The sequence below is a fragment of the Streptomyces sp. TRM49041 genome, assembly GCF_008271805.1.
In the GTDB taxonomy this organism is placed as follows: domain Bacteria; phylum Actinomycetota; class Actinomycetes; order Streptomycetales; family Streptomycetaceae; genus Streptomyces.
Genome location: NZ_VSRY01000058.1, coordinates 1 through 44948 on the forward strand (window position 1 = coordinate 1; position 44948 = coordinate 44948).

Below are 44948 nucleotides of genomic sequence, written 5' to 3' on the forward strand. Positions count from 1 at the left end.
CGGGCGGCCGGGCGGTCGGGCGGTCGGGCGGTCGGGCGGCCGGGTGGCCGGGCGGGCGCCCTGATCCCCGTGACCCGGCGGCGTTACGCTGCGGGCATGACGAGTGCCGCTACGCCCGCCACGCCCGCGTACCGACGGCTCAGCGTCGAGGAGCGGCGCACCCAGCTCCTCGCCGCCGCGCTGTCGCTCTTCGCGCACCACGCGCCGGACGAGGTGTCGCTGGACGATGTCGCCGAGGCGGCGGGGGTGTCGCGGCCGCTCGTCTACCGGTACTTCCCGGGCGGCAAGCAGCAGCTGTACGAGGCCGCCCTCCGCTCGGCCGCCGACCGGCTGGAGCTGTGCTTCGCCGAACCGGCCGAAGGCCCGCCCACCGAGCGCCTCGCCCGCGTCCTGGACCGCTACCTCACCTTCGTCGACGAGCACGACGCCGGGTTCAGCGCCCTCCTCCAGGGCGGCAGCGTCGCCGAGACGTCCCGTACGACGGCGATCGTGGACGAGGTGCGACGGGCCGCGGCCGAACAGATCCTCGTCCACCTGGGCGTACCCGAGCCGGGGCCGCGGCTGCGCATGATGGTGCGCACCTGGATCGCGTCCGTCGAGGCGGCGTCCCTGATCTGGCTCGACGAGGACAAGCGCCCGCCCGCCGCCGAGCTGCGCGGCTGGCTCGTCGACCACCTGGTGGCCCTGCTGGCCGCGACCGCAGCGACCGACCGGCAGACCGCGAAGGTGGTGGCGGCACTGCTTGCCCTGGAGACGGCGGACGGCCCGGTCGGCACGCTGGCCCGCCGTGTGGTGCCCGTGGTGGGCGACGCCGCCCACCTGCTGTGACACTGGTCCCGTGCGAACCGAGAACACCCCCTTCTCCGGCGGCCCCCTGGACGGCCGCGTCCTGCCGGTGCTGACCGGCCCGACGGGCCACCCGCCGAAGTGGTACGAGGTCCCCGTCCCCGACGAGGACGGCGGCCCGCCCACCGTGTACGCCTACCGTCGCGTGCCCTCCGGGTACACGCGGCGGCTCGGGCTGCGGCGCGGCTGGAAGTACGCGTACGAGCCGGGCGGGCGCGAACGGCGCGGCCTCAAGTGGCCGTGGTCGAAGCCGGACCGGGCGGGCCGGTCGTCGTAGCGCGCCGCCCGGGCGCCCCCGGTCCCCCTACCCGGTGACCGCCTTGACCCGGTTCGCCCAGTAGTCGTTTCATCGGCCTGCCTGACGCCCCATCATTGCTCCGTGACGGGAGGTGGTGGCATGTCATTCCGCAGGGCGGCGTCCGCCGTGGCGCTCGTGTCATCGCTCGTACTGGTGACACCGGCACCGCCCGCGACGGCGGCCCCCGAACCGACGCCGGAACCGACGCCGGAGCCGGCCCTCGCGGAACCGACGCCGGAGCCGGCCTCCCCGGAACCGACGCCGGAGCCGGCCCTCGCGGAACCGACGCCGGAAGCCGCTCCCGAGCCGGCCTCGGGGTCGGGGGCGTCGCTGTCGGAGCTGCTGACCCGGCTGCGGCAGCTGTACCGGGACGCCGAGGCCGCCGGGGAGACGTACAACGCCGCCCAGGAGGAGCTGAAGGCGCAGACCGCCGAGGCCCGGAGGCTCGGCGGGGACCTGGCGCGCACCCGGGACGCGCTGGCGGACGCCCGGGCCGTGGCGGGGCGGCTGGCACGGGCCCAGTACCAGGGCCGTAGCGACCTCTCCCCCACCCTGCGGCTGCTCTTCGCCCGCGACCCGCGCCACGCGCTGGACCAGGGGCAGGTGTTCCGGCGCGCGGCCCGGGAGCGGGCGGCGGCGGTGGCCCGGCTGGAGAGCGGCGAGACGCGGGCGGACGCGGTGGCGACGGCCGCCCGCCGGGCCCTGGACCGGCACCAGACCCTGATCGCCACGCGGCAGGCGGCCCGGGACAGCGCCCTGGCACGGCTGCGGCAGGTCGAGGAGGTGCTCGCCGGGCTGTCGTCCGAGCAGCTCGCGGAGCTGGCCGCGCTGGAGCGTGCCCGGACGGCCGAGGCCCAACGGGATCTGGAGGCCACCGGGGCGCCGGTCGGGCAGCGTGCACCGTCCCGGGAGGGCGCCGAGGCCGTGGCGTACGCGACGGAGCAGCTCGGCAAGCCCTACGAGCTGGGCGCGGCGGGCCCGGACTCCTTCGACGACTCGGGCCTGACGTCCCGGGCATGGGCGACGACGGGCCGACGGGTGCCGCGCACCAGCCAGGGCCAGTGGCGCACCCTCCCGAAGGTACCGCTGCGCTCCCTGCGCCCCGGCGACCTGGTGGTGTACTACCCCGAAGCCACGCACGTCGCCCTGTACATGGGCGACGGCCGAGTGGTCCACGCCCCCCGCCCCGGCGCCCCCGTCACGGTGTCGCCACTGGCGGCACACCCGGTGCTCGGCGCGGTCCGCCCGGACACCGGCACCCGCGCCCTCCCGTCGTACACCCCACCACCGCTACGGGACGCCGGGTCATAGCGCCGGGTGCGTTCACGATCAGCCCGTTCGCGCGGGGGGCGCCGCCGCGGATGCGGTCAGGACGGGGCTACGGACTCCAGGTAGGCGGCTGTCTTGTCCGGGTCGTAGAGGTAGCTCTCGAAGTCGGACGGGTCGTTGAAGCCGTTCGCGAAGCGGTGGGCGACCGCCGGGTTCTGTCCGGCCGCGCCGATCAGGTTGAGGACGTGCTGCGGCGGGGCGCCGAGCATGGCGTTCGTCCACTTGGTGACGTGCTGGGCGGTGTCCCAGTAGCGCTCGAAGGCGGCGCGCATCCACTCCTCGTCGAACGGGCGGTCGCCGTGCTCGGTGATGGCGGTGAGGTAGGACGCGGCGCACTTGGCGGCGGAGTTGGAGCCCTGGCCGGTGACCGGGTCGTTGGCGACGACGACGTCCGCGACACCCAGCACGAGGCCGCCCCCGGGAAGGCGCCCGACGGGCTTGCGGACGGTGGGCGCGTACCGGCCCGCGAGCGTGCCGCCCTCGTCGGTCAGCTCGACCTTGGTGGCGCGCGCGTACTCCCAGGGCGTGAACCGCTCCATCAGCTCCAGCGTGAGCGCCAGGTGCTCGGCCGGGTCGTTGACGCCCCGGAAGACGTCGAGCGGCCCGCCGGGGATGCCCTCCCAGAAGAGGATGTCCGCGCGGCCGCTGGTGGTGAGCGTCGGCATCACGAACAGCTCGCCGACCCCCGGCACCAGATTGCAGCGGACCGCGTCGTAGTCCGGGTGCTCGGGGCGCGGGCCGAGCCCGTGGACGTACGAGACGGCCAGGGCGCGCTGCGGCTCGGTGAACGCGGAGCGGGCCGCGTCCCGTTCGAACATCGACACCAGCTCGCCCTTGCCCGCGGCGACGAGCAACAGGTCGTACGAGCGGGAGAAGTAGTCCAGGTCGGACACGGCCGCGCCGTGGATGACGAGCTGCCCGCCGCGCTGGGCGAAGGTGTCCATCCAGCCGGCCATCTTGACCCGCTGGTCGACGGACTGGGCGTATCCGTCCAGCCGGCCCACCCAGTCGATGGCCCGCGAGCTGTCGGGGGCCGCGACCGAGACGCCGAGGCCCTCGATACGCGGTGCCTGGGGCTCCCAGAAGTTGATGCCGAGATCCCGCTCGTGCTGGAGCGCCGTATCGAACATGCACTGCGTGGACATGACACGCCCATAGCGGATCTCGTCAGCCGTGCGGTTCGACATCAGGGTGACCTCGTACCCCTGTGCCTGAAGCCCGAGGGCGAGCTGGAGCCCGGACTGGCCGGCTCCGACGATGAGTATCTTCCGCATCGAGAAGGGGCCTCTTTCCTTGGTGTTGGCTGGCTACGCGGGGGTCTTCTCCAGGGCGCGCGTGACGAGCGCCAGGAGCGACTCGATGACGGTGAACCGTTCACGCGCGTCCATGATCACGATGGGTACGTCGGGCGGGACCGTGAGCGCGTCCCGTACGTCCTCGACCTCGAACAGCTCAGTACCCTCGAAGTGGTTGACCGCCACGACGTAGGGAAGACCGCAGCTCTCGAAGTAGTCGAGCGCCGCGAAGCAGTCGGTGAGTCGCCGGGTGTCGGCCATGACGACGGCGCCGATCGCGCCGCGCACCAGGTCGTCCCACATGAACCAGAAACGCTTCTGCCCCGGGGTACCGAAGAGATACAGGACCAGGTCGTCGTCGAGCGTGACACGGCCGAAGTCCATCGCGACGGTCGTCGTCAGCTTGTCGGGCGTCGCGGAGAGATCGTCGGTGCCCACGCTGGCCTGGGTCATCAGGGCCTCGGTCCGCAGCGGGGTGATCTCGGAAACCGATCCGACGAAGGTGGTCTTGCCCACCCCGAAGCCGCCCGCGACGACGACCTTCGTCGCGATGGGCGCACGGGTGTGGTCGAGCTGCCAGGCCGGCGGCGTCTCCTCGTCGGGCAGGTCAGAGACGGCGAAGTCCACTCAGCACCCTTTCCAGCAGTGCGCGGTCGGGCTGACCGGTGCCATGCCCGGTCCCGTACACACGGAGCTTTCCCTGGTCCGCCAGGTCGCTGATGAGCACCCGGACGACACCGAGCGGCATCCGCAGCAGCGCGGAGATCTCGGCGACCGTACGCATGCGGCGACAGACCTGGACGATGGCCCGCATCTCGGGCATGAGCCGCCCGACGGCACCGGCGGGCCGGCTGCCTTCTCGCGCTTCCCTGGCTCCCCTGGCCTCCCTGCCCTCCGGGGCTTCCAGCGCGGCCACGAACGTCTCGACGAGCAGGACATGCCCGAAGCGGGTACGGCCGCCGGTGAGCGAGTACGGGCGGACACGGGCGGGGCGGCGGCCCTCGCCGCGCACGGGGAGCTTGGCCGACAGCGCGGTCACCGGTCACCCTCCATCGATTTGCGCAGCTCGCTGCGGAGTTCCGGAGTGAGGACGTGCCCGGCGCGGCCCACGAAGAGGGCCATGTGGTACGCGACGACGCTCATGTCGCAGTCGGGCGCGGCGTGCACACCGAGGAGCGAGCCGTCGCTGATCGACATGACGAAGACGCTGCCCTCCGCCATGGCGATCATGGTCTGCTTGACGTTGCCGCCGTCCATGAGGCGGGCGGCGCCGACGGTGAGGCTGGCGATGCCGGAGACGATGGTGGCGAGGTCGGCGCTGGAGCCACGGGGGCCACGCGGCCGCTCGGCGCCGCTGTCGCGGCCCTGCTGATCCGGATCGGAGGAGAGCAGCAACAACCCGTCCGACGACACGACTGCGACCGACCGGGCCCCTGGCACCTCCTCCACGAGATTGCCCAGCAGCCAGTGCAGATTACGTGCCTCGCTGCTCAGTCCTTGGGTGTCGGTGCCGGTCGTCGCACTCAACTGTGTGCCTCCTCGACTGTGTCCCCCGTTCCTGATGCCGCTTCTTCCGTATGTACGGCCCGTACGGCCTCTGCCTCCGCCTCGGCGTCCCGTCGGCCGTCCTTGGCGCCCTGGTGGAACCCGCCGAGTCTGCGGCGCAGTTCTTCGGGGTCGATGCCGCCGGTCCGCTCGGCCGGCGCTCCCCCGGCGTCGACCAGCTGCGGCGTCCGCTTGGGCAGCCCCTTGTCGGTCACCCGCTCCCACTCGGGTCCGTCGCCCTCGGCGCGCTCGTGCGCGTCGCCCTCGGCGAGCGGCAGGCGCACCTGGAGCGTGGTCTCCCCCTCGGACCGGCCGATCAGCTCCACATCGTCGGCGGCGGCACTGTGGTCGGGCGCGTCGCCGGAGGCCGGGTCGGGGGCGGTGTCGGTGCCGGGGGCCGGGTCGGGGTCGGGGTCGGCCTTGTCCGCCGTTCCCTCGTGGGCGGGCACTCCGCCCTCAAGGGCTTCCCCCGTGGCCGCCTCGGCCGGCAGCTCGGTGTGCTCCGGCCGTACGCGGCCCTGCAACGCGTTGGAGTTCGCCTCGGCCACCGAGCCCGGGAGGCTCACCGCCGGCGCCCCCTCCCCGATGCCCGCCGACGAGGGCGCGGCGGTCGGCGGGGCGTCCGGCAGGAGGTTCCGGGGCAGGACGACCACCGCCGTCACACCACCGTGCTTCTCCTCGCGCAGCTCCACCCGCACCCCGTGCCGCGCCGCCAGCAACGCCGCCACGCGCAGCCCGAGCCCCTCGCCCTCGGGCTCGTCCGCCGCCTCGCCCGTCGCCCCACCCGCCAGGGCCAGGGCGCGGGCCTCGGCGCGGGACGGGTCCACGAGGCGGGCGTTCAGTTCGGCGAGCCGGGCGGGGGTGATGCCGATGCCCTGGTCCTGCACGGACAGCATCACGTCGCCGCTCTCCAGCAGCCACCCGGACAGCTGGACCTGCGCGTCCGGCGGCGAGAACGACGTCGCGTTCTCCAGCAGCTCGGCCAGCAGGTGGCTGACGTCGTCCGCCGCGAACCCGGCCACGTACGAGTGCGGCGGCAGCGACTGGATCGCCACCCGCTCGTACCGCTCGATCTCGCTGACGGCCGCGCGCAGCACGTCGACCAGCGGCACGGGCCCCTGATGGGCGTGGCTGTGCTCGTGGCCGGCCAGGATCAGCAGGTTCTCGCTGTGCCGGCGCATGACCGTGGCCATGTGGTCCAGCTTGAACAGCGTGGCGAGCCGCTCCGGGTCCTGCTCGTGGTCCTCCAGCTTCTCGATGACGGTCAGCTGGCGTTCGACGAGGCCGAGGGTCCGGAGGGACAGGTTGACGAACGTGTGGTGGACGGTGTGCCGCAGGCGCTTCAGCTCGGCCGTGAGGCGCTCGGTCTCCGAGCGCAGCTCCGCGTGGACAGCGGCCAGCTCGGCCGCCTCCGCCTGCCGCTCGCCGTCCAGGTCGGCGCGGGCGCCGAGGGCGAGGAGCTTGCCGTGCAGCGTGTTGAGCGACCGTACGACCTGGGCGAACTCGTCGTTGCGGCCGGTGAACCGGACCGGCTCCTCGGTCTCCGGCGCCTCCGCGACCCGCGCGGCGCCGATCCTGAGCACGGCCAGCGGCCGGGTGAGCGTACGGGCCACGGCCGTCGAGACGCCGATCGCGATGAGCAGGCAGCCGCCGAGGAGGGCGATGCGCAGCTCCAGGGCGGTGACGTCGTCGTCGCGGAGCTCCTCCATGCGCTCGACCTGGCGGGTGGCGAGCGCCGACTCGACGCCGCGCATCTGCTCGATACGGGCTGTCAGCGCGGCCGCCAGCTTGTCCGGGTCGGTCTTCTGCTCGCTCTTGCTGAGCTCCGGGCGGTCGGTGAGGTCGCCCAGGTATGTCTCGGCGGCCTTGACCTCCGGGCCGGTGACGGTCGCGGCGAGCGAATCGCGGGTGGCGGGGTCGGCGGCGGCGGCGAAGTCGGCGAGGGCGACCTGCTCACGGACGCGGGCCCGGTGCGCGGCGGCGCTCAGCTCGTCACGGGAGCGCCCGGCGGCCTCGGCCTCCGGGTCCTTCTTGGTGACGTAGCGCCCGCTGACGGGGTCGAACACAGTGCGTTCGGCGCTGGACGCGACGGGCAGGGCGAGCGCGGCGAGCAGCAGTCCACGGGTGGCGGATGCCTGCTCGACGGCCTGGCCGAGTTCGGCGGGGGCGCGCCCGGGACCGTCGGCGGCGCGGGCGGGGGTGCGGTCGGCGAGCCGGGCGGCGAGGGCCCGGAGCTGGTCGATGACCTCGGTGTAGGCGCGGTGGGCCGCCGTCGCGGTGCCGTCGCCGGTGAGGGCGGTGCGGCGGAGGGACGGTACGTCGGCGAGGGCGCGGCGCAGGTCGTCGGGGGCGGCGGCGCGGATCTCCTCGATCTGGCGGTCGACGCGGGCACTGTGGGTGCTGGAGAGGGTGGGTGCGGCGCGGCCTGCGCCGTCATCGGTGCTGCCGCCGGCGCCGCCGTCCTCGCCGTCGGCGTCTCCGCCGCCCTCGCCACCGTCCCCGGAGGCCGCGCCCCGGCCCGCGGCGATGTACGCCGTGACCTCGTCGCGCTCGTCGGAGAGGGAGTGGGCGAGGGTGACCGCCTGCCGGTTCAGCTCGGCGAAGGTGACCAGCCCCTGCGACTCCGTCAGGTCGGCGGAGGTGGTGAGCACGGCCGGGGTCCCGGCGCCGATGACGGTGATGCCGACCAGGGCGACGCCGACCACGAGCCGGTTCCGTACCCGTACGCTGCGGCCGCCCGGAACGTGGGGATCGCCGGGAGTGTCACTGCGCTTCTGCACCGGTGCTCACATTCTTGAACTCGTTCGCCCATGAAGCAGAGGTGACGACCGGTCACACATGGAGAGCGCTCCCACCCCTGGTACGGGTTCCGACCATTCCAGCCCTTTTCGGAAGGGAGCTCCCGTAGGCCACTCCGCCACCCGAACGAGTGAACAACACTCTGGAGTTGGCGAACAACTCCCGCCTCCGCGCGCGGAGGGGCCGCGAAGGGGGCCGGGTTGGACCTTCCGCGCGGGCTTTGGCAGTATGCGCGCCCGCATGTCGCACGGCGGGCCCGAGTGGAACGCGACCCCCGCCCCCGGCGCTTCCCTGACCTCCTGGTACAGGCCAATCACCGAGTCATGTGCGCAGCGTGAAGGAGTCATGCAGACTGAGGTCCATGCATGCTGAAACCGCTTCTCTGCCCGGCGACCCGGAACTCCCCAACGAGGACTGGGCTGCCATGGCGGTTCCGGCGTCGGGGGTGGGCGGTGTGCTCGTGGTTCTGGACGGCGTGACGCCGCCCGCCGGGGACGATGGTTGTGTGCACTCGGTGCCCTGGTTCACGGCACGACTCGGGGGCGCCCTGACCGAACTGTCCGCTTCGCGGCGGGACCTGACACTGACCGACATCCTGGCGGACGCAATCCGGCGCACCGCGGACGCCCACCGCGCATCGTGTGACCTTTCTCACGTGCGCACTCCTCAGGCGACGGTGGCTCTGGCGCGCTGGGACGCGGAGGCCGTGGAGCATCTGGTGCTGTCCGACTCGGTGCTGCTCCTCGAGTCGCCGGAGGGCGCGGTGCGCGCGGTGCTCGACGACCGGCTGGACCGTATTCCGCAAGAGGTCCTGCGCTCGCACGCGGCGACGGACCGGCTCCGCAACGCGGAGGGCGGCTTCTTCACGGCGGCGGCCGACCCGTCGGTGGCGGCGCGGGCGGTGACGGGCGTGACGGCGCGCTCCCGGGTACGGGCGGTGGCGGCCCTGACGGACGGCGCGTCGCGGTGGGTGGAGTTGTTCGGGCAGGGCGACTGGGCGGACTGCCTCGCCGTGCTCGGGAAGGAGGGCGCGCGGGGTCTGCTGGACCGGGTGCGGACCCTGGAGGCCCGGGACGCGGAGGCGGGCGGGGTGCGCCGCTGGAAGCTCCACGACGACGCGACGGCTGCGTACGCGGAGCTTTGAGGGGGCGAGGGCGGTGGGGGCGCTTGTGCGGGACGTCCGAAGCGGGACGTCCTAAGCGGGGCCTCCGGCGCGCGGCCTCCGGCATGGGGCGCCGAGCTAGCGGCCCTCGGAGTGCGGACCGCCCGGGACGTTCGGGTCGCGGCTTTCCGCCCTCGTGTTGAGCTGGTGGAGAAGGCGGGCGAGCTCGGCGACCTCCGCGCGGTCCCAGTCGGCGAGCTTGCGGACGTAGCGGGCGCGCCGGGCGTCGCGTACGTGCCGGAAGCGGGTGCTGCCCTCGTCGGTGAGCCGTACGAGGGAGGCGCGGCCGTCGGCGGGGTCGGGCTCGCGGACGATGAGCCCGAGGTCCTCCAGGGCGCGCAGCTGGCGGCTCATCGTGGCCTTGCCGACGCCGAAGTACCCGGCGAGCTCGGTCGCCCGCTGGGCGCCCGCCTCGTCGAGCCGGACGAGCAGCCCGTACGCGGCGGGCTCCAGCTCCGGGTGGACCTCGCGGGCCATCTCGCCGGACGAGGCGCGGGCGCGGCGCAGGAACACCGCGAGTTCGCGTTCGAGGGCGAGGAACTCCTGGTCCGCAGCGCCGGGACCGGAGGGCCCTGGTCCGTTCCCCGTACCACTTCCGTGCATGTCCGCACCCCTCGCGCGCTGTTCCGCCGTGACGATGTCCTCGCGCCGCGGGCGGTGGCCGCGGCACGGCAAGTATTTCGCAGGCGGCGTTCCGCTTGTGGCCCCAGGTCGTGTCCGAGGCGGCCGTCGGCGCAGGCCGACGGGGTCGGCGGGGCCGACGACGGGTCGGCGGGGCCGGCGGACGGGCCGGGCCGGGCCGGCGGACGGGGGCCCGCGGGTGTGAAGGCGTGCTCCCAGGGGCACCGGAGGGGCCCGACCCCGATGCCGGTCCAGCCTGTCTGCTCGCGCGGTTCACGCGGCGCCCCCGGACGGCCGTCGTCTCGCCCGGTTCCTTGGCGCCGCCGGGAAAGGGCCGGTGGACGCCGCCGCCTCGCCGTCGTAGCGGAAGACGAAGACGACGCCGTCGTGGCCGAGTACGGCGGCTCGGGCGGCTTTCCCGGGTGTACGGGTACGGCCTGGGGCCGGTGCGCGACGGGACCGCTCCGGCGCACCGCGCACCGCTGCCCCGGTGCCCGCGGTACGCCGGAGCTTCACCGACCGGTGCCGTTCCACGGACGTACGGCCGTGGAAGTTCCCCCTGGCGGCCGGCGAGGCTGGTCGTACCCCACCGGCGCCCGGCTGCCGCCCATCCTGCCGTGCGGCCGCGTGGCGCGTAACCGCCGGTCGGCCCCCTCCGACCGGCGGGTCGTCACAGCGGCAGAACCGCCCGTACGACGAAGCCGCCCTCCGGGCAGGGGTGCGCCGACAGACAGCCTCCGAGCAGCTCGGCGCGCTCCCGGAGCCCGACCAGCCCGTGCCCGCCGCCGGGCAGGCCGCAGCCCGACAGTACGGTTCCCCGCGGTGCCCCCGGCGCTCCCGGGACCGGCGTGCGCGGGGCCGGGAACGGCCCCTTCGCCTGCGGGTCCTTCCGCTGCGGCTCCCTCGGCGGCGGGTCGTTGCGGACCTCGACCGTCAGGGACTTCCGGTCCGGTGCCGGGGTGACCCGGACGGTGACATGGGCGTCCGGAGCGTGTTTGCGGACGTTGCTCAGGGCCTCCTGGACGATGCGGAAGACCGTCGACTCGACGTCCGTGTCCCAGCCCTCCTCCTCGGGTCCGGTCAGATGGACGGTGACGTCCAGGAGGCTGTCGGCCGCCAGTTGGCGGAGGACGGCGAGGCCGGGGCGGGCCGCGGGGGCCGACGCGTCCAGGTCGGAGCCGCGCAGCACACCGACCATGTCGCGGAGCTCCTCCAGTGCCTGGACGCTGTGGCGGCGGATGCTCTCGGCGGTGTCCCGCTTCCAGGCGTCCCCCGTCTCGGCGGCCCGCAGCGCGCCCGACTGGACGGCGATGATGCCGACGTGGTGGGCGACGGTGTCGTGCATCTCGCGGGCCAGCCGGGCGCGTTCCCCGGCGACGGCACGCTCGGACTCCAGGCGCCGCTCCCGCCCCTGGGTGGCCGTGAGGTCCGCGAGGCGGGCGCGCAGTTCGACGCGGGTGGCGGCGAGGAGGCCCAGCGCGGTGGGGCCCACGCTCAGCAGCCCCGCGGCCTCGACGGACGTCAGGATCTCCTCGCGGGTCATCGTCGCCAGCTCCATGACGGGCCAGGGGCACACCGCCGCCGTGAACAGCAGCGCGCAGGCCACCCCCGTCCGGCGGCGCGACCGGCCCGTCGCCACCTCGAACATCGCGATCATCGGCGGCAGCCACAGGTGCCCCGTCAGGATCGACGGCAGCGTCGCGCAGAGCGTCACCATCGGCAGTCGGCGCCGCAGCGGCAGGGCGAGCAGCGCGGCCGCGCACACGGCGAGCGGCACGGTGCTGAACGCGTCGGCGACGGTGAGCAGTTCGGCCAAGGCGACGACCACGACGACCCGCTCGGCGGCCGAGCGGCGGGACCTCATCGCACAAGCCGCAGCTGATGCGCGCGTACCGCCGCCTGCACCCTGTTCGTCACGCCCAGCTTGCCCAGCAGTGCGCTGACGTGGTCCTTGACCGTGGTCGTGCCGATGTGTAGGCGCTGCGCTATCTCCGTGTTGGACAGGCCCTCCGCGAGCAGGGCCAGCACCTCGCGCTCCCGTGCGGTCAGCTCCTCCGCGAGCGCGCGTTCCCGCGCGCCGAGCGGCGGCGGGTCCGTCAACTCCCCGCTCTGCGCGCGTAGATAGCCGTTGACGACCGTCCGGGCCACCTTCGGCGCGATGACGCTGCCGCCCGCCGCCAGTTCCTGGATCAGGTACTCCAGCTGCTCGGGGGCGGTGTCCTTCAGCAGGAACCCGGCCGCACCGCCGCGCAGGGCCGCCGACAGGTGCTCGTCCGCGTCGAAGGTGGTCAGCATGGCGACGACCGGCGGCTCGGGCAGCGCCCGCAGGTCCGCCAGGACGCTCAGCCCGTCCCGGTCCGGCATCCGTACGTCCAGGAGGACGACGTCCGGCCGGTGCAGCAGCACCTCACCGACCGCCGCCGAGCCCGTACACACAGCCACGACCTGTGCGCCGTCGAAACCGTCGACAATGCGTCGCAGTCCCTCTCTGATCAGGACCTCGTCGTCGACGATCATCACGTGCACTGCTGGACGGTTCATACGGCCGGACCCCACTCAGGCGTTCTGGAGCGCCCTCAGCATAGGCGCTGCGGGCACCGCCGGGCCCCCGGCACCGCTCGGGTGCCGGGGGCCGTCGACGCCGGTGTGTCAGCCGCAGTTGCCCGCCGGACGGTCACGGGTGACGAGGTTCGTCCAGCCCGTGGTGCCGTCCAGCCAGACGACCCGCTTGCCGGAGTCCGCCGCCGGGGAGAGCTGCATGCCGCGGTTGCAGGACAGGCGCTGGGTGCGCGAGCCGTCCGTGGTCAGCTGCCAGATCTTCGGCAGGGTGGCGTTGCGGAGCTGTTCCGAGCCGTCGTCGGCCGGGTGGGCGCTCACGGTCACCGCCGTGTCCGACACCGTCAGGTCCGAGGCGACGAGGGCACCCGGCTTGTACTCGCTGCTGATGTCGTACGTGCCGGTGCCGTCGATGCCGGTCCTGCGGATGGTCAGCTGCCCGTCGTCCGCGGTGTTCTCGTCGTTGAGCCAGAAGACATGGGTGGCGTTGACGCCGGTGCGGCCGAGGGACTGCGGCTCGCCGAGCTGCTCGGCGAGGACCGTCTTGCCGGTCTTCAGGTCGAGGATCTCGACACCGAGCCGGTAGTCGTCTTCACCGGGGTAGAGCTTGGCGTAGGCGACGCGGCCGTGGCCGATGGACGGCAGGCCGGTGAGGGTGTCGGCGCGGGCGCCGTCGACGTACGTCGGTGTGGGGTCGCCCGGCCGGAAGAACCCGACGTGACGGCCGTCGCCGAAGAGGTCGTACAGGTCGAAGACGGTCACGCCGCGGTCGACGCGCAGGCTGAGGATGTCGGCCTGGGTGGACAGCAGCTTCTTGATGGGACCGCCCGTGACGGGCCGGGACAGGACGTCGATGCTGTCGGGCCCGTACGCGGCCCACACCACCGTCCTGCCGTCGGTGGCCGGGTTCACGTGGAAGCGGCCGTCGTTGGGGCTCATCAGCTTGGGTGCGCCCTTGCCGTCGACGCGGCCGGCGTAGACGGAGTACGGCTCGGAGCCGTCGTCGTTCGACGTGGCCGCGACCCACCAGCCGCCGCCGGCCTGCACCTCGGTGCCGTCGGTGTTCACCTTGCGCAGAAGGGTGTCGGAGTCGACGCCGAGGGCGTTCTCCCAGCCGGGCACGATGCCGTGCGCGTTGAAGGACCGCTTGGCGGCGTTGATCTGCCGGGCGTTCGCGCCGAGGTTCCTGGCCGCGGCGACGATCGCGGCGCGGCCCTCGGTGAAGCCGTCGAGCGGGGTGAGGTACTCGGTCAGCGCCTTGTAGACGATCCGGTCGGCCAGCTCGGGGCCGAGGTCCTGGCGCAGGTCCCACAGGGCGCCGGAGAAGATGGTGGAGTTGAGGTGGACGCCGCCGTTGTCGATGCCGAAGGTGACACCGAGGAAGTCCTTGGAGGTGGTGGCTCCGTCGTCGAGGTCGCGCAGCGCGCAGTCACGCGGCCCGGCGGTGCGGCAGAGATCCTCGCCGATGAGGCCCGCGTCGGGGTCGTCCATCGAGAGGCCGGAGCGGTCGACGTCGATGGCGTTGCCGAAGTAGTCGGCGACGGCCTCGTTGAGGGCGCCGGACTGGCCCGCGTAGACGAGGTTCGCGGTGTTCTCGACGACGCCGTGGGTCATCTCGTGCCCGACGACGTCGAGGTCGGCGGAGAGCGGCTTGAACTCGTCGTCGCCGGAGCCGTACACCATCTTGGTGCCGTCCCAGAAGGCATTGACGTACGGCTGGCCGAAGAGTGTCACGCCGACGAGCGAGTTGACGGTGGAGCCGCGTCCGTCGAGGCCACTGCGGCCGTGCCGCTCCTTGTAGTAGTCGAAGACCTCGCCCGCCGCCCAGTGCGCGTCGACCGCGCCGGACTCGGTGGCCTCACGGCCGAACGCGGGGGTCGGCGACGCGAACTCCTTCATGTCCCCGGGCCACGTGCCGAGGACCTCGAACACGTCCTTGTCGCGGGCGTCCCAGGTGGTGAGCGTGTTCTCGCTGCTGTCGGCCATGCGGGCGTGGTCGGCGAGGACGTACGGGCCCTCGGCGGACGGGCGGTGGATGTTGAGGGCCACCTTGCTGCCGTCGAGGCGGACGCCGCTGCCGGAGGCGCCGTCGGCCGTGTCCGTGGAGGCCGCCTTGCCGGACTGCCCGGCCTTGCCCTGCTTGCCCGCGCCGCCTGGCCTGCCCGCGCCGCCTGCCGTGGTGGGCGGGGCGATGGTCTTGATGCCGGTGTACTGGAGGACGGGGTACCCGGCCCGGGCGTCGACGTACACGTGCTGGAGGACCGGCTCGCCGGTCGTCGGGTGGGTGCCGCGCACGGTCACGTGGTACGCCAGGACGCCCTCGCCGCGCGGGATCACCACCAGGCCGCCGGAGCTGCCCCGGAACGCCCGGCCCTCGTCGGAGCCGCCGCGCCGGGCCTGGCCCGTGCCCGGCTTGGCGAGCCGGTCGCCGCCGAGCCGGGAGTGCGTCGCGCTGACGGCGCGGCGCACCGCGGTCTCCTCGCTGACGGACGGCTTCGTACCGACCGTCAGGCCGGTGAAGTACTTGCCGGACGTGCCGGTGACGGCCCGTGCGCCCTTCCCCGTCTCCATCCGGACGACGTACTGCCCGCCGAGCACGGGAACGCCCCGGTGCTTCTGCTGGAGCCGTACGGTCTCCTCCGCACCGCGCTTCAGGGTGTGCACGGGGGCGAGATCACGCCGTGGTTCGGGGATCTTGTAGCGGCTCTCCTTGGCGGCGAGGTGACCGCGCGCCGCGTCGGCGGCCGAAGCCCTGGCGTCCACCGGTTCACGGAGGCCGTCGACGAGGGACGGGGTGTCCGTCTCGGGCAGCGGGATGATGTCGGTGCCCGGTCCGCCGGGCCGGTCGTCGCCCGGCCTCGCGGCGGTGGCCTGCGGGTTCGCCGCCGTCCTGGTGGCCTCGGCGGCCTGGGCGGCGGGCACCGCGGTGATCAGCAGTCCGGCGGCGAGGAGTGCCGCGCCCCCGGTCGCGGTCGCCCCCTTCCGTATGCCGGTTCCCGCCGAAGTCGTCCTGGGTCTGCGCACAGTACGTACCCCTCCTACGTGCTTGGTCAGAGCCGTTCGGGTGGTCGGGGACATGCAAGCGGCGCGGTTCGCCCGGGGGCAATGAGCCAAGTGTGCGGAGAAGTGGACATGCACACTTGTGTGTCCGGTGAGGGCGCGGTGAGAATCCGTCACATGATCAAGGGGGAATTGCCCCCACTTGGCCTGGGCGAGGCCGAGGAGCGGGCGTATGAGGCATTGCTACTGGAACGGGCCGATCGGGTCGAGGAGTTGGCGCACCTGCTCGGCCTGCCGCGGGAGCGGGTGCACGCCGCGCTGGACCGGCTCGTCGAGCACGGGTTCGCCCGGCCGGCGGACCCGGACGAGAGGGGCGGGCTGCCGCATCCGGCGGCGCCGGCCGCCGCGATCCGTACGCTGATCGACCGACGTCAGGCGGAACTGCACCGCCGGTCGGCCGAGTTGGAGCGGCTGCGGCTGACGGCCGAGCGGCTGGCGGCCGAGCGGGCCGCCGGGACGGGCGCGGCCGGCGTCGGCGGGGTCGAGACGGTGACCGGGCGGCGGGCGGTCGACGAGCGGGCCGGGCGGCTGCTGGCCGGCGCCGAGCGTGAGGTGCTGGTGATGGACCGGCCGCCCTACGCGGGCCTGGACGTGGGCGGGTTGCTGGCCCGAGGTGTCGAGGTGCGCGCGGTACTGGACCGGGCGGGCCTCACCTGTCCGGCGCGGGCGCGCGCGGTGGCCGCACTGGCGCGGCGCGGACTGCGGGTGCGGGTGACGGCGGGGGTGCCGACGCGGCTGGTCGCGGTGGACCGGCGGGTGACGCTGCTGCCCCCGGCGGACGCGGCCGACCCGAGGGCGTACGGGCTGGTGGTCGCGGACGCGCGGCTGCGGGAGGTGCTGGTGCCGCTGTTCGAGGCGGTGTGGGAGCGGGCGACGCCGCTGGACGGCCGGCCGCCGTCGGAGCCGGCCGACGGCGCGGAGGAGCAGGGGGGCGGCGAACAGCGCGAGCTGCTGCGGCTGCTGGCGGCGGGGCTGAAGGACGAGGCGATCGCGCGCCGGCTGGGCGTCCATGTGCACACGGCGCGGCGCCGGATCAGCCGGCTGCTGGAGGCGCTGGACGCGCGGACCAGGTTCCAGGCCGGGGCGCGGGCGACGGCACGGGGTTGGCTGGAGTCCTGATGCCGGGCGGGAGCGTGCGGGCCGTACGGGTCGGCCCGCGCGGCGGCCGCCCGGCCGCCGCGCGGTCGGCCGGCCGCCCGGGACGCACGGGTCAGGCCACCGTCGCCACCTCGACGTCGGCGGTCGCGGGCGACAGGGCGATGTCGAGCACCTGCCGTACGTCCGTCACGGTGTGGACCTCCAGCTTGTCGAGGACCTCGGCGGGGACGTCGTCGAGGTCGGCCTCGTTCCGCTTGGGGATCACGACGGTGGTGATCCCGGCGCGGTGCGCGGCGAGCAGCTTCTGCTTGACGCCGCCGACGGGCAGCACGCGCCCGGTCAGCGAGACCTCGCCGGTCATCGCCACGTCCGTACGCACCAGCCGGCCGCTGAGCAGGGAGGCCAGCGCCGTGGTCATGGTGACACCGGCGCTCGGGCCGTCCTTCGGCACGGCGCCGGCCGGGAAGTGGATATGGACGCCCCGGTCCTTGAGGCCGGTCACGGGCAGTTCGAACTCGACGCCGCGGGAGCGGAGGAAGGAGAGCGCGATCCGCGCGGACTCCTTCATGACGTCCCCGAGCTGCCCAGTGAGGGTGAGCCCCGCGGCACCGGTCTCCGGGTCGGCGAGGGACGCCTCGACGAAGAGCACGTCGCCGCCCGCCCCGGTAACGGCGAGTCCGGTCGCCACGCCGGGTACGGCGGTACGGCGCTCGGCCGGGTCCTGAGCGGACTCGGGCACGTGGTGCGGCCGCCCGACGAGCCCGCGCAGATCGCCCTCGCCGACGGTGAACGGCAGCTTCCGCTCACCCAGCTCGGCTTGGGCGGCCACCTTGCGGAGCAGCCGGCCGATGGCGCGCTCCAGGTTCCGTACACCGGCTTCGCGCGTGTAATCCCCGGCGAGCTTCCGCAGTGCGGCCTCGTCGATCGCCACCTCGTCCCCGCCGATCCCGGCGCGCTCCAGCTGGCGGGGCAGCAGGTGGTTCCGGGCGATGACGACCTTCTCGTCCTCGGTGTAGCCGTCGAGCCGGACGAGTTCCATGCGGTCGAGCAGCGCTTCCGGGACGGCCTCCAGCACATTGGCGGTGGCGAGGAAGACGACGTCGCTCAGATCCAGCTCGACCTCCAGGTAGTGGTCCCGGAAGGTGTGGTTCTGCGCGGGGTCGAGGACTTCCAGCAGGGCCGCGGCGGGGTCGCCCCGGAAGTCGGACCCCACCTTGTCGATCTCGTCGAGGAGAACGACGGGGTTCATGGACCCGGCCTCCTTGACGGCGCGGACGATACGTCCCGGCAGGGCTCCGACGTACGTACGCCGGTGGCCGCGGATCTCGGCCTCGTCCCGTACGCCGCCGAGGGCGACGCGGACGAACTTCCGCCCCATGGCATGGGCGACGGACTCGCCGAGGCTGGTCTTGCCGACACCCGGGGGCCCCACCAGCGCGAGCACGGCGCCCCCGCGCCGGCCGCCGACGACCCCGAGGCCGCGGTCGGCACGGCGCTTGCGGACGGCGAGGTACTCGGTGATCCGCTCCTTCACGTCGTCGAGCCCGGCGTGCTCGGCGTCGAGGATCTCCCGGGCGCCCCGGATGTCGTACTGGTCCTCGGTCCGCTCGTTCCAGGGCAGTTCGAGGACGGTGTCGAGCCAGGTGCGGATCCAGGCGCCCTCGGGCGACTGGTCGCTGGCGCGTTCGAGCTTGTCGACCTCCTTGAGGGCGGCGGCACGGACGTGCTCCGGCAGATCGGCACGCTCGACCCGCCCCCGGTAGTCGTCCGACTCGCTCTCGCCGTCCTCGCCGTCGAGCTCCCGGAGCTCCTTCCGGACGGCCTCGAGCTGCCGCCGCAGCAGAAACTCACGCTGCTGTTTGTCGACGCCCTCCTGGACGTCCTTGGCGATGGACTCGGCGACGTCCTGTTCGGCGAGGTGGTCGCGGAGCTGTTCGGTGGCGAGCCTGAGGCGGGCGACGGGGTCGACGGCCTCCAGCAGCGCGACCTTCTGTTCGAGGGTCAGGAAGGGCGAGTACCCGGAGTTGTCGGCGAGGGCGGAGACACCGTCGATCTGCTGGACCCGGTCCACGACCTGCCAGGCGCCGCGCTTCCGCAGCCAGCTGGTGGCGAGCGCCTTGTACTCCTTGACGAGCTCGGTGACGGCGCCGGGCAGCGGCTCCGGCAGCTTCTCCCCCACCGCGGTCCCCTCGACCCACAGCGCGGCCCCGGGCCCGGTCGTCCCGGCCCCGATCCGTACCCGGCTGACGCCCCGGATGAGCGCCCCCGGGTCCCCGTCGGAGAGCCGCCCGACCTGCTCGACGGTCCCGAGGACGCCGATCCCCGCATACGTCCCGTCCACCCGCGGCACCAGCAGCACCCGCGGCTTGCCGCTCCCGTCCCGCGCCGCGGCCTGAGCCGCTTCGACCGCCGCGCGTACGTCGTTGTCGGACAGATCCAGGGGCACCACCATCCCCGGCAGCACGACCTCGTCGTCGAGCGGCAGCACGGGCAGGGTGAGCGATGCGGACGTCGAAGCCATGATCTCCCCTTCGGCAGCCAAGTTGAGCTATATCGACTCAATGCAGCTGAGCCGCCGAGTGTTCCCCGCTACTGTTCGCTGGGAGCGATCAAGCCTGTGTGTTTGATCGTGCCGGACACAGTCGTCATCGACGGCGGGAAGGTGTTCATCTCCGACACGTTCATCCGGGCCTGTGACCGGCTCGGGATCTCAGTGCAGCGGGCTCGCCCGCGCACGCCGACCGACAAGGCCATCGTGGAGGCGACGTTCTCGGCGATCAACACGCTGTTCGTCCAGCATCTGGCCGGGTACACGGGAGCGAACGTCTCGCGTCGCGGCGATCGGGTCGAGGAGCGGGCGGTGTGGACGATCCCCGACCTCCAGGAACTGCTGGACGAGTGGATCCTGGCCGGGTGGCAGGCCAGACCGCACGACAGTCTGCGCGATCCGTTCCGTCCGAAGAAGTCGGTGTCGCCGAACGACAAGTACGCCTCGCTGGTCGCGGCCTGCGGCTATCTGCCGCTCGTGCTACGCGGTGAGGACTACCTGGAGCTGCTGCCGGTGGCCTGGCGGGCGGTCAACGACTACGGCATCCGGATCAGCTACCGCACCTACGACTGCGCTGAGCTGGGGCCGTACCGGCGCCAGCACTCCGGCATCACGGCCAAACGCGGACTGTGGGAGGTGCACTACGACCCCTACGACCTGTCGCAGGTGTTCGTACGCACCCAGCAGGGCTGGATCACGGTCCCCTGGGTGCACCTGCCTCTGGTGAACGGGCCGTTCGCCGACTTCACCTGGCAGCATGCCCGCCGCCTGGCCGCCGAGGCCGGGCTGGACGACACCAATGAAGCCGCGGTCGCCCGTGTTCTGGACGAACTGCTCACCCGCGGCGAGCACGGCCCGGACAGGAGGTCGACAAAGGTGGTGGGCCGCACCCGTGCCTCGCTCCCCGTACCCATGCCGACCACGACACCCCGGATCGAGACGGAACCCGAGCCCGAAGCTGCATCAGAGGCTCCGGTCTCCGTGGCGGATTTCGGCGTCTTCGACGCCCACGCCGAAGCTGAAAGATGGATATGAGCAAGCGTAAGACGACCTCCCCGGCCCGCACCGTGAACTTCGATGGCGACGATTCGGCGCCGCCGGACAACCCGCTGATCACAAAGGAAGGGTGGGGCCATTTCGTCGGGCACGAGCCAGTCCCGCCCCGACTGCTGACGGCGGCCGAATGGACGGCACTGACCCCGCGCGAGCGCCTGCGCGAGCAGGAGCGTCGCCGTGAGTATCACGCCGACCTGCCGATGGTGAACACCCCGACCATCCGCAAGGTCGTCGCCACCTCGCGGCTGCTGATCCAGCTCAACCGCAACCAGATCTCCGCCCGTCGCGGCGTGTTCCTCTCCGGCGCCTCCGGCACCGGCAAGACCACGGCCCTGACCCAGTTGGGCCGGGCGCACGAACTGGCCGTCCGCAAGCGGTACCGCCGCGACGTGAACCGGCTGCCGGTCGTCTACGTCACCGTCCCGCCCGCGGCGACCCCGAAGATGCTGGCAATGGAGTTCGCCCGGTTCTTCGGGCTGACCTTCCCCAGCAGGGCGAACGTCACCGACATCGTGGACGCGGTCTGCGCGACCGCCGCCCATGTCCACGTCGACCTGGTCCTCGTCGACGAGCTGCACAACCTCAACCTGGCCACCCGGTCCGGCGCCGAAGCCTCCGACCAGCTCAAGTACTTCGCCGAACGCCTGCCCGCCACCTTCGCCTACGCGGGCATCGACATCGAATCGGCGGGGCTGTTCGCCGGCACCCGGGGGCGTCAGATCGCAGGACGGTTCGTCGTCGTCCCGGCCACGCCGTTCTCCCATGCGACCGCGACGGAGCAGGAGGAGTGGCGAGCGCTGGTCGGCACCCTGGAGTCCATGCTCCGGCTGCGCGAGCACCACCCGGGAACGCTCACCGGGCTGAGTGAGTTCATCTTCCACCGCACCGGCGGCATGATCGGCAGCCTCTCCCAGCTCATCCGCGGCGCGGCGGTCCTCGCCATCGAGGACGGCAGCGAACGCATCACCGAAGAACTCCTCACGCTCGTGCCGGTCGACTACGCCGCCGAACAGTCCGAGAAACGCACCGCCCCCGCCAAGCCCACCACCCGTCGGAGGCGCGCGGCCTGATGCTCCTGCGCCGTCTTCCCGACCCTGTCCCTCCCGCCCGGCACGAGATCCCCGTCTCCTACATCAGACGCCTCGCCAACCTTCATGGCCTGGACGTCAGCGACCTCTGGGTCCAGGTCACCCAGCGGGAGAAGTCCGGCGGTATGCGTCGCGTGGTCGTCCCCGAGCGGCTCGTCGCCCTCACCGGCCGCAGCGTCCACGCCCTTGCCGGCGCCATGCCGGAGCTGCGCAATCCGCAGCCGGACTGGCGGATGTTCCGCCACACCCCGCAGACCGGCTGCCGCCGCTGCGACGCCCGGCACCCCGGCGGCGTGGTGCTCCGGCTCCTGCCCCACCACCGCTACGTCTGCCTGCGCCACCACACCTGGATCGGCCCTCCAGACGCGGACTGGCCCGCGGCCGACCTGAGCGAACTGCCCGACATCGTCCACGCCCAGCGCCAGCACCTTCGCCTCCTGCACCGCCGCGGTGTGCCGTTGACGTTCGACGCGGTGCTGACTGCCTTCAGCTTCTGCGGACACATCTGGAACTCCGCCGACGACCACCCCAAGCAACGCGGCCCCGACCACATCTGGCACACCTGGGACGCCCGCACGCGGGTCTTGATACCGGAGGACGACGAGGCCGTCATGTACGGCTCGTACAGCACATCCAAGCTGTTCGCCGCCGTCTACCCCGAGGCCGTGAGCCTGGCCGTCATCATCGCCTCGCCCTACTGGCGCCGCGTCGCGGACGCGAGATCACCACGGGAGCGTGAGCGCTTCTTCCAGGAGATCAGCCGCCGCATCACCTACCCCTACGACGACGCCTCCGTGTTCGGCGACGCCATAGCGCACTGGAGCAACACCGACTCCTGGCGCCCACCCTCCCAGCCCCTACGGACCTACTCACCCGCGAGAGCGACAGGCTCTCCCCCACCACTCCACAGGGCCCAGTCCCGACGGGACGAGAAAAGCGCCGCCTGGTTCAGCATCAGCAAACGCAGGGTCGGGGCCACCCTGCTCCGCCACAACCACATCAGACCCGTCATCACGCGCGAGTGGCGACCGGACTACGAACGGATCGACGGCGCCATCTGGCACAGCACACGCGTCGACGAGGACTTCCAGGCCGAAACAGCCCGTGAGAGAGCCGCCCTGGGCGAATACCTTCTCAAGATCCGCGCCGCACAGGCCAAAGCACGAGCCGACGCAGCAGGCATACACAACTGATAACCGATGCAGGCACGTGACTTCGGACCCCGGCGACGAGTATCGGAGCTCCGCGGCGCGCCTGAGTGCTGCACCGCAGCAGGACCGGATGACCGACCTGAGCAACCAGGCCGGTCAAACAGTCCCGTACACGCTTCAAAATTACTCGCCGGTATGCCATACGAAGGATGCCGCCCCGCCGAAGACAGCAAGCCATTCGACAGCAGGTTCGAGACAGAACGATCAGGCATCGCGACGCCCTCATATCCGGAATGAAGTGCTCCCAATCTCGGTTCCACCTGACATTTCCCAGACTGAATGAGACCGTCGAGCCATCCAAACGTGAAGCGAGTCACATGCGACGGGTCACGTACACGACTTAGGGTGACAATGTCGATCACGGGCCAAGGGGTTCCCCTCCCACCTCAATGTGGGCGTGTGCGATGCTCCAACTGATAGGCCCATTTGCGAGTAGACCCACTACCAGGGATGCCGAGGTGTTGGCGTGCAAAGAAGCATTCCGAAAGACCGGATTCTCATCACCGGAGGCGCCGGATTCATCGGTGGCCACCTTGCCCGCGCGCTGGTGGCATCCGGGGAAGAAGTAACAGTCCTGGACGACCTGCGTGTGCCGCCGATGATCCCTCCGGAAGGCACCGGAAAGTTCTTAGAAAAACCCGTCCTGGAGTTAGAGGAGAGGGACCTCTCTGACGTACGCCTCGTCTACCACCTGGCGTCGCACAAGAGTGTTCCTCGCTCCTTCAAACAGCCACTCGACTATCTCGACAATGTGGACTCGGGGCGCCACCTGCTGGCTCTCTGCACGAGCGTTGGCGTGCCGAAGGTAGTCGTCGGGAGTACGTGCGAGGTCTACGGCCAGGCCGACACACTACCGACACCCGAAAGCAGCCCTCTGTCCCCGCGCTCGCCCTACGCCGCGAGCAAGGTCGGGCTGGAGATGGTGGCCAGGGCCCACCAGCGCGCCTCAGTCGCTCCCGAGGTGGGCATCGTTCGCTTCTTCAACGTCTACGGCCCCGGCGAGCGGCCCGACGCCCTCATACCCCGGCTCTGCGCCAACCTCCTGACCAGGAACGAACTGCCTGTCGAGGGCGACGGCGAGCAGCGTCGCGACTTCACCTACATCACGGATGTCGTGGGCAAGCTCATCGCGCTGGCGAACCGACCGCTGCCCTCAGTCGTCAACTTCGGTTCCGGCCGGTCCCTCTCCGTGAACGACGTCATCCGGATCCTGCAGGCGACCTCTCCGGCCGCCGAGGTCGCGCGGAAGCAGCCCCGGCCGAACGAAATAACGGAGTTCCGGGCGGACACCGCCTTGCAGACCCGGCAGATCGGAAAGAGGTCCGGCGGGATCGGAATCGAGGAAGGCATTCGCCTCACTCTCGAATGGTGGCAGTCGCGGGACCTGGACGACATACGCCAGCGCATCTTCCAAGAGGAGGGGTCCGACTGATGGCCGGCTACACCGCACCTGTACGCGCCAGTCTGGATGTCACTTACGCATGCGACCTGCGCTGCATCCACTGCCGCACGAACACCGGGGAGATCCCCGTCCACATCCGCCGCAAGATGCTGTCCATCGAGCAGTTGCAGGACATCATGCTCCAACTGGACCGGATGGGGACATTCGAGATCACCCTCACCGGCGGGGAACCGACGATCCGCAAGGGCTTCTGGCAGCTTCTGGACGTCGTTCCGAAACTGCGGCATTCGACCGTCACCCTCATCACGAACGCGGCGGCACACACACAGGAACAGCTCGACCGCATCGTAGACAGCGGCATCTCGTCCATCCGAGTCAGCATGGACGGTACGCGGGAGACGTTCGCCGCCGTACGGCTCATGGACGTGTTCGACACCGTTATGGAGAACTCGATCTACCTCCGCGACCGTGTGCGCAGCTTCAAGGTGCTGACCACGGTCATGAAGACCAACCAGCACAACGTGTTCGACCTCGCGCACTACCTACGAGCCCACGGCTTTCGGCGCCAGGACCTCATCCTGGTCCGGGCGCACGGCCGCGGTGGCCGCAACCGGCTGCTCCTGACAGAGGAGGAGACCATGGCGGTCCACCGCAAGGTGACCGAGTTCAAGCAGGACGTGCCGGCCACGGACTTCGACCTGAACCTCAACGCGCCCTACCTGGTCCCGGGCGAGAAGCTGCGCCCCTTCCAGGACGTCGTCATGTTTCCTTACCTGGTACGCGACAGCAGCATCGCGATCTCCGCCACAGGCGACGTGACCATGAGCCGCCTCTACAGTGCCGCGCCCTTGGGAAACACCAAGGATGCTCCCGTGCAGGAGATCTGGACGCAGGGGCAGCAGCAGCTCGTCCAGGAGCAGGAGGAGTACACCGAGGAGCGTCTGCGCGAGATCTTCTGGGACTTCGCGACCGGTGATGGACCGGACGGTCCCCCGCTCACCTCGCTGCTGGACCGGCAGATCTTCGAAGGCGCGGAGGTGAGGTAGGCCTTGTCCAGGGAGGCCCTCATACGCCTGTACGACCTCACACCGTCCCAGCCTCTGCTCGACGCTCTGAGCTCTGCCACCGCATCGCGGAATATCGCTCCTGTCGTTCCCCGGTTCAAAGGGGCCGCTGGACCGCGAGCCCAGTCCTTCGTCGAACTGCACCGGGAAGAGACGCTTCTGGGCCGGTGTGGCATCAACGTCAAGGGCCCGGGCACAGTCGGCGCCTGCGAGGTGGCCGCCGTGGTCGCCCCGGCGGAGCGGGCGGGCATGCACTGGCTTCTCGTCCATATCGCACTCGAGCGGCTTCAGTGGCTGGGGTATGCCTACGCGATGACGGAAGTCAGCGAATACGCGGACCACTTCCCGTCGGTGCTGCGGCAGGCGGCGTGGTGGATTCCCGATTCCAGCGAACGCAAGAGCGCGGCAGCGCGGGACGACAAGAGCCTGGAATGGGCGGATCTCTTCATCGACTTCCGGACCTGGACGCCGAGTTCTACTCCCACGTCTCTTACGGTCAACGGCCGAGACCTGTGGGTGCGTCGTCCCGAAGCGAGTGAGGAGCTGCTGATTGTCGACTGGCTCAGAGAGACCTTCGGCGGAGGCTGGGCGAGCGAGATCCACCGGTCATTCTCACGGGACCCGATCTCGTCTGTGATCGTGGTCGACCGGAACAAGGAACTGCCGCCCAAGGACCGCTTGCTCGGCTTCCTTGCCTACGACACTGCGCGGCTCGGGATGCTGTCTGCGATTGCGCTCGTGCCCGAGACACGCGGTCGCGATCTGTCCTTGGCGACAGCGCTCATCGAGGAGTGCCTGCGCGAAGCGCGAGCCAGCGGCATGACCTATGCCGTGCTGGGAGGCGTAGGCAACGCCCGCTTGGCGGCTCTTCGCGCATTCAGCGCTTTATGGACCATCCCTGGCTCATGCCCGGGAATCTTCGGGAGGGGTGTTCGGAACTAATGGAGATCATCTTCACTGTCTCCGATCAGGTATGGGGCGGCAAACACCGCTACATGCACGACATGGCGCTCGGGCTGGCGCAGGCAGGCCATACGGTCACCGTCCTCGCGGAGGAGGGTGGAGCCATGCTTCAGCAGTGCCGTGCCGCCGGTGTAACGACCGTGAGTGTGCCGGCGTTCGCCAGCGACGACGCGGCCGAGGCGGTTCGCAAGGCGCTGCGGCATCGTCGTCCTCATATCGTGTGTGTCTCCGGCCGCGCGGACGCCGCCGCAGTCCACCACGCCCAGTCGCAGGGCGCGACTGATGCCGCCGTGTGCCTCTTCCGGCACTCGGCGTTCCCTCTGGGAACCACCGACGAGGTGCGCGACCTGCTCGCCGGCGTGAACCTGGTCTTCACCACGTCACGGGAACAGCGGCAACGCCAGTTCGAGCCGCTGATCAACGCCGGTGTCTTGAAGGACGAACAGGTCGAGATACTCACCAGTGGCCTCGGGGAACCTCTGCTCGCGGCTCTGGACGCCGCCGACCGCGGCGCCGCTCGAAAGGAACTCGGAGCCGAATTGGACCAGTTCGTCTTCCTCGTGCTGGCCCGCCTGGCCTGGGAGAAGGGCATCGACCAGGTGATCGATGCCTTCGCTGACCTGGAGCTGCCGCCGGACGCCGCGCCCCCGCTGCTGGTGGTCGCGGGTGAGGGGCCGCTGGAGGCAGAACTACGAGGCCAGACCATCGAACGGGGTGTCGCCGAACGGGTCCGATTCCTCGGCCACCAGGACCACGTCGCCCCGGTGATCAAGGCCAGTGACGCCGTGGTCCTCACCAGCACGGTTCCCGAGACCGGCCCGCTCGCGCTCAAGGAGGCCATGGCCGCCAGCCGCCCCGTCATCGCCTCTGTCCAGGGCGGCATCCCTGAGTTCGTCGAGGACGAGCGACACGGTCTGCTGGTCATCGACGACGAGGACCTGCGGCAGGCGATGCAGCAGCTCCTGAGCGACCGCGAAGCCGCCGAGACCATGGGAGCCGCCGGATCCGAGTCGATTCGCGGCGGACATCGTGCAGTACGACGCGTGGAGTACCTCGTCCACCGTCTCGATCTCCTGGCCCTGGAACAGCTCGCCCCGGAGACGGTCCTTCACGAGGTGGTGTGGGACGACGTACGGCTGCGTGAAGAGACACAAGGCGGCTTCGTCTTCGTACCGCGTACATCGCACATCATGGAACTGGACAGCGCTACGTACGCTGTCGTGCACACCGCGGTCGAAGCCGGTGACCCACTCCAGTTGATCAAGCTCCCCGAAGAGACGCTCGGTGTGCTTGCACACCGGCTCTACGCCATGGGCGCGCTGGTCCGGCAGGATGGTCAGGCGACGCCTGCGGCCCGCACCGCGGACGGCGAACGCCCGGTTACGGAGCCCGCGTGAAGGTCCTTGTCATCGCCGCACACCCGGATGACGAGGTTCTCGGTGCCGGGGCCACGGTGTCGGCATTGAGCCAGCAGGGCGCAGTGGTCCAGATCCACATCCTCGCCGAAGGTATCTCGTTGCGGCATTCGGGCGTGAAGATCGAGGAGGCGCGGGAACGCTGCCGGGTGGCGGCCAAGGAGCTCGGTGCGGCCGAGGTGTCGTTCGGCGGTCTGGCGGCCGACGGACGCCTCCTGGCCGACCTCCCTCAGCGACAGGTCGTCGATGCGGTTAGCCACGCCCTTCGTGAGGCAGAGCCCGAAGTGGTTTTCACTCACCACCCGGGCGACATCCACGCGGACCACCGCAGCGTCGCCCATGCAGTGGGGTACGGCACCCGCATCCTCGGGTCCGGCTCCGTTCGGCAGGTGCTGCACTTCGAGGTCCTCTCTTCCACGGAACAGCAAACGGGCCTGGTGGCGCCGTTCACCCCCAACCTGTTCTACGACGTCACCGGGCACGTCGAAGCCAAGTGCCGGGCACTTGCCGCCTACCCGTACGAGCTGTACGACCCACCTCACCCGCGCTCCCTGGCGGCCGTTCGGACGCTGGCCTCATACCGGGGGACGCAGGTGGGGGTGGAAGCGGCTGAGGCATTCATGATCGGACGAGAACTACGCGGCCCCATGGCAGCGGTCCCCAGTGGAGTTGATGTGCGATGAGAGTGCTCGTGACTGGGGGTGCTGGGTATGTGGGCTCCTTCACCGTACGGCGCCTCCTTGCGGCCGGCCACGAGGTCGTGGTTGTCGACAACCTCAGCACGGGCCGCCGCGAAGCAGTCCGGGGCTGCCGCCTGCACGTGGTGGACATCCTCGATATCGCCGGCATGGGCACGGTCTTCGAGGAGTTCCTCCCTGAGGCCGTGATCCACTTCGCGGCCCTGAAATCCTCTGAAGAGTCGCTGCGTGACATCAACACGTACTTCTCCGTCAACCTGACGGGGACGCAGAATGTGCTCGCCCTGTGCGCACACACCGGGGTGGAGCGCTTCGTCTTCTCCTCCTCGTGCGCCGTGTATGGCACCCCGCAAATCTGCCCGGTGGATGAGACCGCGCCCGTTCGGCCCGAAAGTCCGTACGGAGAGACGAAGTACCTGTGCGAGCGCGTGATCGCCTCCTACGCGCAGGCCACCGGGATGCGCTACGCCAACCTGCGGTACTTCAACGCGGCAGGTGCGGCTGACGACGCTTCCCTGGGAGAATACGCGGGCCCGGCAGCAACCCAACTCCTACCAGTGGCCATACGCGCAACCCTGGGCCTGGCGCCCACCCTGCGGATCTTCGGCAACGACTACCCGACGACCGACGGGACGGCTCTGCGCGACTACATCCACGTCGAGGATCTCGCCCAGGCCCACGTGCGGGTCCTGGAGGGCCTGCAAGAGGGCAGTCAGTGCGGTCCGGTGAACCTGGGCCGCGGCCAGCCCGTCAGCGTGCGCGAGCTGATCGATGTCTTGCACGACGTCTCCGGGAAGGAGACCCCGGTTGCCATGGCGCCCCGCCGTCCAGGGGACCCGGGGCTGTCCTGGGCCGATCCGAGTCTGGCGCTGAGCCGATTCGGCTGGCGAGCAGAACGCGACCTTAACCACATCGTTCGTACGGCGTGGAACTGGCACACCAGTACTCCCGCGTCGCTGGAGTGACATGCACCTCTACCTACTGCGCCACGCCGAGGACCGTTCCGGAAAGTTCGACCCGCACCAGGATCGCCTGACCGAGCGAGGACGCCGACAGACGCAGGCAGCGGCTCATTGGCTGGCTGAGCGGCGTCCCACAGAGCTTCGCACCAGTGTGCTTCCCCGCGCCCAGCAGACCGCCGACATCGTCGCGGCGCACACCGGCCTTACCGCACGGGAGGATCCGCGCCTCAATGAGATCGCCTGGTCGCCGGTCGCGGGTGAGTTCCTGCCGAACCCGCGAGAGGACCGGCTCCATCCGCCGCCACCGGGGGCGGAATCATGGAATGTGTTCATGACGCGGGTCGCCACATGCATGAGCGAGCTGTGTCATCAGGCGTCGGAGGACCAGCGGATTGTGTTGGTCACCCACAGTGGCTTCTTCGACGCTGTCAATGAACTGCTGTGTGGCGGGACCGGCAGGGTAGAGCTGCTGGTTGCGCACGCTGGGATCACACACTGGCAGTACCGTCCCGGAGACTCGGGTGGTGCCTGGCTTCTGCACCAACACAATGTCACCTTCGCCCCACAGACCCTGATGGATCACGGATCCTTGAGCACAGCGGAGTTGAGCGCATGAGCGGGCGGCGCAGGCGTATGGTCATCATCTGTGTCGACGGCGGGCTTCCCGGGATCATCCGCGAGCACGACTTCTTCAATCTGAGCCGGGCCCTGCCGACACTTCCCGGCACTGCCGTGCACGAGCTGCACAGCATCTACCCCTCGTCAACAGCGCCCTCCCACGCGTCCTTTCTTACCGGGACGTACCCGAGCGGGCACGGGATCGTGGGGAACCGCTTCTGGGAGCGGGAGAGTGTTGAGGAGATCCGCCGGCGCTCGGACGATCCGCTTTCATCGTTTCACCCCTACGAGGAAAGCTCGCTCACCGCACCGAGCCTGCTCGACTGGTTTGCCCGGCAAGGGGCGTCGGCCGCCGCCATCCATTTCCCGCAGACCTTCTCCCGCAACGCCCAGCTCGCGATCCCCAGCTGCTACTCCTTGTACGCCCCAGCCCGGAACCTCGTCGTCCCGCTCGGACCGACCGTTGACGGGGCGGCCGAGGGCGTGGTGCAGCTCTCCTACCTGGGACACGAGGTGGCCTTGTATCTCCGGGTCGATCAACAGACGAACGTGATCACGGTGGGAAGCCACCGAGAGACCGCTGTCGTGGCCGACGGCCTCCGGCCCACGCGGCTGGACATCCCCGTGTCTTCGGGTTCCGTGTCCGTGGCGGTCTCCTGCCACAGGCTCGACGAAGGCCAGATCGAGGTGCGTCTGGGAACCGCCGTTATCACCCTGGGATTCGGCGGGCTCGATATGCCGGACCGCGCCGGTGACGGGCCCGCGTCCCTGTACGTCGAATACACCGCCAATCCAGGCCACACGTTCCACGAATCGCCTCGCACCGAGTGGGTGGAACAGACCGCCCTCGACGTCCTGAAGCGGCATGACCCAGATGTCCTGTTCGTGCGCTTCAACCAGGCCGACCATGCTCAGGAGTTCCTTTACTGGCATGCGGTCCGAGGCAGCTCCGGTGAACGAAGTCGCGCATGGCAGCAGATCCTTGACGTCTACGCCCGGATCGACGCTTGCGTGATGCGGCTCGCCCAGGCCGCCGGTGAGCACACGGAGTTCCTGTTCTTCTCCGACCACGGCATCGACTACGTCGAGACCCACCTGCGCCCGAACCACGTGCTGGCGGACCTCGGCCTCGCCGACCGCATGGTTTTCCAGGGTGACAGCAACTGCGCCTACCTGTACGCCGACACACCTGTGCCACCAGCGGAGAAGAAGCGCCTCGAGCAGGCCCTGCGCGCACTCGATCCTTCCATCGGCGTGCTCACTCCAGCCGAGCAGGACCGGTTGAAGTTGCCGGCAGGGAGCCCGAGGCTGGGCCGTCTCACGGTGACCTGCGGCCCGCACACCGAATTCCAGTACAGCGACGCGACACCGAGGGAGAGCGTGGCCTCCGCATCACACGGTTACCTGCCCAGCGACTCGGCCATGAGCGGCTTTTTCCGCTGCTTCGGCCAGGTAGCAGCGCAGCTGGCTCCCCCCAGCGACATCACGAGGGCCGCAACCGTGGTCCGCAGCATCTGGCGCCAAGCGGCGCGGGAGATGTGAGCATGCCAGAAAACCCTCCTTACGCATATGAGGTCGAGGGCCTGCACAAGCAGTTCGACGGAGCCCCCAGGCCGGCCAATGGCGAGATCTCCTTTCAAATAAAGCAGGGCGAATTCTTCGGGCTTCTGGGCAGCAATGGTGCGGGAAAGACAACCCTGATCAAGCAGATGATCGGTCTGGTGCGACCGGATGGGGGGACGGTGAGGCTGCTGGGGCGCGATGTCTTTACCCATCCTCGCTTCACGGCGGCCACGGTTGGCTACATGCCGCAGACCGCCTTCGCCCTCAACAGCCTGACCGTCAAAGAGGCCGTCTACTTCAGTGCGCACCTACGCGGTGTCGCCGCCAAGGCGGCCCGCCGGGAGCGTGACGCCCTGTTGGAGCTGCTTGGTCTGACCCACCTGGCCGGCAAGGTCGCCCGGCAGCTCTCCGGCGGAGAACGCCGACTGTTGCAGATCGCGGTGACCCTGATCGGATCACCACCTGTGCTGATCCTGGACGAGCCCACCAACGAGCTGGACCCGTCGCGTCGCCGCCAGATATGGCAGCTTCTGAGGGAGCTGAACCAACGCGACGGTCACACGATCATCCTCATCACCCACAACGCCATCGAAGCGGAACAGGTGATCGAGCGTGTCGGAATCCTCAAGGAGGGGCGGCTGGTCGCGCTGGGCGCTCCCGCCGAGCTGAAGTCTTCCCTCCGCTCCCAGGTACGCCTGTCGATCACGCTAGGCGATACACAAATGCACGGGCTGCCTGACTATGTCCGCGTGCAGTCCGACCACCGCGGCAAGGTCGTGGCCCTCGTCGACTCTGCCGACCTGCCCCATCTGACCAAGGACGTAGATCTCACCCAGTTCCCCGAGTTCACGATGCACACCGCGACCCTGGAAGACGTGTATGTCAGCTACGCGTGACAAGAAGCTCGGACTGAGCTTCCTTGGGCAGGTCTGGGACCTGTTCAGGATTCAGCTCACCAACTGGCGGTGGTCCTGGCCTCAGATGGTGCTCACTGGTGTGCTTGCCCCTTTGGTCAGCATCGCCGCCTTGGGGCTCTTCGCCCGGAACTCTGGCCACGCCGCGACCGAATATGTCCTGACCGGCAGTGTCACCATGGCGATCCTGTTCGAGACTCAAAACAAAATCGCCAGCAACTTCGCGTTCATGCGCGGAAACGGCGCCTTCGAGTACTACGCCGCGCTGCCTGTCCGTCGCGAGGCTCTCATCTTTGCCACACTCGCAGCCTTCTCCATCCTGTCGCTGCCCGCTATCGCGGTCACCCTGCTGCTCGGCTCGGCCCTACTCGACGTCCCGCTCACGTTCTCGCCACTCGCCCCGCTGTGCCTCCTGCTCGCCCTGCTTCCTTCAGCCGGACTGGGGGCCTTCATCGGCAGCAGATCCGGAACCATCGAACAGGCGTCCTCTCTCAGCCTGGCCACCACGCTCCTCATGATGGCCGCAGGCCCGGTGGCAGTCCCACCAGAACTGCTGCCCGACGCACTGATCTGGATCGGCAACCTCAACCCGGCGGTCTACGCGGCCGACAGCCTGCGTCACTCCCTAACGGCACCCGACGCCTCCCGGGCCCTTGCTGACATGGCGATTCTTGCCATCTTCGCCGGCGCGGTGTGGGGCCTGACCAGCACACGTATGCACTGGCGTGCCCGCTACGGGCGCCGCGCCTCGTGACGCAACCATCGATCACTCATCACGAAGGGAAACACATCCATGACCGAGCAACAGTTCCTTGCCGTCCTCGCACCCCTGATCGAGGAAATTACCGGGAACGCCTTCTCCCAGGAACAACTTGACGTCACCTTCGGCGATCTGGACATCGACTCCCTCAACCAGATTGAGATCATCAGCCGTATCGAGGACGAGTTCGACTGCCAGATAGAGGACAGCACCCTGCGGACGATCCGTACGCCCCGCGGACTGCTGGACCACATTTCGAAGTCCACCAGCCCCGCATGATTCGAAACCACCCCGGCGACCAGCCTCGGTCACTGGCATGGTTCGCGTGGTGGGCAGCGGTCCACGCCGGTCTGCTACTCGTCCTCGTCACCTTCCGGTGGGACGAACGGCTGAGCGAGACGCTCTGCGCCTGGACGAGCAGCAGCGCGTCCAGTGCCCGGCTTCTCGAGACACTGACCTCGTGGGGCAACCCGTGGCCCGTGACCATCATTGCCGCCGGATCCGCGTGCTTCGCGCTGATCCGGCGGAACGTCACAGCTGCCGCAGTCCTCCTGGTCATTCCGTACGCCGCCACAGTGAGCTGCAACCTGATCAAGGGATGGGCTGAACGACAGCGTCCGGCCTCGGATTGTGCTTCGATTCAAGCCGACGGCTTCAGTTTCCCCAGCGGACACGCGGTCGGTGTGACAACCGGATTCCTGCTGGCCGCGCTCTGCTTCAGTTCCCAGATGCCACGAGCCGTCTCCGCACTGATGCTGTTCCTTGCTGGGCTGAGCGCCGAACTCGTCGCGTGGAGCAGGGTCCTTCTCGGTGCGCACTTCAGCGTCGATGTGCTCGCTGGGCAACTCTTGGGCGCCGGCTGGCTGGCCGTCGCCGCCCTCGTGCTGCACCGCCAGTCAGTCCGCCGCTTGCAACGCGAGGCCCGTCAAGCGGGGTCGAACTCCCTGGACGAGCCCGTGTCATGATGACGCCGTGCCGTTCAACCACAACGATCATTACCATGACCTGTTACTTCGTGAACTCCCCGAATCATGCCGAAGGGCCCTTGAGGTGGGCTGCGGCACAGGGAGGTTTGCACAGAAACTAGCGCTTCGAGGAATCGAAGTAGATGCCATTGACGTAGATAATCACGTCGTCACCGCCGCACGAGAGGAGAATTCTACTCTCGATCTCCCCAGGCAGATCCGCTTCGAGCGGGCGGATATCACACACCTAACCTTGACACCGGACACGTACGACTACATCGCATGCTTGGCCAGCATCCACCACGTCCCCTTTGAGACAGTGCAGAAGCTGCGCGCATCGCTCACCACGAACGGCGTCTTGGTGATCCTCGGATGCTACCGAGAAGCAACGCTACGGGACCACGCCATAAGCCTTCTGGCCGTCCCTGTGAACGCTATTTGGCGTGCTGCGGTGTTCTTCCGAGAGAGCTGGTCAGGAAGCCGTCCCGATCGGTGCACGCAGTCTCCTTCAGCTCCTGTGGCGCCCCCTTCGATGTCGCTTGCGGAGATCCGAGAAGACAGTGCTGCATATCTTCCAGGCAGGCGGATTCGGCGCCTCCTCTTCTGGAGGTATCTTCTGGTCTTTCACAACATGAAGGCAGGGCTGGGAAGTGATTAGCAGCCGGACACACATGATCTCTCAGCCACCGAGAAGATATGCCCTGGGGGCCACCTGCGTTGCGTTCAACGACGTGGGACGTGTCCTTATTGCGCGCCGCCGCTCCCCGGAACGCTGGGAGCTGCCCGGCGGCTTGGTGGATCCGGGCGAGGCATTCCATGATGCCGCCACTCGCGAGACTTACGAGGAGACCGGGGTCCACGTCAAAGTCCACGGCCTGGTGGGTGTCTACCAGCATCCGAGCCGGGGCATCCTCGCAGGCATCTTCATCGCGACAGCCGTGTCGGGGGAACCTCGTCCAACAGCGGAATCCAGTGCCGCCGAGTGGGCGGACGTGGAGGATGCTCTCACGCGACTGCACCCCCTCTATCGACCGCGCCTTGAAGACGCCCTCACAGCCAGGGCTTCCGTGACGCTCCGCGTCCATGAAGGAACGGAGGTCCTCTCACTCTTCGAGGCCACACACGTCTGACGGAACCGCGCGCCGCCGGGCTGCGATATCGAGAATCACCTGCGTCTCCTCGGCGGACCTCGCGAGGCCAGGGGTCGGCCGCCAGCCGTTCGACGCAACGCTCTCTGGCCATCGGTGGAGTCCACATCAGACTGAAGTGACAACCAACCCGAAAATGCAAAGTCAACCTGCGCAGATCTGGGCCGCACGGACCAACACGTTTCTTCATCCCGCAGCTCAGAGCGGGGTCCCGATGCAGCAACAATCGGGACGGGACATGTGTGTATTGTCCTTCGACGCGGATCTCAGGCCCTCGGCTTGAGGGCGGCCGCGACGAAGTCCTTCGTCAACCGGGCCGCCGACTGGATCGGCACGGCCTGGCCGTCCGGCGGGAAGAAGTCGAGCACTCCGGCCGCCCCGTAGTTCGCCCAGAAGCACGTAGTCATCGGAAAGGTGTCGCTCACGTTCTGCCGGCACTTGAGGAGCAGGTCGCTGCTCGTGACCTCTTGCAGTTCGCCCGTGAAGTTGCGGCCGTAGCTCTCCGAGAGAATCACGGAACGCTCGAAGATGGTCTTCAGCGAGGTGACGGGGTCCGCGATCTGCTCGTACAGATTCGTCCTGGCGGTGAAGACCGGCGCGGACGCCGACATCGTTCCCTTGCGCAGGGTGATCCGCGGGCTGCCGAAGCACGAGATCGTGTCGGCGACGTCCTCCCCCGCGACTTTGAGCTCCTTCAGGCCGTCGTCCCCGGTGACGTACATGTCGAGGTCGCCTCCGAAGCGGAAACCTCCGTCGCCTTCATCACACACGAGTCCCTCAAGGACTTCCGGTGCCTTGACGCCCACGTACCGAGTGCCGGAGTCGGCGGCGAACTTCTCAGCGGCAGGCGCCGACGGCGAGGCACTCGCACCCGGCCCGTCGGCCGATGCCGAGCTCCCGCCCTCCGAGTCGCCGGATCCGCAACCGGCGAGGAGGGTCCCCACGGCGATCACCACCACAGCCGTACGCCATCTGGGCATGCGCCAACTCCCCTCGCGAATTCCACCGATGATCACGGTGATCATGTCATCGTTGATCGACTTCAGGACCACGAGGAGGCGAACGAGCCCTGCCCGGTGCCCGAGAAGGCATTCTGAGGTTGACGCCGCCGACGCCTGTGGACGAGCGACGTGATCCGTCTGCGCGGCCTCAGTTCGTATGCCAGGTCACGGCATTCGCGGGCTCCGCGCGGGTGGTACGGAACGAGTTGACCGGGTGGTCGAGGTCGGGGTGGCCGAAGGAGATGCCTGCCACCACGCGTCGGCTCTCGGGGATGCCGAAGTGGTCGCGCAGAAAGGGCGCGTAGGACGCGAGGGCGGCTTGGGGCGCGGTCGCGAGGCCGAGGCTGTGCGCGGCGAGCAGGAAGGTGTTGATGTACAGGCCGCAGTCGACGGCGCCGTAGACCCCGAGGTCGGCCTCGGTGGTGATGATCGCGACATGCGGCGCGTCGAACAGTTCGAAGTTGCGCAGCAGTTGCCGCAGCCTGCCCTCGTGGTCGCCCTTGGCGATGCCGAGGCTGCCGTACAGCTGGAGGCCGCACTCACGTCGGCGCTGCCGGTAGGCCCCGGCGTACTGGGCCGGGAAGGGGAAGTCCGGAGCGGCGGGGTTGCTGTGGACGTGGGCCAGGAGGCCGGTGCGCAGCCGCTCGGTCGCGGCGCCCTCGGTGATGTGCAGCTGCCAGGGCTGGGTGTTGCACCAGGAGGGTGTGCGCTGGGCGAGGTGGAGCAGCCGCTCGATGGTGTCCCGGGGGACCTGGTCGGGCAGGAACTGGCGGCAGGTCCACCGGTCGGTGAGGATCCGGCTCAAGGCTTCATACAGGTCGGTGCCGGTGCCGGGGTGGGTGCTGGTGGGGTTCGAGATGGGACACTCCTCCGCCGAGATGGTCTCGTTTCGAGACCACACGTTAGCCGGGTCGGTCTCATTTTGGAACCGCCCGGGTAGAGTCGTGGTGTGCGTTACGAAGACCTCGCCGACCTGCCGTGCTCGATCACCCGCCCGCTGGTGGTCCTCGGTGACCGCTGGACGCTGCTGGTCCTGAAGGCGTCATTCGCCGGAGTCCGCCGGTTCAACGAGTTCCAGGGCGCGCTGGGCATCTCCCGGAGCCGGCTGCAGGACCGCCTCGGCCGACTGGTCGACCACGGCATCCTGGCCCGGCGCAAGGCGGCCGACGGCGAGCATCCGGAATACCGCCTGACCCGCAAGGGCCACGACATCTACCCGATCCTCATGGCCATCAGGGACTGGGGCGACACCTACATGGCACCCGACGGACCACCCGCGCTCTACCGGCACCGCGACTGCACCGGCGAGGCGCACGTACGGCTCAGCTGCGACACGTGCGGCACCGACGTCACCGCACACGACATCACACCCGAACCCGGACCGGGCCTGGCGCCTCACCTCAACCAGCCCTGAGACCGCACGTCGGAACAAGCCAAGAGGCGGAGGGATCCGGACGATCCGGCTGTGATGCGGCCGTCCACCTACGGGGCTGTGGTGAGCGCCGTATCGTTCTGCCGCGTGGGAGACGCTCCAGGCACGGCTACCCGTCCTGCCGACGGCTCGGCGTCCTTGCGGGGGCGGCACGGTCTGCTGCTGACACTGCTCGCCGGTCAGCTCATGGCCAACGTCGACAGCTCCATCGTGAACGTCGGCATTCCCGCCCTGCGGGCGGATCTGCACACCGACGGCGCCCAGACGGAGTTGATCGTCGGCGTCTACATCCTCTTCTACGCCCTGCTGCTGCCCGCGGGGGCACGGCTCGGCGGCATGCGCGGCTACCGCAGCGCCTACATCCTGGGCGTGCTGATGTTCACCGCGTCGTCCCTGGTGTGCGGTCTCGCCCCGAGCGCGCCGGTGCTGATCCTGGCCCGTGCGGTGCAGGGGGCGAGCGCCGCGCTGATGGTGCCGCAGATCCTCACCGGGATACAGCTCGCCTTCACCGGGGCCGCCCGTACTCGCGCGCTGGGCCTGTACGCCGTCACTCTGTCGGCCGGGGCCGTCCTGGGCCAGATCCTCGGGGGACTGCTGGTCAGCGCCGATCTGGTCGGCCTGAGCTGGCGGCCCGCCTTCCTCGTCAACGTTCCGATCGGTGTGGCGCTGGTGTTGGCGAGCCGGCGGCTGCTGCCGCCCGGCGGGCACCGCGAGGCCGGACGCCTGGACGTGCGGGGCATGACGGTACTGGCCGTGGCGATGGTGCTGTTCGTGTGCCCGCTGGTCTTCGGGCGGGAGCAGGGGTGGCCCCCGTGGTCGTGGCTGAGCCTGCTGGCCGGCGGCCCGGCCTTCCTCGTCTTCGTCCGGCTGGAACGGGCGGTCGCGGCCCGGGGCCACAGACCTTTCGTGAATCTGGACGTGCTACGGGCCCCCGCGGTCGCCTGGGGGCTGATCTGCGTCGCGGCGGGTCAGACCACGTATGTGGCGATGATGTTCACGCTGCCGCTGCACCTGCAGAGCGGCCAGGGGGTCAGCGCCCTGTGGTCGGGCACGGTCTTCGCCACATGGGCCGCGCTGTTCGGCGTCGCCGGCGTGTACTGGCGGAAGATCCCCGCCTCCGCGTGGCACCTCGCCTCCCCCAGCGGCTACGGCCTGCTCGCGGTGGCGTACGCGGCGATCGCGCTCGCCGTGGCCGGCGGTCTGTCGGGCCCGGCCGCCCTGATGCCGCTGCTCGGCCTCGGCGGACTGGGTCTGGGGCTCGGATTCCTGCCGCTGGTGTCCGCGTTCACCGACAGCGTGTCCCGGGACCAGTCGGCCGACCTGAGCGGCATGATCAGCACCGTGCTCCAGCTGTCGGGGGTGGTGGGTGTCGCCACCTTCGGAACGCTCTATCTGGCGCTCGCCGCCCCTGCCGCGGCCCCCGCCGCGGCCGCGTACCCGTTCACCGTGACGTCGACGGCCTTCGCGGCGGTGGCGGCGTTCGCCACGGTGGCGGCCGCGCTGTCGATGCGCGGCAGATTCCCCGCCGTACCGAGGAGGTAACCGCTCCATGATGCAACCAGGCATGTCGGAGTTCGTGGCAGAGTTCGAGCAGCACATCCCGGGGGACTTCCACACGCGGCCGATCGCCGAACAACGGCGGCTCTACCGGTCCCTGCCGGGGATCTTCCGCTACGAGCGCCCCGCCGGTGTCACGGTCCGGGACTCGGTGGTGCCCGGCCGGGACGCGGCGGTGCCCGTGCGGATCTACACGCCCCCGCGGGCCGAGCCCGGCGTCCTGTGTTACGTCCGCGGCGACGGCTTCGGCCTCGGCACCCTCGACACCCATGACACCATCGCCGCCGAACTGGCCGACAAGACCGGTCACGTGACGGTCTTCGCGGACGTCCGCGGCGCCCCCGAGCACAAGTTCCCCGCGGCCCTGCACGATCTGCGCGCCGTGCTCGGGGCGGCGGCCTCGGATCCGGGGAGCTTCGGCGCCGCGCCCGGGCCGCTGGGCGTGGTGGGCGACAGCTCGGGCGGCAATCTGGCGGTCGCCAACTGTCTGATGGCGCGGGACGAAGGAGGCCCGGACATCGCCTGCCACGGCCTCGTCAGCCCCGTGCTCGACCTGTCCCGGTGGGTGAAGGGCGGTACGGACGCGCCCATCCTCAGCGCCGGGGAGATGGCCTACCTCGCCGAGAACTACGTAGCGGACCTGGACGACCTCCTCGACCCACTGGTCTCACCGCTGCGTGCGACCGACTTCGCCGGTCTGCCGCCCGCCACGATCCTGGCCACCGAGCTGGACTCGCTGCGCGACGACGCCGTCACCTACGCCCGCCACCTGGCGGAAGCGGGTGTCCTGGTCACCCTCACCGTCGAGCCGGGCCTGGTGCACGCGCCCCTGCGGTCGCGCGGCATGTGCACTGCGGCGGCCCGCGCCTGGAGCGGCTTCTGCACCTCCCTCGCACATCTGATGGAACGCACGGGTTCCTGAACCAACCCCTCGACTACGTCTACGTCACCGGCTACCGATCCGGTCGTTCCCGCCGTGCGTGTGACCGCGCCGGCACCGGTACCCGCGGGTGCGGTGTTAACCCCTGGTGTCGGCACCCCGCCTTGCTATGTAATAGACACATGGACAGTTCAGCCATTACCTCCGCCTGGGTGCGGGGCTGGGCACTCTCCCGTGCCACCCCGCCCCCCGTGGACGAGCCCTGGGGCTATCGCATCGACGTCGGCCTCCCCCGGCACATACTCCGGCACATCGTTCCCGAGCCAGACGAGCCCACCGTCCGCAAGCTCTGTGAAACCGTCACCCAGCCGTACGCCTGGCTGAAACTCCTCGCCGAACCGGAGGACGTCGCCCGCTGGATCACCCCCGGCTGGACCGTGCCGGACGACCCCGGGTTCATGATGTACACCGAGCTCCGCCCCGGCCCCGCCCCCACGCTGCCCGCCGGTTACGCCCTGCACACCGAGCACCGCGACGGCGTCCACCGCGTCCGCGTCCTGGCCGCCGACGGCTCGCTCGCCGCGCGTGGCCAGATAGCGCCGACGGGCCGTACGGCGGTGGTCGACCAGGTCGAGACATACGCCGGCCACCAGCGGCGCGGCCTCGGCAGCGCCGTGATGCGCGCCCTCCGGACCGCGGGCGCCGAAGCCGGGGCCACGACAGGCATCCTGGCCGGCACCGTCCAGGGCCGGGCCCTCTACAGCGCGCTGGGGTGGCGGTACCAAGGGCCGCTCACCGGCGTCGTACGCGACGGCGGCAGCGGCGACGAGTGAAGGCCCCGACACGCGCCGCGTCCTACGCCACGCCCCTCCGCGCCGCCCTCCGCACCAGCGGCCAGCCGCAGACGCCGATCAACAGCGCCAGCGGATGGCCCCAGTTGGTGAGCGGGTCCTCGAAGGCGATCAGGTCCTGGAGCAGCATCAGCGACACCCACGCAAGGACCGCCCAGCGCGCCGGCGGGCTCAACAGCCCTGCCAGGGCGCCCACACAGGCCAGCAGCCCGAAGCTGATGCCGTAGTCCAGGCGGTGCAGGGAGGTTTCGGGCAGATGGCCCGCCACCACCGACACGGCCACGGGGATCTCCGTCACCAGCGTCGCCCCCACATGCCCGACCACGAACACCGCGGCCGCGCGCCACGCCCCGATCCGGCGCTCCAGCGCGGTGAGGACGACGACGAGACCGACGGCGTACGGCGACAGCAGCCCGCCCGCCACCCACAACGCGCTGGCCACCAGCACGAGCAGCGGCGTACGGGCAAGATGGGCCACATCCGTACTGGACGCGTGGAGCAGCGCCGTGACCGTCTCCGGGTCGCCGAACTCCGCGAACAGCGAGGTCGCGACGAGGACCAGGGCGTACGTGAAGGTGAACGGCGTCCCGGTCGGCGTCGGCAGCACCAGCGCCGCCCTGCGCCCCCAGGCCCGCCAAGCAGCACTTTCAGGGCTCACCGGGCTCACCGGGCTCACCGGGCTCACCGGGCTCACCGGGAGCGTCGTCTCGGTCCGACGGGCCTCGCCCACAACCGGGTTGGCGGCTTCCACCGGCCGCACCGCGGCCTGCGGCGTCCGCTGCGCGGGGACGCCGCCCAACAGCCGCTCACTCCCGTCACACGTCTCGCGCGGCTCAAGCTCCAGGCGCACGGCGAAGGCCCTTCGTTTCGGCCCCCCGGCACTCCGGCAACCCCCCGGTCCACCGTGCCCACCCAACGCGATCAACGACACGCGCGTCCATGACGCACGTCACACCGCATCAGGTCGCACCGCCCGCGCATTGCATAGGGTGGAACGCATGCCTGTGACGCTCGACCGACGTGAAGGCCCGTACGGTGAAGTGGTGCTGCGGCAGCGCGACGACCACTTCGAGATCATCGCCAACGGCACCTTCCTCATGGACACCTCCGACGGGCGCTCCGAGCGGCTGCTCATCGACGCCGCGTCGCAGGCGCTCGGCGGTTCCCGCCCCTCCCCCGCCGTCCTCGTCGGCGGCCTCGGTGTGGGCTTCTCGCTCGCGCACGCCGCCGCCGACCCGTCCTGGGGCCGGATCGCCGTCGTGGAGCGGGAACAGGCCATCATCGACTGGCACCTCGACGGCCCCCTCCGCGCCCTCTCCGGCGCCGCGCTCGCCGACCCCCGGACCGTCCTCCTCCACACCGACCTGCTCGCGTACATACGCGATCCGGTGACATCCGACACGTATGACGCGCTCTGCCTCGACATCGACAACGGCCCCGACTGGACGGTCACCGAGGGCAACGACGGTCTGTACTCGCCGTCCGGTCTGGCGGCCTGCGCCGACCGCCTCAACCCCGGTGGTGTACTGGCCGTGTGGTCCGCCCGGCCGTCCGCCGATTTCGAAGAGTCATTGCGCAATGCCGGATTCAGCGCGGTACGGACGGAAGAGATCCCGGTTGCCCGGGGCGTACCGGACGCGGTCCACCTCGGGGTTCGCCCCGCGTAGCCGCGACACGGTCGCTGCCTTTATGTTGTTGACGGTACGCACGGATCTACACGCTCGCGCAGGACGCGACAGGGGCGGGGCATGGAGCACGCACACACCAGCCACACCGGGAACGCGGTCACGCCGGGTACCCAGCGCCGGGTCCTGGTCATCGAGGACGACACGACCATCGTGGAGGCCGTCTCCGCCCGGCTGCGGGCCGAGGGCTTCCTCGTGCAGACCGCGTCGGACGGTCCCGCCGCGGTCGACGCCGCCGAGGCGTGGCAGCCGGACCTGATGATCCTGGACGTCATGCTGCCCGGCTTCGACGGCCTGGAGGTCTGCCGCCGCGTGCAGGCACAGCGCCCGGTACCGGTACTGATGCTGACCGCCCGGGACGACGAGACCGACATGCTCGTCGGCCTCGGCGTGGGCGCGGACGACTACATGACCAAGCCGTTCTCGATGCGCGAGCTCGTGGCCCGCGTCCATGTCCTGCTGCGCCGCGTCGAGCGCGCCGCCCTGGCCGCGGTCACCCCGCGCAGCGGCATCCTCCGGCTCGGCGAGCTGGAGATCGACCACGCCCAGCGCCGCGTCCGCGTCAGGGCCGACGACGTGCACCTCACCCCGACCGAGTTCGACCTGCTGGTCTGCCTGGCGAACACGCCGCGCGCGGTGCTGTCGCGGGAGCAGCTGCTCGCCGAGGTGTGGGACTGGGCCGACGCGTCGGGCACCAGGACCGTGGACAGCCACATCAAGGCGCTCCGCCGGAAGATCGGCGCCGAGCGGATCCGTACCGTCCACGGCGTGGGCTACGCCCTGGAGACCCCGGCGCCGTGAGCCGCGGCCGCACCGGGGGCCGTGAGGCGCGGAGCAGCGGACGCGCGAGCGGACCCGCCGGGCGCGAGGGCCGGAGCGGGAGACCCGCCAGGCCGCGCTCGCGGCTGGGCTCGGTGACCATCTCGATCAAGACCAAGCTGGGCACCCTCGTCGTGGTGTCCGTCTTCATCACGACCGGGCTGCTGCTCGTGGCCCTGCGGACGGAGACCGAGCTCCGGTTCATCACGGTCTTCTCGGTGATCGCCACACTGCTCCTCACCCAGTTCGTGGCGCACGGCCTGACCGCGCCGCTGGACGAGATGAACACCGTCGCCAAGGGCATATCGCACGGCGACTACACCCGCCGGGTGCGGGGCGCGGGCCGGCGCGACGAGCTCGGCGACCTCGCCTCGACGATCAACCGCATGGCGGACGACCTGGAGGCCGTCGACCGGCACCGCAAGGAGCTGGTCGCCAACGTGTCGCACGAGCTGCGCACCCCGATCGCGGCGCTCAGGGCCGTGCTGGAGAACGTCGTGGACGGCGTCTCGGCCGCCGACCCGGAGACGATGCGTACGGCGCTGGCGCAGACCGAGCGGCTGGGCCGCCTGGTGGAGACGCTGCTGGACCTGTCGCGGCTGGACAACGGGGTCATACCGCTGCGGTCCCGCCGCTTCGAGGTGTGGCCGTATCTGTCGGGCGTCCTGAAGGAGGCCAGCCTGGCCGCCTCGCAGCGCTCCGTGGGCTCCGGGGCGGGCCCCCACATGCGTACGGACGTCCATCTGCACCTGGACGTGTCGCCGCCCGAGCTGACCGCGTACGCCGACGCCGAGCGGCTCCACCAGGTCGTGGCGAACCTGATCGACAACGCCGTGAAGCACTCGCCGCCGCACGGCCGCGTCACGGTACGGGCGAGGCGCGGGCCGTTCTCGGAGTCCCTGGACCTGGAGGTCGTGGACGAGGGGCCCGGCATCCCGGAGTCGGAGCGGCACAAGGTCTTCGAGCGGTTCAACCGGGGCAGCGTCCCGGCGCCGCACGGCCCGGGCAGCGACGGCGGTACGGGCCTGGGCCTGGCCATCGCCCGCTGGGCGGTCGATCTGCACGGCGGCCGCATCGGTGTGGCCGAATCGGCACGAGGCTGCCGCATCCTCGTCACCCTTCCGGGGATCCCCCCGCAGCGCGGTTGACATAGGGTTCGAACCGGAGTCGTTCCGCGTCCGTGTACCTGTGCGGGCGGGGCGCGGAGCCGGTCAGGGGTACGGACCGTCGAGGTCGGTAGCCCCGTCGAGTGCTACCCGGTCACAGCCGGTCATCGCTGAACCACGCTTGTTTCCCGCCATTTCTTCCCGTGAAACCCGCCGTTCGATGTGATGTACGCGACGATGGCACGCCCGGCCTGCACCTCTCGCCTATAGAGGCGTAGCCTTTATTTCCGCTGTCCATCACCTTGTGAAGCGGAAGAGGGCGGTTGCCGCCGTGTCGTCTCAGTCCCCCAGTAACTCGAGCATCTCGACCGACCCAGACGGGCGGGGCAAGAGCCCTGCTGCCGCCTTCGGTGCCAATGAGTGGCTCGTCGACGAGATCTACCAGCAGTACCTCCAGGACCCGAATTCGGTCGACCGTGCCTGGTGGGACTTCTTCGCCGACTACAAGCCGGGCACAGCCGGCTCGGCGGACAAGCCCTCCGGCACCGTGACGCAGCCGGCACCGGCCGCGGGGGCGCCCACCGCACAGGCCCCCGCCGCCCCGGCCGCGCCCGCGCCCGCCGCTCCGGCCGC

43 protein-coding genes are annotated in these 44948 nt (G+C 70.3%); 30 read left to right on the plus strand and 13 right to left on the minus strand.

The genetic code is table 11. The annotated features are described in order from the left end of the window. The first annotated feature begins 96 nt into the window (after window positions 1-96). The 3 genes from FVS66_RS03195 to FVS66_RS03205 all read left to right on the plus strand — a co-directional run bounded on the left by FVS66_RS03195 (window position 97) and on the right by FVS66_RS03205 (window position 2455). Window positions 97-828, plus strand: coding sequence for a TetR/AcrR family transcriptional regulator (locus tag FVS66_RS03195; RefSeq protein ID WP_149179428.1), 732 nt, complete (start codon window positions 97-99; stop codon window positions 826-828). A gap of 10 nt (window positions 829-838) precedes the next feature. After that, the gene (locus FVS66_RS03200; protein ID WP_149179429.1) at window positions 839-1123 is read left to right on the plus strand and encodes a hypothetical protein; all 285 of its coding nucleotides are present in this window, start codon (window positions 839-841) and stop codon (window positions 1121-1123) included. Window positions 1124-1243: 120 nt separating this feature from the next. Continuing rightward, window positions 1244-2455 carry a C40 family peptidase gene (locus FVS66_RS03205; RefSeq protein WP_149179430.1) on the plus strand — a complete coding sequence of 404 codons (1212 nt, stop codon included), beginning with the start codon at window positions 1244-1246 and terminating at the stop codon, window positions 2453-2455. 56 nt (window positions 2456-2511) lie between these two features. On the opposite strand, the gene FVS66_RS03210 is transcribed toward FVS66_RS03205, so the two are convergent. From FVS66_RS03210 to FVS66_RS03230, 5 genes are read right to left on the minus strand one after another with little or no spacing between them, the layout of a single operon-like run. Further along, window positions 2512-3747 (minus strand): styrene monooxygenase/indole monooxygenase family protein, encoded by a 1236-nt coding sequence (locus FVS66_RS03210; RefSeq protein WP_149179431.1) that lies wholly within the window; start codon window positions 3745-3747, stop codon window positions 2512-2514. Between the two features lie 33 nt (window positions 3748-3780). Next, a complete protein-coding gene (locus FVS66_RS03215; RefSeq protein WP_149179432.1) occupies window positions 3781-4395 on the minus strand; it encodes an ATP/GTP-binding protein in 615 nt (204 codons plus the stop codon). Then, window positions 4376-4807 (minus strand): DUF742 domain-containing protein, encoded by a 432-nt coding sequence (locus tag FVS66_RS03220; RefSeq protein WP_149179433.1) that lies wholly within the window; start codon window positions 4805-4807, stop codon window positions 4376-4378. Before FVS66_RS03220 ends, FVS66_RS03215 begins: the two co-directional genes overlap by 20 nt. Next, on the minus strand, window positions 4804-5295 hold the full coding sequence (locus FVS66_RS03225; RefSeq protein WP_149179434.1) for a roadblock/LC7 domain-containing protein: 492 nt from the start codon (window positions 5293-5295) through the stop codon (window positions 4804-4806). The genes FVS66_RS03220 and FVS66_RS03225 overlap by 4 nt, the downstream gene beginning before the upstream one ends. Next, window positions 5292-8093 carry a nitrate- and nitrite sensing domain-containing protein gene (locus tag FVS66_RS03230; RefSeq protein WP_262386782.1) on the minus strand — a complete coding sequence of 934 codons (2802 nt, stop codon included), beginning with the start codon at window positions 8091-8093 and terminating at the stop codon, window positions 5292-5294. The genes FVS66_RS03225 and FVS66_RS03230 overlap by 4 nt, the downstream gene beginning before the upstream one ends. Before the next feature lie 380 nt (window positions 8094-8473). Here FVS66_RS03230 and FVS66_RS03235 point away from each other — a divergent pair, with 380 nt between their 5' ends. Beyond that, window positions 8474-9256: a protein phosphatase 2C domain-containing protein gene (locus tag FVS66_RS03235; protein WP_149179435.1), complete on the plus strand. Its 783-nt coding sequence runs from the start codon at window positions 8474-8476 to the stop codon at window positions 9254-9256. A 96-nt stretch (window positions 9257-9352) separates the two neighbouring features. On the opposite strand, the gene FVS66_RS03240 is transcribed toward FVS66_RS03235, so the two are convergent. From FVS66_RS03240 to FVS66_RS03255, 4 genes are all read right to left on the minus strand, one after another. After that, on the minus strand, window positions 9353-9877 hold the full coding sequence (locus tag FVS66_RS03240; RefSeq protein WP_149179436.1) for a MarR family winged helix-turn-helix transcriptional regulator: 525 nt from the start codon (window positions 9875-9877) through the stop codon (window positions 9353-9355). Window positions 9878-10565: 688 nt separating this feature from the next. Further along, window positions 10566-11759 carry a histidine kinase gene (locus FVS66_RS03245; protein WP_149179437.1) on the minus strand — a complete coding sequence of 398 codons (1194 nt, stop codon included), beginning with the start codon at window positions 11757-11759 and terminating at the stop codon, window positions 10566-10568. Further along, on the minus strand, window positions 11756-12436 hold the full coding sequence (locus FVS66_RS03250) for a response regulator transcription factor (RefSeq protein WP_262386783.1): 681 nt from the start codon (window positions 12434-12436) through the stop codon (window positions 11756-11758). Before FVS66_RS03250 ends, FVS66_RS03245 begins: the two co-directional genes overlap by 4 nt. Window positions 12437-12544: 108 nt before the next feature. Continuing rightward, on the minus strand, window positions 12545-15475 hold the full coding sequence (locus FVS66_RS03255) for a M4 family metallopeptidase (RefSeq protein WP_262386784.1): 2931 nt from the start codon (window positions 15473-15475) through the stop codon (window positions 12545-12547). Window positions 15476-15628: 153 nt separating this feature from the next. On the opposite strand from FVS66_RS03255, the gene FVS66_RS03260 reads away from it, so the two are divergent. After that, entirely contained in the window at window positions 15629-16630 is a 1002-nt protein-coding gene (locus FVS66_RS03260; RefSeq protein WP_149179439.1) for a LuxR family transcriptional regulator, read from the plus strand. A gap of 91 nt (window positions 16631-16721) precedes the next feature. Here the strand turns inward: FVS66_RS03260 and lon are convergent, their stop codons facing one another. Beyond that, a complete protein-coding gene (gene lon / locus FVS66_RS03265; protein WP_149179440.1) occupies window positions 16722-19130 on the minus strand; it encodes an endopeptidase La in 2409 nt (802 codons plus the stop codon). A 108-nt stretch (window positions 19131-19238) separates the two neighbouring features. Between lon and FVS66_RS03270 the strand changes: the two genes are divergently transcribed. The 17 genes from FVS66_RS03270 to FVS66_RS03350 all read left to right on the plus strand — a co-directional run bounded on the left by FVS66_RS03270 (window position 19239) and on the right by FVS66_RS03350 (window position 34966). Then, window positions 19239-20192 (plus strand): Mu transposase C-terminal domain-containing protein, encoded by a 954-nt coding sequence (locus FVS66_RS03270; protein ID WP_262386785.1) that lies wholly within the window; start codon window positions 19239-19241, stop codon window positions 20190-20192. Continuing rightward, window positions 20189-21283 carry a TniB family NTP-binding protein gene (locus tag FVS66_RS03275; RefSeq protein WP_149179441.1) on the plus strand — a complete coding sequence of 365 codons (1095 nt, stop codon included), beginning with the start codon at window positions 20189-20191 and terminating at the stop codon, window positions 21281-21283. Before FVS66_RS03270 ends, FVS66_RS03275 begins: the two co-directional genes overlap by 4 nt. Next, window positions 21283-22494, plus strand: a complete 1212-nt coding sequence (locus FVS66_RS03280) for a TniQ family protein (protein ID WP_149179442.1) — start codon at window positions 21283-21285, stop codon at window positions 22492-22494. Before FVS66_RS03275 ends, FVS66_RS03280 begins: the two co-directional genes overlap by 1 nt. 484 nt (window positions 22495-22978) lie before the next feature. Beyond that, complete coding sequence (tunA, locus tag FVS66_RS03285) at window positions 22979-23944, plus strand: UDP-N-acetyl-alpha-D-glucosamine 5,6-dehydratase TunA (RefSeq protein ID WP_149179443.1); 966 nt, start codon at window positions 22979-22981, stop codon at window positions 23942-23944. Further along, the gene (locus FVS66_RS03290) at window positions 23944-24960 is read left to right on the plus strand and encodes a radical SAM protein (protein WP_149179444.1); all 1017 of its coding nucleotides are present in this window, start codon (window positions 23944-23946) and stop codon (window positions 24958-24960) included. The genes tunA and FVS66_RS03290 overlap by 1 nt, the downstream gene beginning before the upstream one ends. Window positions 24961-24963: 3 nt before the next feature. Further along, the gene (gene tunC, locus FVS66_RS03295; RefSeq protein ID WP_149179445.1) at window positions 24964-25920 is read left to right on the plus strand and encodes an N-acetyl-D-glucosaminyl-tunicaminyl-uracil acyltransferase TunC; all 957 of its coding nucleotides are present in this window, start codon (window positions 24964-24966) and stop codon (window positions 25918-25920) included. Next, the gene (locus FVS66_RS03300) at window positions 25866-27338 is read left to right on the plus strand and encodes a glycosyltransferase family 4 protein (protein ID WP_262386786.1); all 1473 of its coding nucleotides are present in this window, start codon (window positions 25866-25868) and stop codon (window positions 27336-27338) included. The genes tunC and FVS66_RS03300 overlap by 55 nt, the downstream gene beginning before the upstream one ends. Continuing rightward, entirely contained in the window at window positions 27335-28039 is a 705-nt protein-coding gene (locus FVS66_RS03305; protein ID WP_149179446.1) for a PIG-L deacetylase family protein, read from the plus strand. The genes FVS66_RS03300 and FVS66_RS03305 overlap by 4 nt, the downstream gene beginning before the upstream one ends. Then, window positions 28036-29019, plus strand: a complete 984-nt coding sequence (gene galE / locus FVS66_RS03310; protein ID WP_149179447.1) for a UDP-glucose 4-epimerase GalE — start codon at window positions 28036-28038, stop codon at window positions 29017-29019. The genes FVS66_RS03305 and galE overlap by 4 nt, the downstream gene beginning before the upstream one ends. A gap of 1 nt (window position 29020) precedes the next feature. After that, window positions 29021-29632: a histidine phosphatase family protein gene (locus FVS66_RS03315; RefSeq protein ID WP_149179448.1), complete on the plus strand. Its 612-nt coding sequence runs from the start codon at window positions 29021-29023 to the stop codon at window positions 29630-29632. After that, a complete protein-coding gene (locus FVS66_RS03320; protein ID WP_149179449.1) occupies window positions 29629-31176 on the plus strand; it encodes an alkaline phosphatase family protein in 1548 nt (515 codons plus the stop codon). Before FVS66_RS03315 ends, FVS66_RS03320 begins: the two co-directional genes overlap by 4 nt. 2 nt (window positions 31177-31178) lie before the next feature. Further along, window positions 31179-32093: an ABC transporter ATP-binding protein gene (locus FVS66_RS03325; protein ID WP_149179450.1), complete on the plus strand. Its 915-nt coding sequence runs from the start codon at window positions 31179-31181 to the stop codon at window positions 32091-32093. Continuing rightward, complete coding sequence (locus FVS66_RS03330; RefSeq protein ID WP_149179451.1) at window positions 32077-32865, plus strand: ABC transporter permease; 789 nt, start codon at window positions 32077-32079, stop codon at window positions 32863-32865. Before FVS66_RS03325 ends, FVS66_RS03330 begins: the two co-directional genes overlap by 17 nt. 39 nt (window positions 32866-32904) lie before the next feature. Next, window positions 32905-33150 (plus strand): acyl carrier protein, encoded by a 246-nt coding sequence (locus tag FVS66_RS03335; protein WP_128839952.1) that lies wholly within the window; start codon window positions 32905-32907, stop codon window positions 33148-33150. A 200-nt stretch (window positions 33151-33350) separates the two neighbouring features. Continuing rightward, complete coding sequence (locus FVS66_RS03340; RefSeq protein WP_262386787.1) at window positions 33351-33836, plus strand: phosphatase PAP2 family protein; 486 nt, start codon at window positions 33351-33353, stop codon at window positions 33834-33836. 7 nt (window positions 33837-33843) lie between these two features. Then, the gene (gene tunM / locus FVS66_RS03345; RefSeq protein ID WP_149179453.1) at window positions 33844-34494 is read left to right on the plus strand and encodes a UDP-N-acetyl-tunicamine-uracil synthase TunM; all 651 of its coding nucleotides are present in this window, start codon (window positions 33844-33846) and stop codon (window positions 34492-34494) included. A gap of 13 nt (window positions 34495-34507) precedes the next feature. Beyond that, a complete protein-coding gene (locus FVS66_RS03350) occupies window positions 34508-34966 on the plus strand; it encodes an NUDIX hydrolase (protein WP_149179454.1) in 459 nt (152 codons plus the stop codon). A 284-nt stretch (window positions 34967-35250) separates the two neighbouring features. On the opposite strand, the gene FVS66_RS03355 is transcribed toward FVS66_RS03350, so the two are convergent. Continuing rightward, a complete protein-coding gene (locus tag FVS66_RS03355; RefSeq protein ID WP_149179455.1) occupies window positions 35251-35964 on the minus strand; it encodes a hypothetical protein in 714 nt (237 codons plus the stop codon). A gap of 169 nt (window positions 35965-36133) precedes the next feature. Then, a complete protein-coding gene (locus FVS66_RS03360; RefSeq protein ID WP_262386788.1) occupies window positions 36134-36886 on the minus strand; it encodes a nitroreductase in 753 nt (250 codons plus the stop codon). A gap of 48 nt (window positions 36887-36934) precedes the next feature. On the opposite strand from FVS66_RS03360, the gene FVS66_RS03365 reads away from it, so the two are divergent. The 4 genes from FVS66_RS03365 to FVS66_RS03380 all read left to right on the plus strand — a co-directional run bounded on the left by FVS66_RS03365 (window position 36935) and on the right by FVS66_RS03380 (window position 40687). Beyond that, window positions 36935-37399, plus strand: a complete 465-nt coding sequence (locus FVS66_RS03365) for a helix-turn-helix domain-containing protein (protein ID WP_149179456.1) — start codon at window positions 36935-36937, stop codon at window positions 37397-37399. 105 nt (window positions 37400-37504) lie between these two features. Then, a complete protein-coding gene (locus FVS66_RS03370; protein WP_187645362.1) occupies window positions 37505-38959 on the plus strand; it encodes an MFS transporter in 1455 nt (484 codons plus the stop codon). 7 nt (window positions 38960-38966) lie between these two features. Next, the gene (locus FVS66_RS03375; RefSeq protein WP_149179458.1) at window positions 38967-39896 is read left to right on the plus strand and encodes an alpha/beta hydrolase; all 930 of its coding nucleotides are present in this window, start codon (window positions 38967-38969) and stop codon (window positions 39894-39896) included. A gap of 140 nt (window positions 39897-40036) precedes the next feature. Beyond that, window positions 40037-40687 carry a GNAT family N-acetyltransferase gene (locus FVS66_RS03380; protein WP_149179459.1) on the plus strand — a complete coding sequence of 217 codons (651 nt, stop codon included), beginning with the start codon at window positions 40037-40039 and terminating at the stop codon, window positions 40685-40687. 22 nt (window positions 40688-40709) lie between these two features. Here the strand turns inward: FVS66_RS03380 and FVS66_RS03385 are convergent, their stop codons facing one another. After that, window positions 40710-41555, minus strand: a complete 846-nt coding sequence (locus FVS66_RS03385) for a rhomboid-like protein (RefSeq protein WP_149179460.1) — start codon at window positions 41553-41555, stop codon at window positions 40710-40712. Window positions 41556-41703: 148 nt separating this feature from the next. On the opposite strand from FVS66_RS03385, the gene FVS66_RS03390 reads away from it, so the two are divergent. The 4 genes from FVS66_RS03390 to FVS66_RS03405 form a co-directional block, all read left to right on the plus strand. Further along, window positions 41704-42372, plus strand: coding sequence for a spermidine synthase (locus FVS66_RS03390; protein WP_149179461.1), 669 nt, complete (start codon window positions 41704-41706; stop codon window positions 42370-42372). Window positions 42373-42453: 81 nt separating this feature from the next. Continuing rightward, window positions 42454-43191, plus strand: a complete 738-nt coding sequence (locus FVS66_RS03395) for a response regulator transcription factor (protein ID WP_149179462.1) — start codon at window positions 42454-42456, stop codon at window positions 43189-43191. A 104-nt stretch (window positions 43192-43295) separates the two neighbouring features. Then, complete coding sequence (locus tag FVS66_RS03400) at window positions 43296-44357, plus strand: ATP-binding protein (protein ID WP_149179469.1); 1062 nt, start codon at window positions 43296-43298, stop codon at window positions 44355-44357. Window positions 44358-44646: 289 nt separating this feature from the next. Further along, window positions 44647-44948 (plus strand): 2-oxoglutarate dehydrogenase E1 subunit family protein (locus tag FVS66_RS03405; RefSeq protein WP_149179463.1); only part of this gene is annotated, 302 nt, incomplete at its 3' end.

What these genes read in the sequence shown, in the direction of transcription:
- FVS66_RS03330 (WP_149179451.1), top strand. Translation starts at nt 32,077, where the DNA reads ATGTCAGCTACGCGTGACAAGAAGCTCGGACTGAGCTTCCTTGGGCAG.
- FVS66_RS03235 (WP_149179435.1), top strand. Translation starts at nt 8,474, where the DNA reads ATGCATGCTGAAACCGCTTCTCTGCCCGGCGACCCGGAACTCCCCAAC.
- FVS66_RS03240 (WP_149179436.1), bottom strand. Translation starts at nt 9,877, where the DNA reads ATGCACGGAAGTGGTACGGGGAACGGACCAGGGCCCTCCGGTCCCGGC.
- FVS66_RS03210 (WP_149179431.1), bottom strand. Translation starts at nt 3,747, where the DNA reads ATGCGGAAGATACTCATCGTCGGAGCCGGCCAGTCCGGGCTCCAGCTC.
- FVS66_RS03395 (WP_149179462.1), top strand. Translation starts at nt 42,454, where the DNA reads ATGGAGCACGCACACACCAGCCACACCGGGAACGCGGTCACGCCGGGT.
- lon (WP_149179440.1), bottom strand. Translation starts at nt 19,130, where the DNA reads ATGGCTTCGACGTCCGCATCGCTCACCCTGCCCGTGCTGCCGCTCGAC.
- FVS66_RS03315 (WP_149179448.1), top strand. Translation starts at nt 29,021, where the DNA reads ATGCACCTCTACCTACTGCGCCACGCCGAGGACCGTTCCGGAAAGTTC.
- FVS66_RS03250 (WP_262386783.1), bottom strand. Translation starts at nt 12,436, where the DNA reads ATGAACCGTCCAGCAGTGCACGTGATGATCGTCGACGACGAGGTCCTG.
- FVS66_RS03280 (WP_149179442.1), top strand. Translation starts at nt 21,283, where the DNA reads ATGCTCCTGCGCCGTCTTCCCGACCCTGTCCCTCCCGCCCGGCACGAG.
- FVS66_RS03245 (WP_149179437.1), bottom strand. Translation starts at nt 11,759, where the DNA reads ATGAGGTCCCGCCGCTCGGCCGCCGAGCGGGTCGTCGTGGTCGTCGCC.
- FVS66_RS03275 (WP_149179441.1), top strand. Translation starts at nt 20,189, where the DNA reads ATGAGCAAGCGTAAGACGACCTCCCCGGCCCGCACCGTGAACTTCGAT.
- FVS66_RS03320 (WP_149179449.1), top strand. Translation starts at nt 29,629, where the DNA reads ATGAGCGGGCGGCGCAGGCGTATGGTCATCATCTGTGTCGACGGCGGG.
- FVS66_RS03375 (WP_149179458.1), top strand. Translation starts at nt 38,967, where the DNA reads ATGATGCAACCAGGCATGTCGGAGTTCGTGGCAGAGTTCGAGCAGCAC.
- FVS66_RS03290 (WP_149179444.1), top strand. Translation starts at nt 23,944, where the DNA reads ATGGCCGGCTACACCGCACCTGTACGCGCCAGTCTGGATGTCACTTAC.
- FVS66_RS03195 (WP_149179428.1), top strand. Translation starts at nt 97, where the DNA reads ATGACGAGTGCCGCTACGCCCGCCACGCCCGCGTACCGACGGCTCAGC.
- FVS66_RS03355 (WP_149179455.1), bottom strand. Translation starts at nt 35,964, where the DNA reads ATGCCCAGATGGCGTACGGCTGTGGTGGTGATCGCCGTGGGGACCCTC.
- galE (WP_149179447.1), top strand. Translation starts at nt 28,036, where the DNA reads ATGAGAGTGCTCGTGACTGGGGGTGCTGGGTATGTGGGCTCCTTCACC.
- FVS66_RS03205 (WP_149179430.1), top strand. Translation starts at nt 1,244, where the DNA reads ATGTCATTCCGCAGGGCGGCGTCCGCCGTGGCGCTCGTGTCATCGCTC.
- FVS66_RS03390 (WP_149179461.1), top strand. Translation starts at nt 41,704, where the DNA reads ATGCCTGTGACGCTCGACCGACGTGAAGGCCCGTACGGTGAAGTGGTG.
- FVS66_RS03380 (WP_149179459.1), top strand. Translation starts at nt 40,037, where the DNA reads ATGGACAGTTCAGCCATTACCTCCGCCTGGGTGCGGGGCTGGGCACTC.
- FVS66_RS03325 (WP_149179450.1), top strand. Translation starts at nt 31,179, where the DNA reads ATGCCAGAAAACCCTCCTTACGCATATGAGGTCGAGGGCCTGCACAAG.
- FVS66_RS03350 (WP_149179454.1), top strand. Translation starts at nt 34,508, where the DNA reads ATGATCTCTCAGCCACCGAGAAGATATGCCCTGGGGGCCACCTGCGTT.
- FVS66_RS03260 (WP_149179439.1), top strand. Translation starts at nt 15,629, where the DNA reads ATGATCAAGGGGGAATTGCCCCCACTTGGCCTGGGCGAGGCCGAGGAG.
- FVS66_RS03300 (WP_262386786.1), top strand. Translation starts at nt 25,866, where the DNA reads ATGGACCATCCCTGGCTCATGCCCGGGAATCTTCGGGAGGGGTGTTCG.
- FVS66_RS03335 (WP_128839952.1), top strand. Translation starts at nt 32,905, where the DNA reads ATGACCGAGCAACAGTTCCTTGCCGTCCTCGCACCCCTGATCGAGGAA.